A 55,760-nucleotide genomic window follows, 5' to 3' on the forward strand; every position below is an offset into this window, starting at 1 on the left:
GGCGGGCTTTGAAATCGTAATGCACCGGCTGTTGGATGCCGGTGATCGGGCCGCCAAGATAGACCTTGCCTGCGGTGTTGTGCAGGTAGTTTACCGCCGGATGGGCCAGATCATCAGCGCCGAAGACCTTTGCGGCCTCATTGGCTTTGTTCGGCACCCATTTGTCGGTGATCGACAGGATGGCAAGGATGACGCCCTCTTGATCGCGGAGCGCAATGTCTTGGCCCGCTTCGATTTTCTCGGCGAAAGCCTCGTTCACATCCAAGGTGATCGGCATCGGGAAAAGCGCGCCATCGGCCATGCGCATGGTTTCCACGACCGAGTTGTAATCGGCTTCAGACATGAAGCCTTTGAGCGGGTTGAAGCCGCCGTTCATCAAAAGCTCAAGATCGCAAATCTGGCGCGGCGTCAGATCCCAAGACGGCAGAGCGGCGGCATCATGCTTCAGCTTCTGGGCGGAATCGTATGAGACATAAAGCTCGGGGATCGGGGCGAAGTTGTTTTGCATGAGGTCGGTCCTGGGGGTTAGGGGGATCAGGCGCGCATCTTGGCCGGTCAGCTCGGCATGCAGCACATGATATTCGGTCAGTTTGCGGGCGAGGAAGCGGTCCACCAGCTGGGTCTTGCGGGCGGAGCCTTGCGGGGTCAGCGCATAGGAGAAACGCTGGCGGCGGTCGGCGTCTTGCGGGCGGTCCTGCACTTGGATGAGGCCCGCTTCAGTTGCGGCGCGCAGCTGGGCGTTGAGACTGCCGAGCGAGATGCCCAAAGCCTCGGCCGTGCTGCGCTGCGAGGCCTTTGGCGCGCGGTCAAGCTGGCGCAAAAGCCGGAAGAGCTGGTCTTCCTCGGGCAGGGAGGGGCGCGGGGTGGGGGGCATCAGGGCCAGCTGCGATGGGTGTGTTCAATATTGAACATATTGCATGGCGAGAGGCGCGGGGAAAGGCTTAGCTGCGCGGGGCGCGGCAAAAGGAACAGCTTTCCACCCTATCGCGGCTTGGCGGCCACAGTATTCTGGCTGCAAAGACGCAAAAGGGCGGGAATTCCCCGCCCTTTGGTCGTTTCGCTATGGGTTCGGGCGGTCAGTGCCCGGCGAGGAACTTTTCTGCGTCCAAAGCGGCCATGCAGCCCATGCCGGCGCTGGTGATCGCTTGGCGATAGACGTGATCGGTCAGGTCGCCTGCCGCAAAGACGCCGGGGATCGAGGTGCGGGTGGTGCCCGGCTCGACCTTCACATAGCCGCCGTTGTGCAGCTCCAGCTGGTCTTTGACCAGTTCGGACGAAGGCGCATGGCCGATGGCGACGAAGAAGCCCGCACAAGGCACATCGGTCTCGGCGCCGGTTTTGACGTTGCGCACAGTGACGGCGGTGACGCCCAAGGGTGCATCGGTGCCTTTCACCTCGGTCACTTCGCTGTCCCAAATCACCTCGACCTTGGGGTGCTTGAAGAGCCGGTCTTGCAGGATCTTCTCGGCCCGCAAGCTGTCACGGCGGTGCACCAGCGTGACCTTGGAGGCGAAGTTGGTCAGGAACAAAGCCTCTTCCACGGCCGTGTTGCCGCCGCCGATCACCACGATCTCTTTGCCGCGATAGAAGAAGCCGTCGCAGGTGGCGCAGGCCGAGACGCCGAAGCCTTTGAATTTCTCTTCAGACGGCAGGCCGAGCCATTTGGCTTGCGCGCCGGTGGCAAGGATCACGGCGTCGGCCACATAAGTGGTGCCGCTATCGCCTTGCGCTTTGAAGGGGCGCGAGGACAGGTCGAGCGAGGTGATGTAATCGCCGATGATCTCGGCTCCCATCGCGCGGGCGTGCTCTTCCATACGGACCATCAGGTCCGGGCCTTGCACATGGGTGTCGCCGGGCCAGTTTTCCACCTCGGTGGTGATGGTGAGCTGGCCGCCGGGCTGAATGCCCTGCACCAATACCGGCTCTAGCATCGCGCGCGCCGAATAAACGGCTGCGGTGTAACCGGCCGGGCCGGAGCCAATGATCAAAACCCGCGTCGCTTTCTCGGCCATGCTGTTCCTCGTGTTTGAGCCTTACCGATATAGGCAAAGGCTGGGGCGGCTGGAAGCCCGGAAAACTTGCGGAAAAAGCCTTGTGGACGTAACGGCACCCTTGCCGCCAGGGCAGTGCGCGAAAGAATATTGCGCGGGTCGGCGTGAGGCTTTAGAAGGCTCGCAATCAAGGAGAGTTCTATGGCGGGTCATAAGCTGGATCAGATCGATCGGCATATTCTGGCAGAATTGCAGGCCGATGGCCGCATGACCAATGTCGAGCTGGCCAGCCGTGTCGGCATTTCGGCCCCGCCCTGCCTGCGCCGGGTGCGCACGCTGGAAGAGGCGGGCTATATCAACGGCTATCACGCGGAGATTGATGCTCGCGAGCTGGGCTTTGAGGTGGCGGTTTTCGCGATGGTGCGGCTGAACAGCCAAGCCGAGGCGGATCTGGCGGCGTTCGAGGCGCGCTGCAAGGGGTGGCCCTTGGTCCGCGAATGCCACATGCTGAATGGCGAGATCGATTTCATCCTCAAATGCGTCTCGCCGGATCTGTCGACCTTCCAAAGCTTCCTGACGGGTGAGCTTTTGAAGGCGGATAACGTGGCCAATGTGAAGACGAGCCTTGTGATCCGTTGTGCCAAGGATGAGCCGGGCGTGCCTTTTGAGGTGCTGGAAGAGCGGCTGGCCAAGCTGGCCTGATCCGGTCGAGATGCGGGCGGAGGTGACGGGCGCGCTGTGGCGGCGCCCGTTTTTCTTTTGGGGTCGTGTGGCTATCAGCAGAGCATGATGGGTTCGAAGCTGGACCCCCAAAATGGAAAACGGCCCCTTAATGGTGCCAGAGGAGCACCGGGGCCGTCTTACCCATCCTCACTGAGCAGGTGAGATAGGCGATATCCTAGGCGCAGCTGCCATTCAGGTCTTACGCATTGGGCCAGATACTCATCAAAGGTGCAGAGGGACATCTGCTGAGCCGAATTTGGCGCGATTGTGTCCGTATGTCAACCTTTTGACGCGGAGTTCTGGCGTTTTCTTGCGATTATCACGGCTTCGTGGCGGGGATCTGCCATGATTATAGGCATATATGGCAACAATCATGGCAATCTTGGTTAAGCATTCACGCTGAAGCGCTGAAGCCGGTCGCCCAAGGGCGGCGCGGGGCGGCAGCGATTCGCCTTCAGCGTGCGGCGATTGCCGCTTTACGGGGCGACAAGCCGAAAGCTTTGGCCAAAAGCCGCAACGTGCTGGGGCGGGCAGCAGGGCGCAGATCGGCCTTGCGGGCAGGGGCACTGGCGCGTGCGGTGCTCAACGGGGCAAGGCTGGCGCGCGGGCTGGTCAGGCGCTGCTCACGCGCCCAAGGCAGCGCCGGAAGCGGCTCGGTCGAGGCGCCGATCACAGAGCGGAGCCAACGGCGCTGGGTTTGGATCTGAACGGACATCTGCTGCACTCCACTTCGTTTGGCCCCTTTGGCCTTAAAACGGAATATCGCAGGGTATTGCGGCGGCTCTTTGACCCATTGGTGAAGCATTGGGGCCAATTGCGGGCGTGTTGTGGCGTGCAAGGGCGGGCGGCGGGCGCGGGGGATGTCAAGAAATGCTCAGGAAAGCCGGGAGCGAGTGGGCGCAGCCCGGCGCAATTGCGGCAGGTCTTTGTCAGATCAAAGTCGAATGACCGAAATGAGCCGGCCGTAATCAGCCTCAGCGGCATGGGTGGTGCGGCGGTAGGAGAAAAAGCGCTCCGAATCGCGGTAGGTGCAATGGCCGATCCATGAGGCCTCACCGATGCCAGCTTGGCGCAGGCGGTGCAGGCCAAAGCCGGGCAGATCGAAGAGCATCTTCTCGCCACTGCCATTGGCGAAGTAACGCAGGTTCTCCGGATCATCGGCACGGAAGGCGTCGAGGAACTCAGGCCCAACCTCATAGGCGGCTTGGCTGATGCAAGGGCCGATGACAGCGGAGATATTTTTACGGTCTGCGCCAAGCGCTTCCATCGCGTCGATCGTGGCTTCCAGCACGCCTTCTAAAGCGCCGCGCCAACCGGCATGGGCGGCCCCGATCACGCCGGCTTTGGCATCGGCGAAAAGCACGGGCTGGCAATCGGCGGTCAGGATGCCAAGGGCGACACCGGGCGTGGCGCTGACCATCGCATCGGCGCGAGGGATAATATCCAAGGCACCGCTGATGCTGACGACATCGGGCGAATGCACCTGATTGACGGTGACCAGATGCTCTGGCGCCACATCCATCGCGGCGGCGACGCGGGCGCGGTTGATGGCAACGATCTCGGCCTGATCGGAAGAGCCTGCGCCGCAGTTCAGCCCCGCGAAGATCCCCGAGGAAGCTCCGCCCTTGCGGGTGAAGAAGCCGTGGCGCGCGGCCAAGGCGTCCGAGGTCAGGATCTCAAGCGTCGATGGCATCTTCAGGGGCAAATCCGGCTGGGGGCGGGGTATCCGCAGGATAAAGGGCAAGCGCTTTGAACAACTCACCCATTTCCGCAGGATCGGTCAAGCGCCGTGCGGCGGCAAGATGCGCCTCGTGGGTGGCGCCTGTCAGGCTTTGCGCAAGACGCTGCGCCCGTTGGGCAAGACCAAGCCGAAGCAGAAGCGCGCCTTGGGCGGTATAGGCGGTAGCAGCGGGCTGGGCGGCCGTAGCAAGGGCGGCGAAATCGACATGGGCGGTGAGGTCGGCCTTGCCGGGTTCGGCCAGCGGGTCGGCGAAGGCATGTTTGCGCAGGGCTTGGAAAGTGTCGCCCCGGCTGATCCAGCCGCCGTAGTCGACGATCAGAGCAAGGCCTTTGTGGCGCAGGATGCGGGCGGAGATCTCCGCGATGATCGGCGCGGCGCTGGGGCAGATCTCAACGATCTCGCCGTCTTGAGTATCGGCGAGCCGGTGGTCTAGCGCCGGGACGAGCAAAGCGGGGGCGCGGCCGAGGGTGAGCGTATCGCCTTGCAGCCCGACCATGGTCTCGGCCCAAGCCTCGCCCGCGCGGGTGAATTGGCGGATCGGCAATGCGTCGAAGAATTCATTGGCGAGAAGGAAAAGCGGCTGATCGGGCAGCGCGGAGGCATGGTCGAGCCATGTCGCCGGATGGCCGTTGAGGGCTGTTTTCTGCGCAGCACGCAGCGCGGGAGAGGCCTCGACCAAAGTGACCTGAGCGGCGGCATGAAAGCCCGGCACATTGCGGGTGGCGCGCAGCACATCGGCCATCAAAGTGCCGCGACCGGGGCCAAGCTCGGCCAGCGTGAAACGCGAGGGGGCGCCTTGGTCAAGCCAGCTTTGGGCAAGGCACAGGCCCAAAAGCTCACCAAACATCTGGCTGATCTCGGGCGCGGTGGTGAAATCACCCGCCGTGCCGAAGGGCGGGCGGGTGGTGTAATAGCCGTGCTCGGGGTGCAAAAGGCACTCGGCCATATAATCGGCCAGAGTGATCGGCCCGGTCGCCGCGATGCGCCGGGCCAGAAGGGCTGCCAGTTTCGTCATGCCTGCGCGGACAATGGGCGGGCGCGGAGGAGGAACCACAGCCCGACCACCACCATCGGCAGGCTGAGGCATTGGCCTGCGGTCAGACCCCAGCCGCCCGAATGCAGATAAAGCCCCAAGGGATTATCGAAACTTACGAATTGCGGATCGGGCTGGCGGAAGAATTCCACAAAGAAGCGCGCCGCGCCGTAGCCTGCGATGAAAAGCCCCATCAAGCGGCCCGGAACGCGCAGCCAGCCGCGGCGATAGGCCAGATAGACCAGCACCACGCCAAGGATGACACCTTCAAGCAAGGCCTCATAAAGCTGGCTGGGGTGGCGGGCGCAGAGACCGGCGATGCCGGGGCAGGTCTGTGCCGCCTCACCGGGGAAGATGACGCCCCACGGCAGATCGGTCGGGCGGCCCCAAAGCTCGGCATTGATGAAATTGGCGATGCGGCCAAGGAAGAGGCCCATCGGCACCACGATCCCCATCAGATCGCCCAGCCGCAGCATCGGGATGCCATTGACGCGGGCAAAGATCACGCCTGTCGCGACAACGCCAAGGAAGCCGCCGTGGAAGGACATGCCCCCCTCCCAGACCCGGATGATCGAGCTGGGTTCAGCGAGGAATTTCCCGGTCTCATAGAAGATCACATAGCCCATGCGTCCGCCAAAGATCACACCGACGACGATCCAAGACATCAACCGCTCAAGCTGTTCGGTTGTCATCGGGGGCGTGCCGCCCCAAAGCTCGGGTCGGCGCAGGGTGCGGGCGGCGAGCCACCAAGCAAAGACGATGCCGACCAGATAGGCCATGGCATACCAGCGCAAGGCAAAGGTGGTGCCAAAGAGCGGGATCGTGACGATATCAGGCGAGATATTGGGGAAGGGGATCATGCCAAGCTCCGTGGTTCAGAGCTTGATGCGGGTGCAATGATGCGAAGTCAACCAGCTGGCAGGGTTGTGAACAGGCCCGCGCAAGCGCATATAGGGGGGGTATCAGGAGGCCAGCTTATGCAGACCCGCAACAAGTTTTTCGACGACGTCAGCCAGTTGATGACCAATGCTATGGGCGTGGCTCAGGGCGCAAAAACCGAAGCCGAGACCGCTATGAAATCATTGATCGACCGCTGGATGGCGGACCGCGACTTTGTCACCCGTGAAGAGTTTGATGCGGTGCGGGCGATGGCCCAAAAGGCGCGCGAAGAAAATGAGGCGCTGAAAGCGCGGCTGGACGCTTTGGAAGCCAAAAAGGGCTAAGATTTTCGGGCCTTCGCGGTCGAGGGCTGGCGGGGCAAACCCCGCCCTCACGCTCAGCCGATCAGCGCTGCAAGAGCCGGAACCCGGCCGAGGCGGCCCAGCCCGAAACCCCCGCCATCAACAGGCACAAAAGCCCGTAGATCAGCGGCTGTTCTTGCGCCATCGTGAAGATCAGCCGCTCAAGTCCTGCCTTGTGCACGGCGATATGCCGCTCTTGTTGGGCGACGACAGCGCCGCCACGCAGCAGAAAAAGCCGCACCTTATAGATGCCCTCGGTCAGATTCGCTGGCAGCACCACATCGGTACGAAAAAGCGTCTGCTCGGTCAGCTGCACCCGGTTTTCCAAAAGCTGATAGGTGCCCGCTGCGCGGCGGACGCGCAGCATTGCCTCGACGAAATCGCCCGCGCCATCCGCTTCGGCGGTGATGCCGACCGCACGCACCACCCGGTCGATGGTGATGCCTTGGCGCAGATTTTCAGTCTCGGTCAGAATGTCTTTGAGATGCCCAGTGGTGGCAACGGCGTAGAAGGAGGGCGCGCTGTCGACCGAGATCGCGGCGTGGTTGACCCAGATGCCCCAGACGCGGTCTTTGCGCCGCACCAAGAGCGAGGAGGGCGGGCCCTCGACAGTGACGATCACGTCCAAGCGCCCTTCGGGGGGCGGGCTGTCGCGGCGCACCGCACCATAGACCAAGATCTCGGAGCCGTCGAAATCGGCGGTGATGGCGACACGGTTTTGGCTGAGGCCCGCGACGATGGTCTCGGCAGGACGGTCTTGTGCAAGGACGGGCAGCGCCAGCAAGCCCAGGATCAGGCACAGGCGCTGGGCGAGACGCGCCGAGATGCGGCGCGCGCTCATGGCAGCACCCCGGGCATGACGGTGTAGATCTCGGACGGGCGGATCAAAAGATCTGCGGCGATGCGCAAGGCGACGCCCACGACCAAAAGCGACAGCAGGATGCGCAGCTGCTCGGCTTTAAGTTTCAGCCCGACGCGGACGCCGATTTGCGCCCCGACCACGCCGCCGATGATCAAAAGGAAGGCCAGCATCATATCGACGGTCTGGCTGGTCACCGCATGCATGATTGTGGTGAAAGCGGTGACGAAGATGATCTGGAAAAGCGAGGTGCCGATGACGACTTTGGTTGGCATGCCAAGCAGATAGATCATCGCCGGCACCATGATGAAGCCGCCTCCGACCCCCATGATCGCCGCCAGAAAGCCCACGAGCGCGCCCACCAAGATCGGAGGGATCACGCTGATGTAAAGCCCGCTGGCGCGGAACTTCATCTTTAGCGGCAGTCCATGCACCCAGTTATGGACATGGGCGCGGCGCACCGGCGCATTGGGCTTGCGGCTTTTCAAAAGCGAGCGGACGGATTCTTGCAGCATCATCGCGCCGACAAGACCCAGAAAGATCACATAAGAAAGCTGCACGAAGAGATCGACTTGGCCGCGCGCGGTCATCCAAGCAAAGACGGCAATGCCAATGGCCGAGCCGCCCATGCCGCCGACCAAAAGGACGCCGCCCATGCGGAAATCCACCGCCTTGCGCTTCATCTGCGCCAAAACGCCCGAAACCGAAGAGGCCACGACTTGGTTCGCACCGGTTGCCACCGCCACCGCCGGAGGCACGCCAATGAAGAACAAAAGCGGCGTGATCAGAAAGCCGCCACCAACCCCAAACATGCCGGACAGAAAGCCGACAATCCCCCCGATCCCAAGGATCAGGAAGGCATCGACCGAGACCTCGGCAATGGGGAGGTAGATCTGCATGGCATCTGCCGGAATAGGAAAGGCTGATCCGAGGGTTGCGCCGGTTTGGCGGGGAAGTCAAACCCCGTTGGACCTTAGGGCAGGTTGGCCAGGTAACGCCGCAGAATGCGTTCCAGTTTTGCCGCACCCAAGGGCGCCATCGCCTTGGTATGCTCATGGCTGATCTGCTCATCGCTCATCCCTGCGGCCATATTGGTCACGGTGGAGATGGCCGCAACCTCAAGGTCAAGAAAGCGCGCAAGGATCACCTCGGGCACTGTGGACATGCCAACGGCATCGGCGCCAAGTGTTTTCAGCATGCGGATCTCGGCCTTGGTCTCGAAAGAAGGGCCAGAGTACCAAGCATAGACGCCCTCTTGCAGCGCAATGCCTTCGGCCTTTGCAGCGGATTGCAAGGCGGCGCGCAGGGCGGGGGAATGGGCGTCGGTCATCGGCACGAAACGCGCATCGGTCTTCTCGCCGATCAAGGGGTTAAGGCCGTTGTAATTGATGTGATCGCTCAGCAGCATCAGATCGCCAGGCGGGATGTCTTGGCGCAGTGAACCTGCGGCATTGGTAAGGATCAGCCGCTCGGCACCAAGCGCTTTCAGCACCTCGAGCGCGCCGCGCATCGCGGCCGGGTTGCCGTTTTCATAGTAATGCTCGCGCGCACCAAAGACGGCGACGCGCTGGCCCTCCAACTGGCCGATGTGCAGATGCGGGTTGTGGCCCGAGACGCCAGCATGCGGAAAGCCGGGCAAATCGGCATAGGGAATGGCCGGCCCCTCGACCGCATGGGCAAGATGTCCAAGGCCTGAGCCCAAGATCAGACCCAGTTTGACCGGGGCATCGCCAGCCCGCTCATGGATTTTCTTCAGGGCTTCTTGCATGACTAAGCTTTCACATCTGACAGGCGCCGGGGGGATCCTCCCCCCGGACCCCCCTGGAGTATTTTCCTCAAGATGAAAGCCAAGCAATCTGATGCCCATTTCATCTTGATCTAAATACTCTCTGGGGGTCCGGGGGGCGAAGCGCCCCCGGCTTTGGGGTTAAAGCGCTTTAGCGCTCTTTCACATAAGGTTCCCCGCCCGCGCGCGGCGGGATGGCGCGGCCAACGAAGCCCGCGAGCGCCAGCACCGTCAGGATATAGGGCAAGGCGGTGAGGAAAGGCACCGGCACTTTGAACTGCACCACAGCCTCGACCACATCGGGGCGGTTGGCGAGGGCTTGGAAGAAGCCAAAGAGGAGGCAGGTCCACATCGCTGCCACTGGGCGCCATTTGGCGAAGATGAGGGCCGCGAGCGCGATATAGCCGCGGCCTGCGGTCATATCCTTGCCAAAGCCCGCTTGCAAAGCGGTGGCCATATAGGCGCCAGCCAGACCGCAGAGCACGCCGGTGATCAGCACAGCACCGTAGCGCAGGCCTTTCACGGAAATCCCGGCGGTGTCGACGGCGGCGGGGTTTTCGCCCACCGCGCGCAGGCGCAGGCCAAAGCGGGTGCGGTAGAGGACGAACCAAGTGAGGCCCACCACGGCGAAGGCCGCATAGACCAGCACCGAATGGCCCGAGATGACTTCCTCATAAAAGGGGCCGATGACGGGCACGGATTGCAGCGTCTCGGCGAAGGGCAGGGTGATCGGCTGGAACCGCGCCTCGCCGTTCAGGGGCGGGGTGCGGCCGCCTTGGCCAAAGAGGCTTTGCGCCATCAGCACCGTTAGCCCGGCGGCAAGGAAGTTCAGCGCCACGCCCGAGATCAGCTGGTTGCCACGGAAGGTGATCGAGGTCACGCCATGGATCAGCGCAAAGATCAGCGAGCCGCCGACCCCGGCCAAAAGCCCCAGCCAAGCCGAGCCGGTGAGCGCGGCCACCGCACCTGCGCACATCGCGGCCGCCAGCATCTTGCCCTCAAGCCCGATGTCGAAGATCCCCGCACGCTCGGAGTAAAGCCCGGCGATGCAGGCCAGCATCAAGGGGGTGGCCAGCCGCAGCGTCGCGTCCAGCACTTGCAGAAGCGTTGCGTAATCCATCATGCGGCTCCTTCTGCGCGGGCTCGGAAGGCGGCGAAGATCCGGCCGAGCAACATCCGCACCATCACATCCAGCGCGCCGGTGAAGAGGATCACCAGACCTTGCACCACGATGCGCATCTCGATCGGGATCTTGGTCCAAAGCCCAAGCTCGGCCCCGCCTTGGAAGAGGAAGCCAAACAGCAAAGCCGCCAGCACCACGCCCAAGGGATGGTTGCGCCCCATCAGCGCCACCGCGATGCCGATGAAGCCCGCGCCCGAGGCCGAGTTGCCAAGAAGCCGCTCCGCCTCGCCCATCACATTGTTGACGGCCATCATCCCGGCCAAAGCGCCGGAGAGGATCATCACGATCATGATGATGCGGGTGGGGTTGATGCCAGCGTAGCGCGCCGCAGGCTCGGATTTGCCGAAGGCGCGGATCTGATAGCCAAGGCGGGTGTGCCACAAGAGCACCCAGACCGCGACGGCCATGCCAAGCGCGATGAAGAGGGTGATATTGGCGGGCACCGGCTTGGTGAAGAAGAGGTTCACCAAGGGGATGTCATTCAGCGCCGGAAGATGGGTGGCATCGGGGAAATTGGCCGAGGCCGGGTCGGATTGGCCGACCGGCTTGAGCGTATTCACCAGAAGATATTGCAGCAGGCTGGCGGCGATATAGTTGAACATGATCGTGGTGATCACGATATGGCTGCCGCGTTTGGCTTGCAGATAGGCCGGGATCGCGGCCCAGATCGCGCCAAAGGCGGCCGCCGAAAGCGTGGCTGCCAAGAGCGCCAGCGACCAATGCGGCCAAGGGATGAAAAGGCAGACCAAGGCCACGCCAAGGCCGCCCAAAAGCGCCTGCCCCTCGCCGCCGATGTTGAACATGGCGGCATGGAAGGCGACACAGACTGCGAGGCCAGTGAACATGAAGCTGGTGGCGTAATAGAGCGTATAGCCCCAGCCGTAAGCGTCCATCACGGTGCCTTGCACCATGACGGTGATCGCCTCCCACGGGTCTTGGCCGATGGCGAGGATGATCAAAGCGGCGATGGTGAAGGCCAGGGTCAGCGAGACCAGAGGCACAAGGGCGACATCGGCCCAACGCGGCAGGCGTTCCATCAGGCGGCCTCCCCTTTTCCAGTGATCCCGGCCATCATCAGCCCCAGTTCTTTCTCATCAGTGGCGGCGCGCTCACGGGTGCCCATGATCTGGCCGTCAAACATCACCGCGATCCGGTCGGAGAGCGACAGGATCTCATCGAGTTCGACCGAGACAAGGAGCACGGCCTTGCCCGCGTCGCGCAGAGCGATGAGTTGTTTGTGAATGAATTCAATGGCGCCGATGTCGACGCCGCGGGTGGGTTGGCCGACAAGCAGCAGGTCGGGGTCCTGCTCAAACTCGCGGGCGACGACGATCTTTTGCTGGTTGCCGCCGGAGAAGTTCTTTGCCGCCAAACCGGGGATCGGCGGGCGGACGTCGAAGGTCTCCATTTTGCGGGCGGTGTCGGCGCGCAGGGCTGCGTTGTCCATCAAAAGCGCGTTCTTTTGGTATTTCGGGTCGTTGAAATAGCCAAAAGCCACATTCTCCCAAGCGGTGAAATCAAGGATCAGCCCGTGGTGGTGGCGGTCTTCGGGGACATGGGCAACGCCAGCCTCGCGGCGGGATTGTCCATTGCACTCAGGGCCTTGCAGGGGCAGGGGGCTGCCTTTGAGGGTGACATTGCCCGAGGCGCGGATCATGCCGCCAAGTGCTTCCATCAGCTCAGACTGGCCATTGCCAGCGACCCCGGCGATGCCAAGGATCTCCCCCGCCCGGATCTCAAGGCTGACGCCTTTAAGGCGTTCAACTCCGGCTTCGTCGCGCACGCGCAGGTCTTGCACGGAAAGCACCACATCGCCGGGTTGGGCCGGGGCTTTGTCGACGGCCAGAAGCACTTTGCGGCCGACCATCAGCTCGGCCAGCTCTTCGGGGCTCGACTCGGCGGTTTTTACGGTGCCGACCATGGTGCCGCGCCGCATGACCGAGACATTGTCGGTGGTCTCCATGATCTCGCGCAGCTTGTGGGTGATCAGGATGATGGTTTTACCTTGGGCTTTCAGACCCTTAAGGATGCGGAACAGGTGGTCGGCCTCGGCCGGGGTCAGAACGCCGGTTGGCTCATCCAAGATCAGGATATCGGCCTGACGGTAGAGCGCTTTGAGGATCTCGACCCGCTGCTGGTGGCCGACCGAGAGGTCTTCGATCAAGGCGTCGGGGTCCACGTCCAGCTCATATTCGCGGCTGAGATCGGTGAGGGATTTGCGCGCCTTGGCGAGGCTGGTGTTCAGCATCGGGCCGTCTTCGGCACCAAGCACCACATTCTCAAGCACGGTGAAATTCTGCACCAGCTTGAAATGCTGAAACACCATGCCGATGCCAGCGCGGATCGCGCTTTGGCTGTCGGGGATCGCGGTGGGGGTGCCGTTGATCAGGATTTGGCCGGAATCGGCGCGGTAAAAGCCATAAAGGATCGACATCAGCGTCGATTTACCGGCGCCGTTTTCGCCGATGATGCCGTGGATCGTGCCACGCGGCACCGCGATATTGATGTCACGGTTGGCTTGCACAGGGCCAAAGGCTTTTGAGATGCCTTTCAGCTCAATGGCATAGGCGCTGGTTTCCATGATTTCTCTCCTGGAGCTTGCAGCCGCCTTCCCTGACATCAACACGCGGGAAGAAGCAAAATATGCCGCGCCAGTCAGACCGGCGCGGCATCTATCATGTCCCTAAGGGGATCAGAACTGGGCTGCCGGGCAGCTGTCGTCGCTGGTGTAATCGTGGACTTTGATCTCACCCGAGGTGATTTTCGCAGCCGCTGCATCGACGGCGGCTTGCATCTCGGGGGTGACCAGAGCGGCGTTGTGTTCGTCCATCGCATAGCCGACGCCGTCATTGGCGAGACCCATGACATTGATGCCGGGCTTGAGGTTTTCGCCTTCGGAGAAGGCTTCAAACACGGCATTGTCGACCCGCTTCAGCATCGAGGTCAGCACCGAGCCGGGGTGCAGGTGGTTTTGGTTGCTGTCGACGCCGATCGAGAGAATGCCCTCATCCGCGGCGGCTTGCAAAACGCCGATGCCGGTGCCGCCGGCTGCGGCGTAAATCACGTCTGCGCCTTGCGATTTTTGGCTTTTGGTCAGCTCGGCGCCCTTCACTGGGTCGTTCCATGCTGCCGGTGTGTCGCCGGTCCAGTTGATGATCACCGTGGCATCCGCCTTGGTGTCTTTTACGCCTTGCGCATAGCCGCAGCCGAATTTGCGGATCAGCGGGATATCCATGCCGCCGATGAAGCCGACGGTGTTGGTTTTGGAGGCCATCGCCGCCATGACGCCAACGAGATAGGAGCCTTCATGCTCGTTGAAGACCACCGATTTCACGTTGGGCAGATCGACGACCATGTCGATGATGGCGAATTTGGTGTCGGGGAACTCGGGAGCGACTTTCGAGATCACATCGCCAAAAGCAAAGCCGGTCATCACAATCGGGTTTGCGCCGGCACCTGCGAGACGGCGGAGGGCTTGCTCGCGCTGCGCCTCATCTTGCATCTCAAGCTCTTTATAGGTGCCGCCAGTTTCCTTGGCCCAACGCTCAGCGCCACCGAAAGCGGCCTCGTTGAAGCTTTTGTCGAACTTGCCGCCGAGATCGAAGAGTACGGCCGGCTCAGCCGCTGCGGCGCCGGCCATCAAGGCCAGCAAGGCGCTTGCCCCGCAGAGGGATTTCATCAGGGTCATGGTCGCTCTCCCGGTTGATAATGCACAACACCGCGCCAAGCGCCGGATCGCCGGTCGTGGGCGGGGTATAGGATAAGATTAGCCGGAAAGGGCCGCTTGGGGTCAAGACGGATTCGCGCGAAGGGCGGGGGCGTTAGCGGTCACAAGCCCGGATTTCGCCGTGACATTGCGTCAGATCGGCTTAGAGCGCGCGTGCCATCACAAGCGCATCAATGCGGCGGCCTTCGGCGGCGTAATAGCCGCGGCGGCGGCCGGCAGTTTGAAAGCCTTGTGATTCGTAAAGTGCTATGGCGGCAGGGTTTTCTGCGCTGACTTCAAGGAAAGCCTGCTCTGCGCCGCGCGTGCCGGCGGTGGTCAGAAACGCGGCCACCAGCTTGCGGCCAAGACCCAAGCGACGGCTATCCGGGGCGACGGCAAGGGTCAAAAGCTCGGCCTCACCGGCGACGGCGCGACCAAGGAGGAAACCCGCCTCGCCTTCGGTCAGAAGAAAGACCAAAGGATCGGCGGTGAGGCTTGCGAAATCGGCGGCTGACCAAGGGGGCGGGGTCTGAAAGCAGCTTTGGTGCAGCGCGGCCAGCGCCTCGGGCGTCACGGCTGGGGGTCCGAGGGCAGGATCACCGGCGGCGGGTCCGAGGGCGGGGCGGCATCGGCGCCCTTAAGGTAGAAGGGCGCAGGGGCGGCTCCGGGGGCGCGCAGCGCCGCGATCCGGGCGATGGCCTCGGCGATGGGCATGGCGGGGGGCAGCGCCTCATCCCCGGCGGCAGAGCCGGTGGCGGGGCCATCATGCGGTTGCAAAGGCTCAATCCGGGCGGTGCCTGCGGGGAAATCTTGCACATAAGCAAGGCCTTGGCGGGCGTCTTCCGCCACACGTAGCGGCTGCGGCAGGCCGTGAGCCAAAGCTTCAAGCCGGGTGACGCCGATGGCGGGAATGTTCAGTGCCAAGGCAAAGCCGCGCGCGGTGGCAACAGAGATCCGCACGCCGGTGAAGTTGCCCGGACCAATGCCAACGGCAAGGCGCTTGAGATCGGACCATTGCAAGCCGGCCTCGGACATCAACTCATTGAGCAAGGGGACCAAACGCTCGGCTTGGCCCTTTTGCATCGGCTCTTCGCGGCTGATCAGCCGACCATCCGGCAAAAGCAAAGCGGCGGCGCAATGCGCCGCCGATGTGTCGAAGGCCAGAAGCGGAGCTTCGGCGAAGAGATTAGGCTGCGACAGGACGCACCTCGGTCACTTCCGGGATGTAATGGCGCAGAAGGTTCTCGATGCCCATTTTGAGCGTCAGCGTCGAAGAGGGGCAACCGGCGCAAGCGCCCTGCATATGCAGATAGACCACACCACGGTCAAAGCCGTGGAAGGTGATGTCGCCGCCGTCTTGCGCCACAGCGGGACGCACGCGGGTGTCGAGCAACTCTTTGATCTGACGAACAATATCGCCATCTTCGCCGGTATGCGCAGCATGGCCGCCAGCGGGCTTCGCCTCACCATCCATCACCGGAGCGCCGGATTGGTAATGCTCCATGATCGCGCCAAGGATCGCGGGCTTGATGTGCTGCCATTCCACATCATCGGCCTTGGTGACGGTCACGAAATCCGAACCGAAGAAGACGCCGGTGACGCCGCCCGCTGCAAAGATGCGATGCGCCAGCGGCGATTTGGCCGCAGCTTCAGCGTTGGGGAAATCCGCGGTGCCGATTTCCAGCACGCTTTGCCCTGGCAGGAACTTGAGCGTGGCGGGGTTCGGGGTGGATTCGGTCTGGATGAACATGGGTAACCTCCGGCCAATCGCTATGGATATGCGCCCGAGCCTGACCGAAGTCAAGGTAAGCGGGCGCTTGTGGCACGGGTCAAAGCCCGCGCGGGTCAGCCGCGGCGGTTGAAATAGCCGTACATTTGCTCAAGCGCTTGCGCGACGCTGGCACTGGGCTGTTTTTGCGGCTGGGCAGCCTCGGTCGCGGCAGCGGCAGCGGCGGCTTTGGGCAGGTTTTGGTCGTGGGCAGACATCGGGCAGTCCTTTAACAATCACGCTCCCTCGAGGCGGGATGTAAGGAGTTTCTGCGTCGCAGCAAGGGCTTGATGCCGCAGTGCAGCTATGTGCCAGTTGCATAACCTAGGGTCAGGCCCGCGTTTAGGCCCAGCAGAGGGCCAAAACGAAATAGCCGATCGCAACCACCGCGACGCAAGCCACGGCCAAAGAGCCTAAATCTTTGGCATCTTTGGCAAATTGCGACCATTGGGGCGAGAGGTGATCCACCAGCACCTCGAGCGCTGTGTTCAGTGCCTCGGTCGCGATCAGAAGGAGCACCAGCGCCACCATGCCGCAGAGGGCCAAGAGGGGCGCGCCCGAAATGGCCAGCACCAGCACGGCCAGAAGGCCTAAACCCGCCTCTTGCCGAAAGGCACTTTCGCGCGAAAGCCGCTTCAACCCGGCGACGGAATAGCTGGCGGCGGCCAGAAAATGCGCAAATCCGCTTTTGCGCGGTGGGATCTGTTGCGGGGCCATGAAGCAATCCGTTTTGGGCTTAAGCAAGGGCCGAGATCGCCGCTTTTGCCTGTGAAATCTACGGCGGCAAACCGCAGGCCCCGCGCTAAGGGCCTGCGGTCGGGCTTATTCGTAGCAGTGAAGCGGTACGACCGCATTGGCAACGCCTTCTGGCACGCCGCCGGTGACCGCCCCCCCGGTGCCCTCGCCTTGCGGGCGGGTGATGCGGTTTTGCGCAAGGAAGGTCAGCAGCGGCCCCGAGGGCACGGCGAAGTTCATATTCTGCGGCAGGCTGCCCGTCTCTTCGAGGATCGCCATATCATCGACGCGGCTGACCACCACGCCGATCACCGCGCCTTTGGGGTTGAGCAAAGGCCCGCCGGAATTGCCGGGCTGCACGGGGGCGGTGATCATCACCCGATTGGACGAGCCATCAATGCCGCGCAGCGCGCTGACATTGCCTGAGGTGACGGTCAGCCCTTGATCAAGGCTGGTGTAATAGGGGTAGCCAAGCGCGGTGACGCTTTCACCCAGCTTTGGCACCTCAAGCGCCGAGAGCCGCAGCCAAGCGCCGACATCGGTGGCGCCAGAGAGCACTGCCAGATCGGCGGAGCTGTCCTTGGCCACGATCTCCAAAGCGGTGCCGTCGATCATGGCCACCGCACCGCAGCCTTCGACCACATGGGCGGCGGTGACGAGCATGGTGGGGGCAAGATAAAAGCCGGTGCCGGAACCTTTTAGCGTGCCACTCACCTTGGCGCGCGGGGCGGTGGGGGGCGGCTCGGGCGTGGCTGCACCCGGGCTGGCCGCAGGCATGTGCCCTGGCTCGCGCGCCGGGGGCGCGCCCGGGCTGCCGATGCCGATAACCGCAGGCGGACTTGCCGCCGGAGCGGCTGCGCCCTCGGGGCTGCCGGTCGCCGGACCCGGCGTGCCCAAAAGCGGCGGCGCTGAAGCTTCGGGTTTTGTGGCGGCGATCACGGTGCCATCGCCGCTGGCGGGGGGGCTGGCGGGCGGCATCTCAGGCGGCGGGGGAGGGCTTGCTGCCACGCCGGGCGGCAGCGGTCGGCGCACTTGGTCCTTGGGACCGCTCTCGCGCGAGGCCAGCGTGGGTGGGGCGGCATTGGAGCCGCCATTGATCACCTGATCGATCACCCCACCTTTGGTCCAAAGCAGGCTGGCTGGCCCTTGGCCAACCATCATCGACGCCGCCATCAGGTTAAGATGATAGAAGTAATCCTGCGTCACCACGACAGACAGGGTGGACCAAGTGCCGTCGTGAAAATCGGATCTGGCATAGGCCAAAAGGTCGCCTTCGAGCGAAATCATCGTGATCCAAAGCTTGTCGTCGTTATAGCGGTAAGGGTCCGGATTTACAGCATTGTTGTAAAACCAATCATGCACCGATTGCATCTGCCCTTGGTCAGTGAGGCGCACGATCAGCGAGACGCCGCTGTCTGCTGAGGCAAACTCAACCATGTCGGGGTTCTCAACCGTCTCCAACAGCTCAAACGGATGCAGATATGAGGTGTTGGAGATATCGGAGTAAAAGAGCTGCCAGCCGTTCTTCACTCGCTCATCCTCTAAGGCAAGGATCAACCGGCTCAGGTGGCGGTAAAGCGGTTGCTTGGCCTTTTCGACACGCAAGGTCCATGCCTCAAGCGCGGTCTGCGCATCGGCGTTCCAGACACCGTCTGCATAGCCGAAATAATCGCCCGAAAAGGCCAAGGCGGCTTGCAAGGTTGCGGTGTCTTCGCGGCTCATGGTCGAGGCGTCAAAGGGCTGGTCGGGCCAAGCCTGCGCCTGCGCGCGTGGCGCGATGGACAAAAAGCCAATGCAAAGCAGCAAAGCTGTGAACAGCGCGCGCATAAACGATCTCCGACACGGGGTAAGGCCCGGCCATGCTGCATCGCTTCGCGCCGTTTGGAAAGGCATGATTGCCCGACCTAAGCCCGGCAATCACGCAGATTTTGTCGATTTCCCCGCCGCCTTTCGTCAGATCGCGGCGGAGTGCTGGGCCTTATTGGGATCATAGGCGTCAAAGGCGCGCGCGATGATCCGGGTCAAGGGGCGTGCGGGTTCAGGGATCGAGAACACTCCGTCTTGCAGATTGACCATCTCGCCAAAGGGGGCGGCGGCTTCGGCAAAGAGCTCATCAAGCCAAACCGGATCGGCGTCGTGATCACGGGTAAGCTCGGCGCGGTCAACGCGGAAGTCACACATCAGCGCCTCAATGATCCGGCCACGCAGCCGGTCGTCGCCGTCGAAGACATGGCCGCGATGGGTGCTGAAGGCGCCCGACCGGATCGCCTTGGTATGGGCGGCGGTGGCCGAGGCGTTTTGCGCATAGCCTTGCGGGAAACGGCTGATCGAGGAGGCGCCAAGCCCGATCAAGGCCTGCGCTTGATCATCCGTATAGCCTTGGAAATTGCGCCGCAGTTGGCCTGCGCGCAGGGCTTTCGCCATACCATCCGAAGGTTTGGCGAAATGGTCGATGCCAATCTCATCATAGCCGGCTTCGACAAACATCTGCCGCGCAGTCTCGAAAAGCTGCAACCGTTCTTCCGGCGTTGGCATGGCATGCGAGGGGATCATCTGCTGGCGTCGGCTCATCCACGGCACATGGGCATAGCCGTAAAGCGCCACCCGATCAGGCGAGAGGCTGAGAAGCTGGCGCACCGAGGCGCTGATCCGCTCGGGCGTTTGATGCGGCAGGCCGTACAAAATATCGGCGTTCAAGGATTGCACGCCCCGCACGCGGATGGCCTCGGCCACATCGCGGGTCAGGGTGTAATCTTGGATCCGGCCAATGGCCTTTTGGATCAGCGGATCAAAGTCCTGCACCCCAATCGAGGCACGGTTCATCCCTGCCGCAGCCAAAGCATCCAGCCGCGCATCATCAATCTCATTGGGATCGATCTCTACCGAGAACTCACCGCCCGGAGCCATAGGCGCCACGGCAAAGATCGCCTTTGCCAAAGCGCTGATCTCGGCGGGAGGCAGGATGGTGGGCGTGCCGCCGCCCCAATGCAACCGCGAGAGCCGCACCCCAGGTGGCAGATGCCGGGCAAGGAGGGCGATCTCGGTCCGCAGCGTCTGAGCGTAAGCGATGACGGGATCGTCGCTCGAGGTGCCCTGCGTGCGGCAGGCGCAGAACCAGCACAACCTGCGGCAGAAGGGGACATGAACGTATAGGGAGATCTCGGCCCCTTCTGGGATCGCTTCAATCCAATCGGTGAACCTTTGCGGATCGACGCCGCCTGCAAAATGCGGGGCGGTTGGATATGAAGTGTAGCGCGGCACCCGCGCGTCAAAAAGTCCAAGTCGTACGAGTTGCTTGTCGAGTGTCATAAGGCTAGCTTTAGCGGCGTCGGGGGGCTGGATCCTTGATGCAGATCAAGGGGCGTGAGGAAGACATGGCACTGCAGATCGCCACTGGCGCTTTGGTTGAATGCGGCGATTGTCCGATCCGGCATCGTGCGGTCTGTGCCAGATGCGAAACCGACGAGCTCTCGACGCTGGAGCATATGAAATACTACCGCGGCTATGAGGCGGGGCAGACCATTGTCTGGTCTGGCGATCGGATGGATTTCGTGGCCTCGGTGGTCAGCGGCATCGCGACGCTGACCCAGACGATGGAAGACGGGCGGCGGCAGATGGTGGGGCTGTTGCTGCCGTCGGATTTTGTGGGGCGTCCGGGGCGCAACACGGCGGCTTATGATGTGACCGCCACCACCGATGTGGTGATGTGCTGCTTCCGCAAAAAGCCTTTCGAAGACATGATGCGCAAAACCCCGCATATCGCCGAGCGTCTGCTTGAGATGACGCTGGATGAGCTGGATGCGGCACGCGAATGGATGCTGCTTTTGGGCCGCAAGACCGCGCGTGAAAAGATCGCCTCGCTGATCGCCATCATCGCGCGGCGCGACGCCTCGCTGCATCTGCGACCGGTCGGGGGGAACCTTGCAGTGACCCTGCCGCTGACGCGCGAGGAAATGGCCGATTACCTCGGGCTAACGCTTGAGACGGTGAGCCGGCAGATCTCGGCGCTGAAGCGCGATGGGGTGATCAGCCTTGAGGGCAAGCGCCAAGTCACCATCCCCGATTTCGACCGGCTGGTGGAAGAGGCGGGCGATGACAATGACGGCGGGATGCTGGCTTGAGCCACGGCAGGCGGGGCATTTTGCCCGGCGCGGTTTTTCCAACAAGACCTTCCTTCCTGCGGGGACATAAGTTCTGAAAGGGGGGGCTTTCTTTCAGAACTCTAAATATCCCCGCCGGAGGCATCCGCCCGCCGGTTGCGCGGCACGCGCAGAGGCGGGCTTAAAAAGAACGCAGCCGCTTTGCGGCTGCTCTGCTGGATCAATGCGCCATGAAGACCGGCAGCTCGGCCTGTTCGAGCATATTGCGGGTGGCACCGCCCAAGATGGCTTGGCGGAAGCGCGAATGGCCGTAAGCGCCCATCACCAAAAGATCCGCCCCCGCATCGCGGCAAGCGCGGTGCAGCACGTCCGAGATCCGCGGTAGGCTGCGCGCCAGCACCGACACTTCGGCCCGCACGCCGTGGCGCACCAAAAGCTGGCAAAGCTGGCCGCCGGGATCCGAGCGTTCCGCCCCGCGTGGTGAGGGATCAACAACGGTGATCGTCACCTTCTCGGCCTGTTTGAGCAAAGGCAACGCGCGGCGGGTGGCGGTCAAAGCCTCACGGCTTTGGTTCCAAGCCAGCATGATGCGCTTTGGCCGAGCGGCGGGAAGGCCGCTCTCCGGCACCACCAGCACCGGCGCCATACCGTCAAATAGCGCGGCCTCGAGCACGGCCTCGGCCTCGGGCGTTGCCGGACTGCCATAGGGTTTGCCAAGCACCACCAGATCAGCATAGCGGGCATGGGCGGCGACAAGTTCTGTCAGCCCGCCCAAGGGGCAGATCGCGGTTTCAACGCTAGAGCGCAGGCCAAGGGGGTGCGCGGCGAGCGCGGTTTCGGCCAAAGCGCGATGGGCCCGCGCCTCGGCCTCGGCGCGCTCAAGGCCAAGGCGCAACATCGCCACCCCGGCGCCAAGGGCTGCGTAATCCACCTGATTGGGGTCGATCCCCAAGGCCAGCGCCTCAAGATGCGCATCGGCATTTTGGCACAGCTGCGCGGCAGCCGCGAGGGCGGCGGGGCTGCGCTTGGTCTCGGTCACCACGGTGAGAATCGATTTGTAAGCCATGCGAGGCCCTTTCGGCTGCGATGCGTCTGAACCTCATGCTGAACCCGCCAAAAAGCTTGCGCTTTGATCCGCATCAAACGGACCGGCGCATCGTGTTGATGCAGATCAAGGAATGATCCCGCGCGCCTGCGCATAAGCGGGCTGTCGAGCCACCCGCCGGCGCCTCATTTCGCATGCCTTTCGAAGCTTCGGCAGCAGGGGCACCCGAGGGGTGCAGATCCAAGGCGGGTCAAGAAGTCGAAGGGACCGAACATGTGGGATTACCTCAAGCTGATCGTGCTGGGCGCGATTGCGGTGCTGGCCGCAATTGCGGCCAATTACGCGCGCGATCTGGCGTTCATGCTGAATGCGATCGAGGTGATGGTGGTTGCCACCATCGCCTTTCTTTGGGTGCTGCGCGGGGTGGGAGAACCCAAGCGCGTCAATCAAGGAGAATACAATGACGGGCTGATCCGCTGGGGGGTCTTTCTGACCACCTTCTGGGGCATCGTTGGCTTTCTGGTCGGCGTGGTCATCGCCGCGCAGCTGGCTTGGCCTTGGCTCAACTTTGAGGCTTTGCAAGGCGTGGGCAACTTTGGCCGTTTGCGGCCCTTGCACACTTCGGCGGTGATCTTTGCCTTCTGTGGCACCGCGCTCATCACCTCGGCCTTCTATGTCGTGCAGCGCACCTGCGCCGTGCGGCTTTGGGGCGGCTCGGCTTTGCCGAACTTCGTTTTCTGGGGCTGGCAGCTGGTGATCCTTCTGGCCGCGACCTCTTACGTCTTCGGCGGCAGCCAAGGCAAAGAATATGCCGAGCCCGCTTGGCACATCGACATCCTGATCACGGTGGTTTGGGTTGGCTTCCTTGCCATCTTCGCCGGCACGATCATGAAGCGCCGTGAGCCGCATATCTATGTGGCGAACTGGTTCTACCTTGCCTTCATCATCACCATCGCGATGCTGCACCTTGTGAACAACATGGCGGTGCCGGTGTCGTTCTTCGGCTCGGCCTCGGTGCAAGTCACCTCTGGCGTGCAAGACGCCATGATCCAATGGTGGTATGGCCACAACGCCGTGGGCTTCTTCCTGACCGCCGGCTTCCTTGGCATGATGTATTACTTCGTGCCGAAACAGGCCGAGCGTCCGGTCTACAGCTATAAGCTGTCGATCATCCACTTCTGGGCGATCATCTTCCTTTATATCTGGGCCGGTCCGCACCACCTGCATTACACCGCTCTGCCGGAATGGGCTTCGACCCTTGGCATGGTCTTCTCGATCATCCTGTGGATGCCGAGCTGGGGTGGCATGATCAACGGTCTGATGACGCTTTCGGGCGCATGGGACAAGCTGCGCACCGATCCGGTTATTCGGATGATGGTGGCGGCAGTGGCCTTCTATGGCATGGCGACCTTTGAAGGTCCGATGATGTCGATCAAGGCGGTGAACTCGCTGAGCCACTATACCGACTGGACCATCGGCCACGTGCATTCCGGCGCTTTGGGCTGGAACGGGCTGATCACCTTTGGCCTTTTGTACTATCTGACGCCGCGCCTGTGGAACCGCGCCGGGCTTTACAGCCTGCGGTTGGTCAACTGGCACTTCTGGCTCGCGACCATCGGCATCGTGCTCTACGCGGCTTCGATGTGGGTCACGGGGATCATGGAAGGTCTGATGTGGCGTGAAGTTGATGCCAATGGCTTCCTCGTCAATGCCTTCGCCGACACGGTGGCAGCGAAATATCCGATGAACGTGGTGCGGACTTTGGGCGGGCTGATGTTCCTCTCGGGTGCTCTCATCATGGCCTACAACCTCTGGATGACGGTCAAGGCTCAGCCGGCGAAAGCCGCGGTGAATGCCAATGACCTTGTCCCGGCTGCATAAGGAGAGGGGACAGCAATGGCTCTTCTAGACAAACACAAAGCGATTGAGACCCACGCGACGCTGCTGATGGTGCTGGCCTTTTTGACCGTCACCATCGGCGGGCTGGTGCAGATCGTGCCGCTTTTCTATCTGGAAAACACCATCGAAGATGTGGACGGCATGCGGCCCTACACACCTTTGGAACTGGCGGGCAGGCAGATCTACATCCGTGAAGGCTGCGCGGTCTGCCACAGCCAGATGATCCGCCCGATGCGCGATGAGGTGGAGCGTTACGGTCACTACTCGCTGGCGGCGGAGTCGAAATACGACCACCCGTTCCAATGGGGATCGAAGCGCACTGGGCCGGATCTGGCCCGGGTCGGCGGGCGCTATTCGGATGAATGGCACCGTGACCACTTCTTCGATGCCAAATCCGTGGTGCCGGAATCGGTGATGCCGCCCTATGGCTTCCTCTTCAGCGCTAAGCTGGATGGCGAGGATATCGGCGATATGGTGAAGGCCAATGCGATGGTCGGCGTGCCTTATACCGAGGAGATGATCGCCGAGGCCAAGGCCGACTTCAGCGCCCAAGCGGACCCCAATGCTGACAGTGATGGCTTGCAGGCGCGTTACGGCGCGGCGGCTTTCCCCGGCGGGCGCGACGTGAATGTGCGCAACTTCGACGGCCAGCCGGGCATCACCGAGGCCGATGCCTTGATCGCCTATATCCAAGTCTTGGGCACGATGGTCGATTTCTCGACCTTCCTGCCTGATGCCAACCGCTAAGGGGTAAGCCATGGAATTTTATACCTTCCTGCGCCACCTCGCCGACAGTTGGGGGCTTCTGTTCATGACGCTCTTCTTCGTCGGCTCCTGCCTGTGGGTGCTGCGTCCCAGCAGCAAAGCCCTGCATGCCGAGGCTGCCAATTCGATCTTCCGCGACGACAGCGCTCCCGCGGAAGCCAAACCTTCCGCTGGTAAGGAGGCGTAAGATGTGCGCCAAAAAAGTGACGAAGCCGCCGCATGAGGTGCCGACGACGGGGCATGAATGGGACGGCATTCAGGAATACGACAATCCGATGCCGCGCTGGTGGGTGTGGATTTTCTACGCCACCATCATCTGGGGGATTGGCTACACGGTGGCCTATCCGGCTTGGCCTTGGCTGAACGGCGTCACCCAAGGCGTCTTGGGCTATAACGCCCGTGAGGCGGTGGCGGCGGATATCGCGCAGATGGATGCGACCAATGCGGCGGTGAAGACGCAACTGGTCTCGGTCGATCTGAATGCGATTGGCGAGGATGAGGCTTTGGCCAGCTACGCCAGCCGTGCCGGCGCTGCCGTCTTCAAGACGACCTGCGCACAATGCCACGGGGCAGGGGCGGCTGGGGTGCAAAGCCTTGGCTATCCGAACCTTTTGGATGACGACTGGCTTTGGGGCGGCTCGATGGAAGAGATACATCAGACCGTCGCACATGGCATTCGCAGCACCACCGACGCCGAGTCTCGCTATTCTGAGATGCCGAAATTCGGCACCGACGGCTTGCTGGAGAAAGCCCAGATCGCTGAGGTCGTGGAATATGTCCTGCAAATCTCGGGCCAAGAGCATGACGCCGCTTTGGCCAGTGCTGGGGGCACGGTCTATGCCGACAACTGCTCGGCCTGCCATGGTGCCGCCGGTGAGGGCGACCGCAGCCAAGGCGCGCCGAAGCTGACCGATGCGGTTTGGCTTTATGGCAACAGCCGTGAGGCGATCAACGACTCGGTCTCGAAAGCGCGCTTTGGCGTGATGCCGGAATGGGCGGGCCGTCTGACCGAAGACCAAATCCGCGCGGTTTCGTTCTACGTCCACTCATTGGGCGGCGGCGAATAAGCCAAGAAAATCAAACGGCGGCGCGTTAAATCGCCGCCGTTTTTCATTCCACCCATGCCCAGCTTGGCGCTGCGATAAAATCCGCATCGCAGATGAGGAAATTGACCCAAGTCAAGGTTTTGCACCGCCGCTTGGCGCAAAAGAGGGCAACAAAGCCCGCCCGGAGACTGTCTCGTGAGTAGCCCTGATACCCAACCGCCCTCGCTTTACGCTGCGCGCGAACCGATCTTTCCGCGCCGGGTAAAGGGGGCGTTTCGCAATTTGAAGTGGTGGATCATGGCGGTGACGCTGGGGATCTACTACATCACACCGTGGTTGCGTTGGGACCGCGGGCCAAGCCTGCCAGACCAAGCCGTGCTGGTCGATATCGCGCATCGGCGGTTCTTCTTCTTCATGATCGAGATCTGGCCGCAGGAGTTTTACTTCGTCGCCGGCCTTTTGATCATGGCGGGGCTGGGGCTCTTCCTTTTCACCAGCGCCTTGGGCCGGGTTTGGTGCGGCTATGCCTGCCCACAGACCGTCTGGACCGATCTTTTCATCCTTGTCGAGCGCTGGGTCGAGGGTGACCGCAACGCCCGCATTCGGCTGCACCGCAAGGAGTGGGATCTGGAAAAGGCCCGCAAACGTGCAGTGAAATGGACGCTTTGGCTGTTGATCGCTGCCGCGACCGGCGGCGCTTGGATCTTCTATTTCACCGATGCACCGCAGCTTTTGCATGATCTTTTGCATCTGCAAGCGCATCCGGTGGCTTGGATCACCCTGTTTGTGTTGACCGCCACCACCTTCATCTTCGGCGGCTTTGCCCGCGAGCAAATTTGCATCTACGCCTGCCCTTGGCCGCGCATCCAAGCCGCGATGATGGATGAGGATACGCTGACCATCGGCTACCGCGACTGGCGGGGCGAGCCGCGCGGCAAGCAAAAGACCGAAGGCACCGGCGATTGCATCGACTGCATGGCTTGCGTCAACGTCTGCCCAATGGGCATCGACATCCGCGATGGCCAGCAACTGGCCTGCATCACCTGCGGGCTTTGCATCGATGCCTGCAACGACATGATGGACAAGATCGACCGCCCGCGCGGGCTGATCGGCTACCTCGCCCTGACCGATGAGACGGCCGAGCGCGCAGGCAAAAAGCCGATCTCGGTCTGGAAGCATGTGCTGCGTCCGCGCACGCTGCTTTACACCGCGCTTTGGGCGACGGTGGGGGTGGGCCTTGTGGTCGCCTTGTTCCTACGCAGCGAGATTGACTTCAACGTCACCCCGATCCGCAACCCGACCTTTGTGACGCTTTCGGATGGGGCGATCCGCAACAGCTATGACCTGCGGCTGCGCAACAAGCATGGCGAGGCGCATTGGTTTGAAATCTCGGCCAGCTCTGACGCTGGACCGTTCAAAATGGCCTTGGAAGGCGAGCCGGGGCTGCGGCTGAAGGTTCCAGCCAATGAAACCAAAGCGGTGCGGCTTTATATCACCGCCCCCGCTGGCAGCTCGGCCGCCACCACGCCGCGCATTCCTTTGCGGATTTGGGTTGAGGATCTGGGCGACCAGCCGGGATCTGAGGTGACAGCGCCGCAGCCCGCGCGCGAGCGCGTTGCACAAGACACCATCTTTAATGGCAGAGGACACTGACATGGCCGAGATCACAGGACGCAAAGTGGCAGCGGTGATGTGCGGTGCCTTTGCCATCATCATCGGTGTCAATCTGGTGATGGCCTTCCAAGCTGTCAGTACATTCCCCGGGCTTGAGGCCAAAAACACCTATGTGGCGAGCCAAGAGTTCGACCAGCGCCGCGACGCACAAGAGGCTTTGGGTTGGACGGTCACGCCAACCACCGCGCCCGGCCTTGTGACCTTGTCGATCACCGATGCCGCAGGGGCTCCGGTCGAGGTTGGCGCGATGGATGTGCTGATCGGTCGCCCGACCTCGGCCCAAGATGATGTGACACCGGTCTTCACTTACGCAGGCGGCGTTTATGAGGCGCCGGTCAATTTGGGCACGGGGCAATGGATGGTGAAGCTGACCGCCTTTGCCAAAGATGGCACCCGCTTTGAGCAGCGCTTCAACTTCTACGTTAAGGGCTAAGGCCATGTCGCTTGCAGAACCCGATCACGGCAGCTTTGGCGGCGGGCTTTCGGCCTGTCCGGCCTGTGTGGCAGCCCCTTCGGCGGAACGCATTGCCCAGATCAGGGCGCAAAAGCCGGCGCGGATCATGCTGTCTTTGCCGGCAGCCCATTGCGCCGCTTGTATCTCGACCGTTGAGGCGGCGCTGGCGCGGGCGCCCGGCGTCACCTCGGCCCGGCTGAACCTGACACAAAAGCGCGCTTTGGTGGAAGCCGAGCCACAGGTCACGCCCGATGATCTGATCGCGGTGCTGAAATCGGTGGGCTATGAGGCTTATGAGCTGGACGCGGGGGCTCTCTCGGCCACCGAAGCCGACCGCACCGCGCGCGATCTCTTGATGCGGCTGGGCGTGGCGTTCTTCTCGATGATGAACGTCATGCTGCTCTCGGTTGCCGTGTGGTCAGGGGCTGATGCGGCGACGCGCGATATGTTCCACTGGCTTTCCGGTGCGATCGCGCTGCCGACGGTGATCTTCAGCGGACAGCCCTTCTTCCGCTCGGCTTGGGCCTCGCTGCGGGTGGGGCGGGTGGGGATGGATGTGCCGATCTCATTGGCGCTGATCCTTGCCTCGGGGATCTCGCTTTATGAGACGATCCATTCCGGCCATCACGCCTATTTCGATGCCGCCGTGATGCTGTGTTTCTTCCTGCTGATCGGGCGGTACTTGGACTATCGCACGCGCGCCATTGCCCGCTCGGCCGCTGAAGAGCTGGCGGCATTAGAGGTGCCCCGCAGCATCGTTTTGCGCGACGGGGTTGAGGTGATGACCCCCACCGCCGAGGTTAGCCCCGGCGATCTGGTGTTGGTGCGGCCCGGTGCGCGGGTGCCGGTGGATGGGGTGGTCACACAAGGCACGTCAGAGCTGGATCGCAGCTTGTTGACGGGCGAAAGCCTGCCGGTCTTCGCCGAGGAGGGGGCCGAGGTTTCGGCGGGTGAGGTCAATCTGACTGGGCCTTTGGTGCTGCGCGTGACGGCGGCGGGCAAGGATTCAAGCCTGCACCGCATGGCTGATCTGGTCGCTGTGGCCGAGGCCGCCAAGACCCGCTACACCAGCCTCGCCGAGCGCGCCTCGGGCTATTACTCGTCTTTGGTGCATGTGTTGTCCTTCGCCGCCTTGGCCTTTTGGATGTGGCAGACCGACGGCGATGTGCGCTACGCGGTGAATATCTCGGCGGCGGTGCTGATCATCACCTGCCCCTGCGCTTTGGGGCTGGCGGTGCCTGCCGTGGTGACCGCAGCCTCGGGGCGGCTGTTCCGCAAAGGGCTATTGATCAAGCAAGGCACGGCTTTAGAGCGGTTGGCCGAGGTGGACACGGTGGTCTTTGATAAGACCGGCACGCTGACCCTTGGCACGCCCGAGCCGACCAATCTTGAGACGCATTCGCCGCGGGCGCTGTCACTGGCTTTGGCCTTGGCCGAGGCGTCGTCGCACCCCTTGGCACGGTCTCTGACCGATGCTGCCCGCGCGCGTGGCATTGTCCCGGCAGCGGTCGAGGCTCTGCGCGAAGTGCCGGGCTATGGGATTGAGGGGCATTGGCAGGGCCAGACGCTGCGACTTGGCCGTGCGGCTTGGTGCGGCGCCGATCCGGCCTTGGTTGCTGAGACCGCAACATGGCTTTCGCTGGGGGAGGGGGCCGCACCTTTGGCCTTTACCTTCACTGACCGCCCGCGCCCCGGTGCAGATCTGGCCGTCTCGGCGCTGATCAAAGCGGGCAAGCGGGTGATCCTGCTGTCGGGCGATGCCGAGGCGGCAGTGCGCGCCACGGCCGAGCGGTTGGGGATCAGCGAATGGGCCTCGGGGCAGTTGCCGGCCGAGAAGTCGGCGCGGGTCTCTGGGCTGATGGCCGAGGGGCACCGGGTGTTGATGGTGGGTGACGGTCTGAATGACACGGCTGCATTGGCAGCGGCGCATGTCTCGATCTCGCCCGCTTCGGCGCTGGATGCGGCCCGCGTTGCCTCGGACATCGTGCTTTTGGGCCAAGACATGGCCCCGATCGCAGATGCGGTGCGCATTTCTGGCCAAGCCAGCCGCCGAATCGTTGAGAATTTCATGATTTCGGGCGGCTATAACGTGGTCGCAGTGCCGCTTGCATTGGTCGGGATGGCGACACCACTTGCCGCTGCGCTGGCTATGTCTTTGTCCTCGATCACCGTCTCGTTGAACGCATTAAGGCTGAAATAATGGACGTTTTGGGTATCCTTATTCCGGTGTCTTTGTTCCTTGGTTCTCTGGGCTTGATCTTCTTCGTCTGGGCCATGCGCAATCGCCAATATGACGACCCAGAAGGCGATGCCAATCGCATCCTGACGCAGGATTGGGACGATCGCCCGATGCCATAATCCGCTTATGGGGCGGGGCTGGGCCAAGGGGCTTGCGCCAAACGGGCCGCGTTTGGCCAAAGAAAAACCCGAAGCGGGTCAGCCGCTTCGGGTTTTTTCATGCAGGTTTTTGTCGCGAAGGGTCGGGGGTTAGCCGCCAATCGTCTCACAAGGCACGCCGCGCGCCTTCATCCGGCGGCAAGCAAGATTTGCCTGATCCGACGTCAGCCCCATGAAGTTGGCGTGATAGGCATTGCCCGATTGCGAGATCTTGCGCAGACCGTCGTTCAGCGTGGCGCTTTCCACCAAAGCCAGCTTCAAAAGCTCGCGCTCTGCCTGCGGGCGCGAGTTGTATTTGCCGATGTTCACCCCGAAATGCCGCCCGCCCGAGGTCGATTTCGAGATCACCACCAGCTCTTCTTCCGGCACTTCCGCAGCGGCCAAGGCGACCTCTTCGGCGGGAGCGGATTCAAAGATTGGCGCGTTGCGGGTGGGTTTGGCAGCCTCTGCCGCCAGGGCTACCTCAGGGGCCGAGGTGACGGCGGCGACGGTTTGCACCGCTTCAATGCGCGGGGTTTCCATTGCCGGGGCCTCGATCATCGTCTCGATCCTGGGCTCGATTGCAGGGTCTGCAGCGGCCAGTTCAACGGTCTCTGCGACAGGCGGAGCGACGGGTTCAGTGACCAGCTCAAAGGGCAGCTCTTCAGCCAGTTGCGCTTCAGCCAGCTGCACTTCGGCTGCCGGGGGGGCATCGGGGGCAAGGCTCTCGGGCCGCGCTGCGGGGCGCAGACCGGCCAGCGTCGGGTCCGTTGCAAGCTCTGGCGCCGTTTCGCCAGCAGGATCAGCCGCGGCCAGAGCCACAGCCTGCGCGTCAAGTGTGCCTTCGGCGGCGGATTCTCCGATCTGTGGTGCTTCAATCACCGGGGCGAGATTGGCGTCCAAAGCGGCCAGGGCCAAAGCTTGCGCTTCAAGCGAAGCCGGAGGCGGCGGGGGCGCTTCAGAGGCGGCAACAGCGAGAGCGGGCTCTTCCACAGCTGCGGCTTCGGTGGCGCCATTTTCCATCGCAAAGGCCTGCGCATCCAGCGTGCCGGCGGGCGGCGGCTCTGCCATCGCTTCGCCCAAGGCATCCTCGACGCTGGCGGCAATCGCCAAGGCAACGGCGTCGGGCACGATCTCTTCAGGCGCAGCTTCGGCCACCATCACCGGCGCGGCAGCCGCGGGGCGGATCTTCGGACGTGGCGAGCTGAGCACGCCCCCCGAGACGCGGATGGTTTTGCCAGCACCGCCCTCGGCATCGGGCACATCGATCTCGGCCGGCGCTTGCGCGATCAGCGCCTCTTCAGGCACCGGGGCAGCATCGGGCCGCCGCTCGCGGGCATTGTTGGGGGCGGCATCGAAGCCGATATCCATCAGTTCGCGCATCTTGGCATTGCGCTGTGCGGTCGAGGTGCCGCCAAACACGGTTGCAATGATGCGCTTCTTGCCGCGCTGCGCCGAGGCGGTCAGGTTAAAGCCCGCAGCGACCGTATAGCCGGTTTTGATCCCGTCCGCGCCTTCATAGGCATCAAGGAAGCGGGTGTTGGTGTTGTTCACCTTGGCAATGCCCGCATCGGCGCTCCGGCGCGAGAAGATGTTGTAATATTGCGGGAAGTCATAAAAGAGGTGTCGGCCCAGCAGGTTCATATCGCGCGCACTGGACAGATGACCTTCCTGCGTCAGCCCGTGGGCATTCTTGAAGGTCGTGTTCTTCATCCCAATCGCCCGAGCGGTTTTGGTCATCCGCTTGGCAAAGGCTTCGTGGTTGCCGCTGATATGGTCGCCCAAAGCCGCAGCGGCATCATTGGCAGATTTGACCGCAGCGGCCCGGATCAGATAGCGCACGGCGATCTTTTGCCCGGCCTTCAGCCCCAGCCGCGACGGCGGTTGCGAGGCGGCATATTTCGACACGGTGATCCGGTCGTCCAAGCTCAGCCGCCCGGCCTCGATCTCTTGGAAGACGACGTAAAGCGTCATCATCTTGGTGAGAGAGGCGGGGTGCAATCTGGTGTCAGCGTTGCGCTCGTAAAGCACTTTGCCCGAACGGGCGTCCATCACGATCGCCGCATAGGGCGCGGCCTGAGCCGGATGCGACAGGACAAACGCCGACAGTGCGACGACCATTAAAAGATTACGGGTTAACCGTTCGAGAAGCGATGCCACGTCGCCTGTCCCTTATGCCTGTAAGCGGGCCCCATTCGCTGAGACCTCATTTCTGCCAAGCTCACGCTAGCACAGGGTGTGCATTGGGAAAACCAGTAATTTCCAAGGGGTTTTGGGCTTGACTTCATCCAGTGGCCGAACTGCCGCAGGTTCGTTTTGGGCGGGGAAGATGTGGGGGCAGGTCGTCGTTGCCCCGCAAACTATGGGGGAATCACCTAGTGCTGCGCACGAACTCGGGCAGGGTAGAAAGGTCAGCCATGCTGGCATAGCGCGGATGGCCTTGCGGCTCATCGGCGGATTCCAGCGCCCATGTCACCCCATGTGGCACATAGACGCCGAAGCCCCCGGCCTCGATTGCCGGAATCACATCAGATTTTAGCGAATTGCCGACCATCAGCGCCTGCTCGGGGCCGGTTCCATGCCGGGCGAAGACGTTTTGATAGGTTTGGGCCGTCTTATCTGAGACGATTTCCACCGCATGAAAGAGATCCCCCAGACCCGATTGGGCCAGTTTGCGCTCTTGATGCAGCAAGTCACCCTTGGTGATCAGCACGATTCGGTGGCTTTGGGCCAAAGCTTCCACCGCGTCGCGGGCATGGGGCAACAACTCGACCGGATGGTCCAGCATCGCACGACCCGAGCCAAGGATTTCTGAGATCACCGAAGCGGGAACGCGCCCTTCGGTCACCTCGATCGCGGTTTCGATCATCGAAAGGGTGAAGCCTTTGACGCCAAAACCGTAAGCGCCGATGTTGCGCCGCTCTGCCTCAAGCAGCCGCTCGGACAAGTGCTGAGGTTCGGCATGATCGCGCAAGAGATCGGCAAAGCGTTCTTGCGTCAGGCGGAAATAGGCCTCGTTTTGCCAAAGCGTGTCGTCGGCATCAAAGCCGATGGTGGTCAGCATCTGGAGCGCTCCCTTTGGCAACGGCTGCGGCAGCTTTGCTCTTTGCCTTTCGCAAGCGTGCCTTGCAATCCCGCCCCTTTTCGTCGGCCCAAAATGGTCTATATTCTTGCCTGATCTTTCCGACGGTCGGTCCCATCGCGGGCCCGGTCGCGGCGTGCCAATTTCTGCCATGTGCTGCAGCCAAGCCGTGCTGCCCGTGACCGCCGTTACAGCCTTATGGAGCTAGCCTTGACCCTGCGCCCTGTCAGACTGACGAAGACCAGGCTGACCCAAGCCCGCCGCACACTTCCTTGGACGGCTGCGGCTGAAGGCGATGATGCGCCAGGTGCGCCGGGCAATGGGCAAGACACCTCGCTACTGGCCAAGCCCAAGCCGAAGACGCAGCGGCCTCCGATGTATAAGGTCTTGCTTTTGAACGATGATTACACGCCGATGGAATTCGTCGTGCATATCCTTGAGCGGTTCTTCGGCCTGACCCATGCGCAGTCTTTCGACATTATGCTGACGGTGCATAAGAAGGGTCTTGCGGTGGTCGGCGTCTTCAGTTTCGAGGTGGCCGAGACCAAAGTGGCGCAGGTGATGGATTTCGCCCGCCGCCATCAGCACCCGCTGCAATGCACGATGGAAAAGGAATAGGGCCGCGCGGCCCTAGGGTAAAACATGCAATCCGAACGACTTGAACGGGCGCTACAGGATGGTCTGTGGGCGCTGCCCGAGGGCAGAACCGCGGTCTATCGGCCGCGGATCGGGGATGATCTCTCGGCCTTGCCGAAAGAGCGCGTCGTCGTGTTGACCGGCTTCAAGCCCGATCACGACCATTTCGCCGCCCTTGGCTATGCGGTGGAGCCGGCCGCGCCTTACGCGGCGGCGCTGGTCTGTCTGCCACGGGCCCGCGCCCATGCCCGCTCTTTGCTGGCCGAGGCTTCGGCGGCAGTGGTCCCCGGCGGATCAGTGGTGTTTGATGGCCAAAAGACTGATGGGGTTGAGGCGATTATCAAGGAATTGCGTGGGCTTGTGGCTTTGGGTGAGGTTTTGTCCAAAGCCCATGGCAAGCTGGCAAGCTTCCCCGCTGGGCCAGAGCTGGCCCATTGGTCAGGCCAAGAAAGCCAGATCGAAGACGGTTTTGTCACCCTGCCGGGTGTTTTCTCGGCGGATGCGGCAGACCGTGGCTCGATGCTGCTCGCCAGCCTTTTACCCGCCAAGCTGGGTCCAAAGGTGGTCGATTTGGGGGCGGGTTGGGGGTACCTCAGCCGCCAAATCTTGGCGCGGGACGGCGTCAAACGGTTGGATCTGGTTGAGGCGGAGCGCGATGCGCTGGATTGTGCGCGGCGCAATGTCGATGACCCACGGGCGCAATTCCATTGGGCTGATGCGCTGAAATTCCGGCCCGAGTCGCTGGTGGAGACCGTGGTGATGAACCCGCCCTTCCACACCACCCGCACCGCCGAGCCGACGCTGGGGCTGGCCTTCATCGCCGCCGCGCGCAAGATGATGGCGCCCGATGGCGTGCTATATATGGTCGCAAACCGCCATCTGCCCTATGATGATGCGCTTGAGGCCGCCTTCCTGACGGTTGAACAAATCGGTGCGGACAGTGCCTTTCGAGTGATGCGGGCGGCAAAGCCTCGGCGGAAGAGCTGACACAGAAAAGTTAAGGCAGGGTTATCATGTCTCTTTCGGTTTCCGGCAAAACCGCCATCGTTACCGGGGCCGCCAATGGCATTGGCCTGGCCATCGCGCGCCACCTTTTGGACAAAGGTGCGCGGGTGATGTTTGCCGATGTCGATGAGGCTCGGCTGTTGGATGAGGTGGGCGAAGAGGCGCGCGCTGAGGGTGAAGTTCAGCTGTTTGCTGGGGATTTGACACAAAAGCTAACGATTGCGAACCTGCTCTCGGCCACGGTGGATGCCTTTGATCGTGTTGACATTTTGGTCAATGCAAGTCGGCGGTTCTGCACCTCGGACCCGTTGGTCCCCGAGGCGGATGCCGTCGATCTTTTGTTGCAGCAAAATCTGATGACGGCGCTGCGAATGAGCCAGATGACCGCGAGGCGCATGCTGCAGGCGGGCGAGAAGGCCGGGCTTGAGCCGGGCGCGCCGCTGGGATCAATCATTAACCTTTCGGGCATAGCTTCGGGGCGGACGCAGCAGGGGCTGATGGGCTATTCGATCGCTTCGGCAGCGGTGGAGCAAATGACGCGCAGCATGGCGGTCGAACTGGCGCCGAAGGGGATTAGGGTTAACGCGATCTCATTCGCTTCGGTGATGAGCGCAAGTTTGCAGGGGGCGCTGCGGGAGAACCCCGATTGGCGTGAGGCTTTGACGCAAGCAACACCGCTGGGCCGGATTGCGGGCCCGGATGAGTTGGCTGAGACGGTGCAATATCTCGCCTCGGACGCTGCCCGATTTGTCACCGGGCAGGTGCTTTGTGTGGACGGCGGGCGCGGGCTGATCGAGCGGGTCGCTGTCCCAGCCTATTGATTACTCAGGATATTGCGCCTTGCACTGTTGAACAACCTGCTGGGCGCTGCGCTGCAACTCAAGCCGCTTGTCTTGCAGTTGGGCCAGTTTGCGCGACTCAAGTTGAAGATCAATGGTCTTTGGCACCGTATAGGTCCGCTCGCGCACATCGGGGCAGGTCGCGCGGCGCGGGGGCTGCGGGTTGCCATTGGCATCGGGGGGCGAGGGCAGCAGGCAAGGCTCAAAGGCGCGGTATCTTTCCACCCTCTTTTCAAGGGCATAGCCGCGCTGCAGATTGCCTTGCGTCTCGGCGATCAACTGCTCGACCGTGCGCAAGTCGCGGGTGTTCCGCGCGATACACTGCTCTTGCGGCGTGCCGCAGGCAGTCAAAAGCGCAAGGAAGCTGAGGGGCAAGAGGCGTTTCATGGCGGGAACTCGCGACAGATGGGGCCTGAAAGACATTACGTTTCAACAGCCTATCCGGTTCCCGCGCTGATGCCAAACGTCGCGTTGGCTCCCGGCTTCTTGGGGTGATAGGGAAGGGGGAAGATGGCAGCAGGAGGCGGCGATGCAAGCGGATTTTGAGGCGCGGAAAGCGCAAGCGTCGGGGTGGTTTCACCAGTTGCGCGACCAAATTGTTGCAGCTTTTGAAGAGCTTGAGGCAAGGGCCACGCCTGAGGGCGAGACGCCTTGCCGCTTTGAGGTCTCTCCCACCACGCGTAAAGATGGTGGCGGCGGGCTGATGTCGGTGCTGCGCGGCGGTCGAGTCTTTGAAAAAGTGGGCGTGAATTGGTCGGCAGTTCATGGGCAACTTGCTGAAAAGGCTCAGAAAGCTATGGCGGCGCGCGGGGTGCCGGGCATGAGCGCCGATCCGCGCTTTTGGGCCAGTGGGATCTCGCTTGTGGCGCATATGGTTAACCCGCATTCCCCTGCGGTGCATATGAACACGCGGATGTTTTGGACGCCCGGCGCTTGGTGGTTTGGCGGTGGTGCCGACCTTAATCCTTGCATCGAATATGCCGAGGATACCGCGCATTTCCACGCCGAGATGCAGCGCGCTTGCGATGCGCATTCCGCCGATTATTACCCTCGTTTCAAGGCTTGGGCGGATGAATATTTCTTCATCCCGCACCGGGGCCGGGCACGAGGGGTTGGGGGTATCTTCTTTGATGACCACAACACCGGGGATTGGGACCGCGATTTTGCCTTTACCAAAGCGGTGGGTGAGGCTTTCCTTCCGGCCTTCTTGCCCGTCACCGAAAAGCGCCGTGGCACGGCCTGGTCCGAGGCGGATCGCGAGGCGCAGTTGATCCATCGCGGGCTCTATGCCGAGTATAATTTGGTCTATGATCGGGGCACGAAATTCGGCCTTGAGACCGGGCATGATGCCAATGCGGTGCTGATGAGCCTGCCTCCGATCGCGAAATGGTATTAACGCGGCGGGCGCAGCGGTCAGGTTTTGCCGCCGCGGCACCAGCCAAGTCTGGATAAGGTCTGTTTTAGGTATGGCTAAGGTATGGCAAAGGTCATGCCTTGGGTTTTGCGGCGGACGTTAACGAATAGGGCCTGCGGGTCCGGCAAATAGGGGTGCCTCAGATGGCCGATATTGATGTGATTGCGGCCTATGGCTCGGTCGTTGAGGATGATGAAGAGGGTCTGCTCTTCATCGGCTTTGCCGAAGGTGAGGATGAGGACGAGCCCTATGTGCTGTTCCGGCAGGCGCTGAGCGGCGGGCCGATTTGGCTGGAGATCGGCAGCGAGGAATTCGGTGCCGAGGATGCGGTGAGCCGGGTGATTGAGACCGCTTCGGGGATTGAGATCGTTCTGGACCCGGCGCAGGCGGCGAGCTTTGGCTTTGCGACCTCGGTCGGCGTGAAGATCGGGCCGGACTGCGAAGATGGCGCTGAGGCACTGGCGGCTTTGCGGGAGATGTTTGCCTCGGTCTGGCAAAAGGGCTGAAGGGTTAACGCTGCGGCCGGGTTAATAGGCGCGAAAGTGTCCCCGGCCAGCGCCCGAACTATGGGTGGGCGCTAGATTGCTCTGACAGCCAGACCCGGCTTTAGCCAGACCCCGCTTTAGATCGAGACCCGCATCAAAAGCGCCACGCCCAAAAGCAGGATGGCGATGCCGACCAATTGGCGCTGGGTGGTCTTTTGGCCAAAGGCAAAGCGCGAGACGGCGAGGGCGAAGATGACCTCGACCAAGGCCAAGGTGCGCACATTGGCGGCGGAAGTGAGCGAGAAGGCGATGAACCAAAAGGCCGAAGCCAGCGCGCCAAGGAAACCTGCGGCCAGCGAGGGGCCAAGGGCGGTGAAGCTGGCCAAAAGGGCGACGCGGTTGCGCAGCCAAAGATAGCCGCCAAGGATCACGGTTTGCAGCGCGAGCGACAAGGCCAGCGTGGTCAAAGCGCGGATCAGGAAGCTGCCCTCGGGGAGCGAGGTGATGCCGCCTCGGAAGGCGATGGCGGAAAGGCCAAAGGCGAAGCCCGCCGCAAGGCCCATCAGCGCCGGGCCAATCCCGGTCAGCATTTGCCGCCCCAAGCCCGGTTTCAGCGTCAGCACCAAGACGCCCGCGACGGCGACAGCGATCGCGCCCAGCATCGGCCAAGTCAGCGCATCGCCCAAGATCGCGTAACCGGCGATGGCCACGAGCACCGGCTCGACCTTGAGCCAAGCGGTGGTGAGGCCGAAGGATTGCGAGCGCATCACTTGGAGCATCATGGCGGTGCCAGCGATTTGCCCCAATGCTCCGGTCAGGGTCCAGCCGAAGGTCACGGCTGAGATCGACGGTAGGGGTTCAGCGCTGAACCAAAGCGCCAGCGCAAGGAAGAGGCAGGCGAAGGGCAGGCCAAAAAGGAAGCGGGTGTTGGTCGCGCCCAAAGTGCCAAGCTTCTTCGTCAGCCCCGATTGCGTGGCATTGCGTCCGGTCTGCGCGATGGCGCCGCCCAGAGCGATCCAAGTCCAAAGAGGCAGCATCGGTGGTTCCTAATGTGTCGTAAAGCCTGCGGTAGGGCTTAGCCCTGCCGCACGGTGTCGATCATCAATTGCACATTGGCGGGGTCAGCATCGGGGGTGATGCCGTGGCCAAGGTTGAAGATATGCGGGCCTTTGCGGAACGCCTCGACCACGGCGCGGGTCTCGCGAATGAGGTCTTCGCCGCCGGTGACCATGTGATGCGGCGCAAGGTTGCCTTGCACGCAGCCGGTGGTTTGGACATTGGCGGCGGCCCAGTCGGGCGAGACCGAGTTGTCGATGGCGACGCAATCGGCGCCGGTGGCCGCTGCAAAGCCGATGTAGCCGTCACCGGCTTCGCGCGGGAAGGCGATGATCGGCAGGCTCGGGTAGCGCTCTTTCAGCGCGGCGATGATGCGGGCGGTGGGTTTCACTGCGAAATCGGTGAAATCTTGGCCTTTGAGCGAGCCTGCCCAGCTGTCGAAGAGCTTGATAACCTCAGCCCCGGCTTCGACTTGCGCCGAGAGGTAAAGGATCGTGGCCTCGGTGATTTTGTCGATCAGCGTCTCAAAGGTGGCGCGGTCTTCGGTTTTCAGACGGTGTGCGCCGGCCTGTTCCTCTTTGCCGCGACCGGCGATCATATAGGTGGCGACGGTCCAAGGCGCGCCGGCAAAGCCGATGAGGGTGGTCTCGGAGGGAAGCTCACGCTTGAGGATGCGGAGCGTCTCATAGATCGGGTGCAGCGTGTCGTGGATCGCCTCTGCGGGGCGCAGGGCGGCGACTTCGGCGGCGGTGGTGGTGGTTTCCATCCGCGGGCCTTCGCCGGTCTCGAACCAAAGTTTCGGGCCAAGCGCTTGGGGCAGAAGGAGAATGTCGGCAAAGAGGATGGCCGCGTCAAAGCCGAAGCGGCGGATCGGCTGCAAGGTGACCTCGGCCGCGAGTTCCGAATTGTAGCACAAAGACAGGAAGTCTCCGGCCTGCGCCCGGGTGGCGCGGTATTCGGGCAGGTAGCGGCCGGCTTGGCGCATCATCCAGATTGGCGGGGTCGGCAGGGTCTCACCGGCAAGGGCGCGCAGGATGGTTTTCTGGCTCATGGTCGGTCCTTTCGATCTTGCCTTGGGGTGCCGTGAAAGCGGGGCATTTGCAAGGGTGGAAAGGGGGTTGCCGCCGCAGCGTGCCGCTTTGCCGCAAGGGGGAAGGGGCGTGCGATGGTGGTGGATATTGCCCTTTTGGCCCTGCTGCGCTAGGCCAAAGCCATGATCGATATGCCCTCGCCCACCCGCCCGCTGAAGATTGGAACCCGTGGCTCGCCGCTTGCTTTGTGGCAGGCGCATGAGGTGCGGCGCTGCCTGATGGCGGCGCATGATCTGCCCGAGGCGGCCTTTGAGACCGTGGTGATCAAGGTCACCGGCGATATGGTGCAGGACAAGGCTTTGCGCGAGATCGGCGGTAAGGGCTTGTTTACCAAAGAGATTGAAGAGGCGCTCTTGGATGGCGGCATCGATATTGCCGTGCATTCGATGAAGGATATGCCGGTGGAGCAGCCCGTGGGGCTGGTGCTTGACTGCTATCTGGAGCGCGCCGATGTGCGGGATGGCTTTGTCAGCTTGAAATACGCCTCGATTGCGGATTTGCCGGAAGGTGCGGTGGTGGGCTCGTCGTCTTTGCGGCGGCGGGCGCAGTTGGCGTTGCGGCGGCCGGATTTGAAGCTGGTGGAGTTTCGCGGCAATGTGCAGACGCGGATGCGCAAGCTGGAAGAGGGCGTGGCGGATGCCACTTTCCTTGCCATGGCTGGGCTGACGCGGCTGGGGATGCCTGAGGTGGCCCGCTCGGCCATCGCGCCGGAAGAGATGCTGCCGGCTTGCGCGCAAGGCGCGATTGGGGTCGAGCGGCGGATTGGCGATGACCGGGTGGCGGCTTTGCTGGAGCCGATCCATCATGCCGAGACTGGCCAGCGGCTGGCGGCCGAGCGGGCGTTCTTGCGCCGCTTGGACGGCTCTTGCGAGACGCCGATTGCGGGGCTCGCCGAGGTTACGGGCGACCAAATCTGGCTGCGGGGCGAGATTTTGCGGCCCGATGGCACGGCTGTGGTCAGCGGTGAGCGGCGCGGTGCGGTGGCGGAGGCCGAAGCTTTGGGCGTGGCATTGGCCGAGGCCTTGCTGGCCGAAGCAGGGCCGGGGTTCTTCGACTGAGCGGGTGGCCCGCGCTTTGGCGCTTTGCGGCGGTTCACCTTGGTTTGGGTAGGTGCGATTGATGGAACCTCTCGACGGGGCGGGTGACGCCATGCTGAGCCAAGCGGTGCAGGCTGCCTTGCAGGCGGGCCATGCGCGGGTGCGGCTGTTGCAGCTGCCCGATGGGCGGCGGTTTTGGCTGAAAGAGGTTGAGCGGCTTTCCGGCCGGTTGCGGCTGCAAAAGGGTGATCCTTCGGTCAGTTTTACGCGCGAACTTAAGGGTTTGCAGCAGATGCAGGCGATGGATCTGCCGGTGGCGCGGCTGGCGCTGCAGGGGCCAGGCTGGTTTGTCTTGGAAGATGCAGGCCCGGCTTTGGTGGCGCTGATCCAAGCCACCGATGTGTCCTTGGCGGAAAAGCTGGGCGCGATGCGGGCGGCGGGGGCGGCTTTGGCCAAGTTGCATGCGGCGGGGCAGGTGCATGGCCGTCCGGCGGTGCGCGATATGTGCTGGGACGGCGCGCAGCTGCGCTTCATTGATCTTGAGCGCTTCGGGCCGGGCAGGCGTGGCGGTTATCGCCAAGCGATGGATCTGATGATCATGGCGCAAAGCGCCTTTGTGCGCTGGCCCGAGGCGCCGGAGTGGATTGAGGCGGCCTTTGCGGGCTACCGCGCGGCGGGCGGCTCGGTTCAGGTTTTCCAGCGGATGGGGCGGCTTGCTTGGATTTTGTCGCCGCTTGGCGCTTTGGCGCGGGGCCTGCTGCGGCTGCGGCGCACGAGCCGCGAGTTGCGGGCCATTGCGCTGGTGCTGCCTTGGTTGCGTCGTGAAGTGAAACGTTTGGCCTAAGAGGGGCTTACGCGCGCTAGTCTTGCGCGCGCAGCACTTGGGCGGGGCGGACCGAAAGCGGCCTTGCGGCGAAGGCAAGGCCTGCGAGCAGGGTGGCGAGCACACCGCCGGTGACGATGGCAAGGGCCGAGACCGGCTCGAAGATGTAATCGCCCTCCATCACGAAGGTCATCACCGCCCAGCCGGACACTCCGCCAGCGATCACGGCGACCACGCCTGCGGCGGCGCCCAAAAGCCCGGCGCGGAGCGCGAAACTGGCAAGGATTTTGCCACGGGTGGCGCCGAGGGTGCGCAGAATTGCGGCCTCATAAATCCTTGCGCGCTCGCCCGCGGCGGCGGCGCCGATCAGCACGATAAAGCCGGTGATGAGCGTGCCCGCAGCGGCCCAAGCCGTGGCGGTGGCGATGGCGGAAAGCGCCTCGGCCACCCGGTCCACCGCCTCGCGGATGCGGATCGCGGTGATATTGGGCCAAGTGCGGGTCACGTCTTTCAGGATCGCGGCCTCGGCATCAGGCCCGGCATAAACGGTGGCAATATGGGTGTGGGGCGCACCAGCAAGCGCGGCAGGGTTCATCGTCATCACAAAGCCGATCCCGGCATTGGAGAAATCGACCTCGCGGAAGGAAGTGATGGTGGCGATGATGTCGCGGCCAAGGATATTGGTGGTGATCTCATCGCCAAGCTTGAGGCCCATCTCGGCGGCCTCTTCGGCGCCGAAGGAGATTTGCGGCGGGCCGGTGTAATCCTCGGGCCAGAATTCTCCTTGGGTGATCCGGGACTTAGCCCCGTTGTTGGCGGCATAGGTGATGCCGCGATCGCCGCGCACGACCCAATGATCGCCCACCACCTCACGCGCGGGCTTGCCGTTGATGCGGGTGATGACGCCGCGCAGCATCGGGGCGGTTTCGGTCTCGGTCACCTCTGGGTTTGCGGCCATACGGTCAAGGAAGGGGCCGATCTGGTCGGGCTGGATGTCGACGAAGAAGAAGGCGGGGGCGCGGGTCGGCAGGTCGGTGTCGATGGCGCGGCGCAGGTTCCAATCGATCTGGCCAACGGCGGCAAGGACCGAAAGGCCAAGGCCCAGCGAGAGCACAACGGCCATGGTGTCGCCACGCGGCGCGCCGATGGCGGCGATGGCAGCGCGCAGGGCGGGGCGGCCTTGGGTCAGACGGCTGCGGGCGATGCGGCGGGCGGTCCAGCGCAGGCCGAGGGCGGCGAGGGCAAGGGTGGCAAGCGCGGCAAGGATGCCGCCTGCGGTGCCAAGGGCCAGTTTGGCGATGCCCGAGCCGAGCGTGGCGCTGCCGATCATCAGCGCGATGAGGAAAGCAAGGAGTGCGAGCCAGCGTTTGCGCGGCAAGGGCTGGTTGGTGGCGCCACGGTAAAGGGCGGCGGGGCGCAGACGCTCGGTTCTGGCCAGCGGGATCAGGGTGAAAATGAGGGCCGAGAGCGCGCCGTAGAAGGCGGCTTCAAGCAGGGCTTGCGGCGAGAGGCTGATCGCGGCGGGGAAGGGCAGCGAAGCCTCGATCAAGGGGGCGGCGATCAGCGGGATCGCGGCGCCGAGGATCAGGCCAAGGGCGATGCCGAGGGCCGAGAGGAGGGCGGTTTGCAGAAGGTAGCTGGTGAAGATCAGCCCACCAGATGCGCCAAGGGTTTTCAGCGTGGCGATGGTGCCGGTCTTGCCGTCGAGATAGCTGCGGATCGCCGAGGCGATGCCGACGCCGCCCACGGCAAGGCCCGCAAGCCCCACAAGAACAAGGAAACTTCCGATGCGGGTGACAAAGGTCTCAATCCCAGGAGCGGCGTTGCGGCTGTCGGTCCAGCGCATGCCGGTGTCGCGGAATTGCGCCACGGCCTCGGATTGCAGGGCTTCGAGATCGGCGCCCGTAGGGAGAAGCATACGGTAACGCGTCTCGAAAAGCGCGCCGGGGGTGAGGAGGCCCGATTGGGCAAGATCCTCGGTCCGCACCACGATGCGGGGGCCAAGGGTGAAGCCGGCAGAGGCGGAATCGGGCTCTCGGATCAGGGCGGCGGTGAGGCGGAAATCTTGGGTGCCAAGGCGGAAGCTGTCGCCGATGTGCAGGTTCAGCCGCTCGACCAGCACCGGGTCCATGATCGCGCCGGGCAGGCCGTCTTTGGCGGCGAGGGCCTCGGCCACGGGCAAGGCGGGGTCTAAGGTGGCCGTGCCGGTCAGCGGCCAATGGGCATCGACGGCCTTGACTTGGGTGAGGGCCTCATCGCCCTCGACCACGGCCATGGAGCGGAAGTCATAGACCTCGGACTGGGCGGTGGAGATTTGGTCGATGAAGGCAAGCTCGGTCGCATCGGCGGCGCGGTAGGTGAAGCGCATCTCGGCGTCGCCGCCAAGGATCACCGCGCCTTGCTCGGCGAGGCCCGATTGGATGCCGGCGCGCAGGGTGCCGACCCCGGCGATGGCCGCGACACCAAGGGCGAGGCAGGCGATGAAGACGCGGAACCCTTTGATGCCGCCGCGCAATTCACGCGCGGCGATGCGGCTGGCCAGCGAAAGCATGCCGCTCATGCCGGGACCGTGGCGTCGAGACGACCATCGGCGAGCCGGACGATGCGGTCGCAGCGGCTGGCAAGCTCGGGCGCATGGGTGACAAGGATCAAGGTCGCGCCGTGGCGGTCGCGCAAAGCGAAGAGGAGGTCCATAATGGCTTGGCCGGTGCTGCCGTCCAAATTGCCGGTCGGCTCATCGGCCAAGAAAAGCGCCGGACGCGGGGAGGCGGCGCGGGCCAGAGCCACGCGCTGCTGCTCGCCGCCAGAAAGCTGCGAGGGGTAATGGTCCAAGCGGTGGCCAAGGCCAACCTCGACCAATTCGGCCTTGGCGCGGTCAAAGGCGTCCTTATTCCCAGCAAGCTCCAGCGGGATGGCGACATTTTCCAAAGCGGTCATCGTCGGGATCAGGTGGAAAGATTGAAACACCACCCCCATATTCTGCCTGCGGAAGCGGGCAAGGGCGTCTTCATCCATCGCGGTCAGGTCGTGGTCCAAAGCCCGCACCTCACCGCCGGTGGCGCGCTCAAGCCCGCCCATCAGCATCAAAAGCGAGGATTTCCCCGAGCCCGAGGGGCCAATGAGACCCACGGTCTCGCCCCGGTTGACGGTAAGGGATATGCCTTTGAGGATATCGACCGGCCCGGCATTGCCGGCAAGGGTCAAGTGGACGTCGGTGAGCGTCAGGACGGGAGCGGACATGAAGAGCTTTCTGCAAGGCAGTGTTAAACTGGCATATGGCGCAATTTCTGCCGCACGCAATGTCACATCTGCGTTGGTTTTGACGCTGGGTGTTGCCTGTGGCGGGGCGGTGGCGGCCGAGCCGGTGACGGTGGTGGCCTTGGGCGACAGTCTGACGGCGGGCTATGGGCTGGCGCCAGATCAGGGGCTGGTGCCGCGTTTGCAGGCTTGGGCGGCAGAGCAGGGCGTTGAATTGGTGCTGCAAAACGCCGGGGTCTCGGGCGATACCACGGCGGGGGGGCTGTCGCGGGTCGATTGGGCCTTGGGGCCGGATGCGCAGGCGGTGATGGTGACGCTTGGCGGCAATGACATGCTGCGCGGGGTGACGCCGTCGCAGGTGCGGGCCAATCTCGATGGGATTTTAAGCGTGGCGCGGGGCAAAGGCCTGCCAGTGCTTTTGGTGGCGATGCAGGCCCCGCCGAATTTCGGTGCCGCCTATAAGGCCGAGTTCGATGCGATCTACCCTGAGCTTGCGGCAAAGCATGGCGCTTTGCTGGCGCCTGATTTCTTTGCTGGCTTTGTGGCGGCAGGGGCCTCGATGGCAGAGCCGGCGAGCTATGCCAAATGGATGCAAAGCGATGGCATCCACCCCAATGCCGAAGGGGTGGCTTTGGTGGTGCAGGGGCTGGGGCCAAAGCTTTTGGAGCTGGTGGCGGCGGTGCAAGCGGCGCCTTAAGGCGCGGGGCGGGTGCGCAACTCCATTTGCAAGATGATCGGGGCGGGGCCTGCGGCCTCGGCCGTGCTGGCGCCCAAGGCGACGGCACCGCGTGTGGTTTCGCCAAAGCCCGCCTCGGCCAGAAGGGCGCTGAGACCGGGTTCGGCACCTTGTCCGGCGGTGACCTCACGGGTGAGCTCAAGCGCGTCTTGGGCAAGGAAACTGAGGTTTTCCACTGGGCTATGCGCCTGCGCCGGGGTGACGACGACGATCATCCGCTCTTGGCCCAAAGCCTCACCGCCGATGGCGAAAAGCCCACGTTTCAACGTGTCGCCGGGGTGAAGGCGCTCTGCCGCCCAATGGGTGATGGCATAGTCTGCGCCCAGATAAAGCACATTCACATCAACGGGTTGATCCGAGTGGTTCTGCGCCAGCACATGCACTTCGTCATTGGGAAGCAGCACCGGAACCGGGGTGAAGGCGAGGGGCGTCAGGCTGGGATTGGCGGCGCTTTTGGTCAGCATCTCCACTTCGACATTTAGGCTGGAGCCGCTGCCAAGGCTGCCGCCCAGCTTCATCAGATTAAGCGCGCGGGCCATTGCGGTCAGCGTATCGCCCAAGGTCAGCGCCAGATCTTGCGGGGATTTGTCGGAGGATGAAACCGACGGCGTTTGGCTGAGATCCTCGGCCAGACCCGTCGCGGGCAGCACCCAGATCGCATCGGGGCGGGGGCTTTGGGGCAGGACGGCAAGGCGCAAATCGGCCTCGGCGCCGGGGGCGACGAAGATGAGACGCGGGCCGACCAGTTCTTGCAGCGTGGCCAGTTCCGCCAGCAGCGCATCGGCGGGGGACGTGCCCGGCGGGGGCAGCGCCACGGTCAAAGTGAAGTCAACCGCAGCGCCCAATTTGCGCAGCATAACGCCTTTGGGGAGCTCTTCCGGCAGGGTCTTGCCGTCATGCGCCACGGGGGTGGCGGTGGTAGAAAAGGTTTGCACTTCCGTGACTTGCACATAGCCCAAGGCGGCATCTGTCGCATCGGCGGCACTGGCCATGACGGCGAGAAGATCGCCCAAGGCGATGCCATGCAGATCACCGGCGGGGATGGTGAAACTGCCATCCTGAACCTCGGCCTGCCATTGCGTGACGGGGGCCGCCGCGTCGCCCGAGAAGGCCACGGCATCCAGATCGCCCTCGAACAAAGGGGTCGCGCGGGCGAGGTTTTTCACCGCATATTTGCGCAAGATCTCTTGGCCGATTTGGCCATATGTCGCACCGGGATGCTCGGCCAAGGTTTCGAACAAAGTATAGGTGAAGACGCCTTGCGGTTTGCGATCAGGCTTGCCCTTGGGAAGGTTCTTCTCGGGCGTCACCTCATTGGTTTGGGCGGCGTAAAAAGCAATGAAAGCACCGGGTTGGGCGGAGCCGGAGAGGTCCACCGGAGGCTCTTCCGGCGCGCGGGGATCACCGATCGAGCGGCTGGCAATCTCTTCCAAAGCATCGGGATCAAGGCCCAAGGCGGCGGGGTCCAACTGGCGCAAGCGCAGATCATCATCGCCGATATCGGCGGCGCGGGTGGCGGTGCCGGAATGGCAGCTGTCAAAGACCACCCAGACATCTGCGCCTTTGGCACGGAGACCGTCGATCATCGCGCCGATCTCATCATCGACCAGCGCGTTTTCGACCGCACCCACGGTGTCATTCCACGGGCCGATATCGACCGGCAAGAACAGCTCATCTAGCCCATCGAGCTCGGTCGGGTCATGCGTGGCGGGGGCGCGGGTGCCGTGGCCCGAGAAATGCAGATAGATGAAATCGCCGGGCTGGGCCTTGGCGGTCAGCGCCGCGATTTGATCGCGGATCGCCTGCAAGGTGGCGGGCTGTACGCCGGGCGTGCCATCGGTCAAAAGCACAACATTTTGCGGCGCAAAGGGCACCGGGGCGGCTTGCAGGAGGTAATCGCGCACCAGCTCGACATCGTTTTTCGGGCCGTTGAGCCAGTATTTCTGATCGAGATTGGGGTAGTCATTGGCACCAATCAGCAAAGCGTAATTTTCCCGCGCGGCGGCGGGCAGGGCGCAAAGTGCGAGTGTCAAGGACAGAGCCAGCTTGCGAAACATCTGAAAACTCTCCGGGATTCAGTTTGTCATCAAGGCGTAATCGGCAGGGACGGCGCCTGCATTTTCAATCAGAAGCGTGAAATTTCCGTCATTGGCCGGGGTCCAGCCGCAATAGGCGATGTGGCTGTCTTCGCGGTCGGCGCAGACCACATGGCCCGCGTCATCCAACACGGTAAGGTCAAGATCGGCGCCGGGGGCGGCCTCGACATAGACCTCGGCATAGGTGCCGCCGCGAAAGGGCATCGGCGGGCGGCTGTCGATCTCGCCAACGGCCAGGGCGGCGAGTTGGTAGATCGGGCCTGAGGCGACGCCCTTGGAGGTCTCGGCCTGCAAATCATCGATCAGGGCCAAGAGCTTAGGGTCGTCTTCGGCCAAAGTGGCGGCTTCGGCATAAATGGCTTCGGGCGTCAGAGGGACGGCGGGGAGATTGGCATTGCGGCGCATAGTGGCAGCGGCCAGCAGCACAATAGGGTCGCCCGCAGAATGGCCAGCCGCATAGACCCGCGCCGAAAGCTCGGCCAAGCGCAGCGGGGTGCCCTCGGCCAGCAGAGGAGTTGGCGCCAGTGTGGCAACCAGCAGAAGAGACGGCAAAAACCGTAAGGCCGACCGGGGCGATTGGGGCATTGCGGCCTTCCTTTTGCAGCGGGTTCTGCGCCGAACATGAGGCCGCGGGGCGGTCCTGTAAACGCGGTTTTGCAGCGTGACGGCCTTTGTCATGTGACCTTGCCAGAGCGCCCGCCTAGCTTGGAGGTCAATGAGACGCCGGGCCGGGCTAGCGGCTGGGCGGTGCCGCAGTTAGGAAAGTGACCCCCCGTGACCTGCATAAATATCCTTCGTCTTTCGGTTTTGCGCCAAATCCTTTGCACCTTCTTTTGCGGCCTGCTGGCCCTTATTCCCCTTCAATCCGCGCAGGCGGTGGAGCGCGATAGTCCCCTTGAAGGGGCGATGCAGGCGGTGCTGACCCTGCGCAGCGCCGATGCTGACAATCGCTTCCTCGGCTCGGCCTTTCTGTGGGGGGTAAGCGGCGCGGTTGCGGTCACCAATGCCCATGTGGTGGGCGCGGCCGAGGAGGTTCGGCTGGTGGATCGCGACGGCCAAGAGCAGATCGGCCGGGTGATCGCGCGGGATGCTTTGCGCGATGTGGCGGTGATCTCTGTCGCGTCAAAGGGGCAGCGAGGCTTGGTGCCTGCACCGGGCCCGGCGGCTTTGGCGCAAGAGGTTTACGCCTTGGGCGCACCTTTGGGGGTGGAGTTCACCTTGACCGAGGGCCTGATCTCGGCCGCAGCGCGGCAGGTGGATATCGCGGTGCCGATCCACATGTTGCAGCATGATGCGGCGGTCAATCCGGGCTCGTCTGGCGGGCCTTTGGTTGATGCCGAAGGGCGGCTGATTGGCATGAACAGCCAGATTGCCGACGGCAGCCGGGTCTTTGTGGGCATCGCCTATGCGATCCCGGCGGCGGATCTGGCGCGGATCGTGCAAGGTCTGATCGAGGAGACTTTGCGGCCCTATCCGGCGCTGGGCCTGCGGGCGCGGGCGCTGGACCGCAGCCTTGCGGCGATGCTGGATGTGCCGGCGCAGGGGCTTTTGGTTGAAGGCAGCGTTAAGGGCGGTCTGGCCGAGGTGGCGGGGCTGCAGGCCGGCGATATCCTTTTGGAAGTGGACGGAAACCCGATCTCTGCACCCGGAGACTTCGCGTTTTTGATCGAGGCTGCATTGCCCGAGGAAACCGCGCTTTTAACCGTTCTGCGGCAAGGTGAGCGGCTGCAAGTGCAGCTGGACTTTGTGTCTGAGACTGAGGCCTCGGGCCTGAGCCTGCGCGGGATTGGCCCCACCGCGCCAGAGCGGGTGCGAAGCTACACCTTTGGCGCTTTGGGGCTGGTTTTGGGCGCGGAAGGTGAGGTGATTGAAGCGGCCCCCAATGGTTTGGTTGGCGGTGCGGGGCTAAGCCCCGGCGAGCGGATCTTGGCGGTGAATGGTGCCGCGATGGAAGGTGCGGCACTCAAGGCGCTAGAGATCAGCGCGCCTGTGCTTGTGCGCGTGCGCGGGGTGGATGGTCAGACCCGACATGTCGTCATGGACCCTTGGGGCGATGAAAGTGGGTTGCGCCCGGTGGGCGGTGCGAATGTGCTTGACCCCAGCGTCATCGTGTTCTGATCCTAGCGCCATGCATGACACAGCCCCCCATGACCGCATTTTGATCATCGAAGATGATGCCGAAACCGCCGCCGCCGTGGCCTCGGTCGTCCGAAGCTTGGACTGCACCGCCGTGCACCGCGACAGTTTGGCCGACGGTTTGGCCGAGGCTGCGGCAGGCGATTACCGGGTGATCGTGCTGGACCGGATGCTGCCCGGCGGCGACGGGGTTGAGGCGATGGCGCGGATCAAGGCCTCGGGCAGTCGGGCGCTGATCTTGGTGCTTTCGGCGCTGGGCCGCGCGGCACAAAGGGTTGAGGGGTTGGAGAAGGGCGCGGATGATTACCTGCCGAAACCCTTTGAGCCGGAAGAGCTGCGCGCCCGGCTGCGGGCCTTGCTGCGGCGCGGCACGATGCAGGTTTTGGACAATGATCTTCTGGCCTTTGGCGATCTTGAGATCCGGATGAAGGCGCGCACCGTGCATGTGCGGCTCACGCATGTGCCGGTCAGCCCCAAGGAGTTTGAGCTGATCCGCTATTTTGCGCAGAACGCAGGCCAGTTGGTAACGCGGGCGCAACTTCTTGAGAACGTTTGGAATTTGCACTTCGACCCCGGCACTAATGTGGTCGATGTCCATGTTGGCCGGCTGCGGCGCAAGCTGGAGGAGGCGGGGAGCAACGCCATCCAGACCGCGCGGGGCGAGGGTTACGTCTTCGCGCCGCTGCCCGGATCTGGGGCGTAAATGGGGGTGCAGCGCCCTTGGCAGGCCCGCGCGACCTGGCGGCTGGCGGCGGTGATGGCGCTTGCTGTGGCGGCCTTGTCGCTGGGGGCAATGGCGCTGCAATATCGGCTGGTCGAGGCGCGTCTGATGGCCGCGCAGCGCAGCCTTCTGGCCGCCGATCTTGACGGGTTTGCAGCACTTTATGCGCAACGCCGGATCATTGCCCTGCGCGAGGCGATTGCCTTGCGGGCCGATCTTGGCGGCGGCGAGATGACACTGCTTTTGGACCGGCAGGGGCAGGTTTTGGCAGGCACTCTGCCCGGCTGGCCCGAGGGGCTCGCGCGGCAGGGTGAAGGCTTTACCATTGATCCCGCTCAAGAAATTGAGATGCAAGGTCAGCGCTGGCTGGTCGTGGCCCGCGCTTTGCCGGGGGATTTCCCACTTCTTCTGGGGCGCTCTTTGCAACCCGTCGATGCGACCTTGGCGGCGCTGCGGCAGGGGATGCTGGCGCTTTTGGTCGGGGTCTTGATCGTGGCGGGCGCGACCGGCTGGCTTGCCGCCGCATGGGTGATGCGCCGGATCGGGCGGCTGAATGATCTGGCCGATCAGGTGGCGGCGGGCGCACTGTCGGCACGGCTGCCGGGGCCGCGCGCGATGGATGAATTTGGGCTTTTGGAGACCCATGTCCATGCCATGCTCGACCGGATCGAAAGCCTCAACCGCGCCACCCACCAGCTTTCCGACAGCATCGCGCATGAGCTGCGCACGCCGCTTAACCGCATGCTGCAAAGGCTTTCCAGCTTGCAAGGGCAAGAGGCTGAAGTGGCGGCGCTGAAGGGCGAGATGCGCCAGACCATCCGCATGTTTGACGCGCTTTTGGACATCAGCAGGGCCGAAGCGGATGAGGGCGGCGGCGGGCTTTTGCCGGTGAATCTGTCGCAAACGGCGGTGGATGTCTGGGATCTTTACGAGGCTTTGGCCGAGGATAAGGGGCTGATCCCGCGGGCGAATATTTCTCAGGGGCTGATGGTTTTGGGGGATCGGACCTTGCTGGCGCAGCTCCTCGCGAACCTCTTGGACAATGCGATCAAATATTGCGCGCCGGGGGATCAACTGGCGCTGACTGTGGCGGAAGAAGCGGGGCAAGTGATCTTGCGGCTTGCCGACACCGGCCCCGGCATGCCGCAATCTTTGCGCGATGAGGCGTTTGACCGCTTCACCCGGGCCGAGCGGGACCGCGCGCGGGGCATCAAGGGGCATGGCTTGGGTCTTGCTTTGGTGCGCGCCATCGCCACCCGTCACGGCGCGCGGCTGACCCTGCCCGAGACGGCGCGCGGCTTGGTGGTGGAGCTGGCCTTCCCCACGCTAAAAGGCTGAGCGGGGGGCGTTTTCGGTGACAAATGCTGACAGGAAAGCCGCAGCCCGCATCGCAGGCTTGCCTGACCACCGCGCTTGGCTATCGTGATGCGATGACAGGCAATTTTACAAATGCACTTCTCTTAGGCTGCACGGCGCTTTGGGCCGCTCCGGTTGCGGCGGAGACGCGGGCGATTGTCATTGGCGTGTCGGACTATCTTGTGCTGGATGCCGATCTTAAAGGCCCCTCGCATGACGCACAGCTGATGGCCGAGACGCTGCTCGGGCGTGGCGTGGCGGCTGGGGCGATCCGGGTTTTGGCCTCGGACCCGCCGGACTTGCCCGAGGGGGTGACGAATACCGTGCCCACTAAGGCGGCGATCACGGCGGCGATGGTGGCGGTGGCCGCGGAGTCAGAGCCGGGCGATACGGTGGTGTTCTACTTCTCGGGCCATGGGTCGCAGGCGCCGGATGCCTCGGGTGATGAGGGCGGCGGCTATGATGAGATCTTGCTGCCCGCCGATGCTGCGGGCTGGAAGGGGGCCATTGGCGCGGTTGAAAACGCGCTGTTGGACGATGAGCTTTACGCTTGGGCGCAAGAGCTGACGGGCCGGGGCGTGCAGCTTGTGGGCCTGATTGACGCCTGCCATTCCGCGACCGGGTTTCGCGCCTTGGGCGGCGAGGGCCAGGCCAAAACGCTGGAACCTGAGGTTTTGGGCATCCCCGAGGCCTCGGGCGGCCCTTCTGAGGTGGTGCCAGTGGCGCCGTTGCAGGGTGATTATGTGTTTCTTTACTCCTCGCAATCCGATGAACGCTCGTTCGAATATCCTTTGGGCGAGACCGGGATTTGGCATGGCGAGTTTACCTTGCGATTGGCCGATGTGTTGAGCACGGCGCCCGAGGCGAGTTGGGCGCAGGTCTTGGCGGCAACGACGGAGGCGATGGCGCAAGGCCCGGCGCGGCAGATGCCCGAGGGCGAGGGGCCTTTGCTGGAGGCGCAAGTCTTCGGCGCGGGCGCTGCGGCGGGGCGCTATCGGCTGCAAGAGGGCAGAGTGGCGGCGGGGCTGTTGCAGGGGTTGGAGCCCGGCGCGGAGCTGACGCTTTACGCCGAGGGGGCCGGGGGCGAGGCTTTGGGGACCGTCACCGTGGCTGAAGCCGAGGCGCGGGTTTCGCGGCTGGAAGGCGATCTGCCTGCGGGTGCGGCTTGGGCCGAGCGCACGGCGGCGGCCCCGGTGCAGCCCTTAGCATTGGCGGCACCTGTCTTTGCCAACCCTTTGGACGGGTTTGATTATACGCCTTGGATTGACGCTTTGCCCGGCCCCGGTGCCAAGCCCGATCTGGTGCCGATCCTAACCGAAGGCACGGTGGCTTTGGCCGATGCGAGCGGCGTCTTGGACCCCGAGGGACCCGGCTCCTCGCCGCGCATCCAACCGGAGCCGGGGGAGAGCCCGGCCGAGGCGGTGACGCGAGTTCTGGAGGCTGCGGCACATGGTTTGCGCTTGCGCCAGACGCTCTCGGGCGCGGCTGCGGGGCGGGCGCTGACCGGGGGGGCCGTGGTGGAGATGGCGGTAGAGCGGCGCGCGGGGGCACCGGCAGAGGGTGGCGCATGCGGCACGGCTGCGCCGGGGGCTGCGGCCGATCCGGCCAAGGGGGTTGGCGCTTGTGACGAGCTGTGGCTGACGCTGACCAACCGGTCTGGCAAGGCGCAAGATGTCTCGGTCCTCTACTTTGCCAGCGACTTCACCGTGGCGCCGATTTGGCCGGTGCAGAATATGATCAATCGCCTTGCACCCGGCGAAAGCGTGACGGTGGGGCTGCAAATCGCCGCCTCAGCCTCGGCGGGGCTTGAGGAGATTTGGGTGCTGGCGGTGCCGGAAAGTGACCAAGGCGGGCGGGTGGATTTGACCCGCCTTGCCAGCCCCGAGCTGACGCGGGCCTTTGCCAGCGCCTCGGACCCGATGAGCCTTTGGCTCGAGGGGCGGATGCTGCCGCCTGACGAGACCAAAACCCGTGGATTTTCACGAAAGCCTGCGCCGCTGACGATGATCCGTCAGCTGGTGCGGGTGACGCCTATCACCGAGTAGACTTCGGGGCGTTTGGACCCGATCCGTATGGGAGTCTGATGATGAAGCCTTTCTATAATCTGACTTTTTCGACGCTGCTGGCCCTTGGTGGGCTTACCGCAAGCATGGGTTTGGCCGAGACCTCTGCTGACGCTTTCAGCGACCCAATGGCCAAGCCGCACCCCTCATCGCCCTATGAATTTGCTGCCTCAGGCGCGAAGGCGGCCCGCGAAGCGGCGCCCGAAGCGGCCGGGGTCAAGGTGATTGGCGGGGAGATCGCGCCAGAGGGGGCATGGCCTTGGCAGGTTGCCATGCTGGTGGCCGGTCAACCGATATCAACCGCTGCGCATTTCTGCGGCGGTTCTTTGGTGTTGGATCAATGGGTGCTAACGGCGGCGCATTGCGTGCACCTGCCCGATGGCGAGGGCAACTGGTTCGACCTTGAGCCGCAAGAGATATCCATTGTCGTGGGCACGAATGTGCTGGATGGCTCGGGCGAGGTGGTGCCGATCGAGCGGATCATCCGCCACCCGTCCTATGTAGGCAGCGATTTCGATTATGACATTGCGCTGATCAAACTGGCCCGCGCGCCGACGGTGCCGTTCAAGACCATTGACGTGCCAGATGCCAATTTTGGCGCAGTGCTGAACGCGCCGGGGGTGACGACGGTGGTCACTGGATGGGGGCTTCAAAATGGCGGTCGGCCCTCGGCCGAGCTGCGACAGGTGCAGATCCAGATGCTGGACCGCGAGCTTTGCAACGTCACCATGATGGAAGAGCGGGCGGATGAGGCCGTTAAGGGCTTCGCCTATGCCGCCGAAGTTTTCGGGCTGCGCGATGAAGATGCCTATGCGGTTTGGGATAGTTTGGTGGCCAAAGCGCCCATGCCGCTCAGCGAAAATATGATCTGTTCGGGTACGTTCGAGGGCGGCAAGGTCTCGTGCAGTGGCGACAGTGGCGGGCCTTTGGTGGTGCCGCTGGAGGATGGCAGCTATGTGCAGGCGGGCATCGTCAGCTGGGGGATGTCGGGCGCGTCGGGGCGGGGCTGTGACGAAACGGCGGAATTCTCGGCTTATGTGAACATCGCCAATTTCGTGCCTTGGCTGAATGAGGTGATTCAGTCCAATCCCTAATCCCAGCTGTGCCTAAAGTGAGCGCCCTGCTGCAAGCTGGGGCGTTTTACTTTCGGGGCATCGCTTGGGGGTAAGGAAGCGGGCCTGCGCTAGATCAGGCGCCGCTTGAGGCCCCGTTTCGGAATTTCCGTCGCAGGCGGATGGGGCAAGCACCAAAGCACGGCCTAAAGCTCAAAGCTAAAGCCGAATATAAAAAGGCCCGGAGGATTTCCGGGCCTTTGCGTCAGATGTGTGGGGAATTAATTGGTCATCAAATAATAGGAGTTGCGTTTGCGACCTGCGTTTTCCACCGCAACGTAAAAATACCCGTCCCAAGCTGGGACGAAGTCGCAATAAACCTGATCCGAGGGCGAGGTGTCATAGCAGATCACATTGCCATTGGCATCGGTGATGATGACATCGAGATTGGCGTCACCATCGCCGACCACCGCGACCTCGGCATAGGAATTGCCGTAGAAGGGCACTTCCCAAATGTCGATCTTGCCCGAATTCAGTTTCGAGAGCCAGCTGACGCCGCCGCCGATCCGACCGCGCGAGGTTTCGGCTTGGGCATCTTCGATGATCTCTTGCAAGGCGGCGTCATCGCCCGCCAATTCGGCCGCTTTGGCGAACATTTGCGCGGCTGTGGCGGGGGCTTCGGCATCGCCCTCCTCCTCATTGAGGCCAGTCTTGAAGCTGGCAACCGCGGCGGGACGCTCCGCGTCACT

The 55,760-nt window shown here is 63.1% G+C and carries 55 protein-coding genes (1 of these 55 running past the window's edge); 24 read left to right on the forward strand and 31 right to left on the reverse strand.

The annotated features are described in order from the left end of the window. Positions 1 to 874: winged helix-turn-helix transcriptional regulator (locus Q9295_RS05995; RefSeq protein ID WP_306679612.1), on the reverse strand; the 874-nt coding region annotated here is incomplete at its 3' end. 202 nt (positions 875 to 1,076) lie between these two features. After that, positions 1,077 to 2,012, reverse strand: a complete 936-nt coding sequence (gene trxB / locus Q9295_RS06000; protein ID WP_306679613.1) for a thioredoxin-disulfide reductase — start codon at positions 2,010 to 2,012, stop codon at positions 1,077 to 1,079. A 180-nt stretch (positions 2,013 to 2,192) separates the two neighbouring features. Between trxB and Q9295_RS06005 the strand changes: the two genes are divergently transcribed. Then, entirely contained in the window at positions 2,193 to 2,693 is a 501-nt protein-coding gene (locus Q9295_RS06005) for an Lrp/AsnC family transcriptional regulator (RefSeq protein ID WP_306679614.1), read from the forward strand. Between the two features lie 475 nt (positions 2,694 to 3,168). Here the strand turns inward: Q9295_RS06005 and Q9295_RS06010 are convergent, their stop codons facing one another. The 4 genes from Q9295_RS06010 to lgt form a co-directional block, all read right to left on the reverse strand. Further along, positions 3,169 to 3,429 carry a hypothetical protein gene (locus Q9295_RS06010; RefSeq protein ID WP_306679615.1) on the reverse strand — a complete coding sequence of 87 codons (261 nt, stop codon included), beginning with the start codon at positions 3,427 to 3,429 and terminating at the stop codon, positions 3,169 to 3,171. Between the two features lie 219 nt (positions 3,430 to 3,648). Further along, complete coding sequence (gene pgeF / locus Q9295_RS06015) at positions 3,649 to 4,407, reverse strand: peptidoglycan editing factor PgeF (protein ID WP_306679616.1); 759 nt, start codon at positions 4,405 to 4,407, stop codon at positions 3,649 to 3,651. Next, positions 4,391 to 5,470 carry a class I SAM-dependent methyltransferase gene (locus Q9295_RS06020; protein ID WP_306679617.1) on the reverse strand — a complete coding sequence of 360 codons (1,080 nt, stop codon included), beginning with the start codon at positions 5,468 to 5,470 and terminating at the stop codon, positions 4,391 to 4,393. The genes pgeF and Q9295_RS06020 overlap by 17 nt, the downstream gene beginning before the upstream one ends. Beyond that, positions 5,467 to 6,348, reverse strand: coding sequence for a prolipoprotein diacylglyceryl transferase (lgt, locus tag Q9295_RS06025; RefSeq protein WP_306679618.1), 882 nt, complete (start codon positions 6,346 to 6,348; stop codon positions 5,467 to 5,469). Before lgt ends, Q9295_RS06020 begins: the two co-directional genes overlap by 4 nt. Before the next feature lie 117 nt (positions 6,349 to 6,465). On the opposite strand from lgt, the gene Q9295_RS06030 reads away from it, so the two are divergent. Continuing rightward, a complete protein-coding gene (locus tag Q9295_RS06030; RefSeq protein WP_306679619.1) occupies positions 6,466 to 6,711 on the forward strand; it encodes an accessory factor UbiK family protein in 246 nt (81 codons plus the stop codon). Between the two features lie 61 nt (positions 6,712 to 6,772). On the opposite strand, the gene Q9295_RS06035 is transcribed toward Q9295_RS06030, so the two are convergent. From Q9295_RS06035 to hemN, 14 genes are all read right to left on the reverse strand, one after another. Then, positions 6,773 to 7,570 carry a TIGR02186 family protein gene (locus Q9295_RS06035; RefSeq protein ID WP_306679620.1) on the reverse strand — a complete coding sequence of 266 codons (798 nt, stop codon included), beginning with the start codon at positions 7,568 to 7,570 and terminating at the stop codon, positions 6,773 to 6,775. Further along, positions 7,567 to 8,487 (reverse strand): sulfite exporter TauE/SafE family protein, encoded by a 921-nt coding sequence (locus tag Q9295_RS06040; RefSeq protein ID WP_306679621.1) that lies wholly within the window; start codon positions 8,485 to 8,487, stop codon positions 7,567 to 7,569. The genes Q9295_RS06035 and Q9295_RS06040 overlap by 4 nt, the downstream gene beginning before the upstream one ends. A 74-nt stretch (positions 8,488 to 8,561) precedes the next feature. After that, a complete protein-coding gene (locus Q9295_RS06045; RefSeq protein ID WP_306679622.1) occupies positions 8,562 to 9,356 on the reverse strand; it encodes a purine-nucleoside phosphorylase in 795 nt (264 codons plus the stop codon). 169 nt (positions 9,357 to 9,525) lie between these two features. Then, a complete protein-coding gene (locus tag Q9295_RS06050; RefSeq protein WP_306679623.1) occupies positions 9,526 to 10,494 on the reverse strand; it encodes an ABC transporter permease in 969 nt (322 codons plus the stop codon). Further along, entirely contained in the window at positions 10,494 to 11,594 is a 1,101-nt protein-coding gene (locus tag Q9295_RS06055) for an ABC transporter permease (RefSeq protein ID WP_306679624.1), read from the reverse strand. The genes Q9295_RS06050 and Q9295_RS06055 overlap by 1 nt, the downstream gene beginning before the upstream one ends. Continuing rightward, on the reverse strand, positions 11,594 to 13,138 hold the full coding sequence (locus tag Q9295_RS06060) for an ABC transporter ATP-binding protein (protein ID WP_306679625.1): 1,545 nt from the start codon (positions 13,136 to 13,138) through the stop codon (positions 11,594 to 11,596). Before Q9295_RS06060 ends, Q9295_RS06055 begins: the two co-directional genes overlap by 1 nt. A 111-nt stretch (positions 13,139 to 13,249) precedes the next feature. Then, the gene (locus Q9295_RS06065) at positions 13,250 to 14,245 is read right to left on the reverse strand and encodes a BMP family lipoprotein (protein ID WP_306679626.1); all 996 of its coding nucleotides are present in this window, start codon (positions 14,243 to 14,245) and stop codon (positions 13,250 to 13,252) included. Between the two features lie 181 nt (positions 14,246 to 14,426). After that, a complete protein-coding gene (rimI, locus tag Q9295_RS06070; RefSeq protein WP_306679627.1) occupies positions 14,427 to 14,837 on the reverse strand; it encodes a ribosomal protein S18-alanine N-acetyltransferase in 411 nt (136 codons plus the stop codon). Continuing rightward, a complete protein-coding gene (gene tsaB, locus Q9295_RS06075; protein WP_306679876.1) occupies positions 14,834 to 15,463 on the reverse strand; it encodes a tRNA (adenosine(37)-N6)-threonylcarbamoyltransferase complex dimerization subunit type 1 TsaB in 630 nt (209 codons plus the stop codon). Before tsaB ends, rimI begins: the two co-directional genes overlap by 4 nt. Then, the gene (locus Q9295_RS06080) at positions 15,450 to 16,013 is read right to left on the reverse strand and encodes a NifU family protein (protein ID WP_306679628.1); all 564 of its coding nucleotides are present in this window, start codon (positions 16,011 to 16,013) and stop codon (positions 15,450 to 15,452) included. The genes tsaB and Q9295_RS06080 overlap by 14 nt, the downstream gene beginning before the upstream one ends. 95 nt (positions 16,014 to 16,108) lie before the next feature. Then, positions 16,109 to 16,249, reverse strand: a complete 141-nt coding sequence (locus Q9295_RS06085) for a hypothetical protein (protein WP_306679629.1) — start codon at positions 16,247 to 16,249, stop codon at positions 16,109 to 16,111. A gap of 124 nt (positions 16,250 to 16,373) precedes the next feature. Further along, positions 16,374 to 16,748: a diacylglycerol kinase gene (locus Q9295_RS06090; protein ID WP_306679630.1), complete on the reverse strand. Its 375-nt coding sequence runs from the start codon at positions 16,746 to 16,748 to the stop codon at positions 16,374 to 16,376. Positions 16,749 to 16,853: 105 nt separating this feature from the next. After that, positions 16,854 to 18,593, reverse strand: a complete 1,740-nt coding sequence (locus Q9295_RS06095) for a S1C family serine protease (protein ID WP_306679631.1) — start codon at positions 18,591 to 18,593, stop codon at positions 16,854 to 16,856. A 126-nt stretch (positions 18,594 to 18,719) separates the two neighbouring features. Next, positions 18,720 to 20,075, reverse strand: coding sequence for an oxygen-independent coproporphyrinogen III oxidase (gene hemN, locus Q9295_RS06100; protein ID WP_306679632.1), 1,356 nt, complete (start codon positions 20,073 to 20,075; stop codon positions 18,720 to 18,722). Between the two features lie 65 nt (positions 20,076 to 20,140). Here hemN and fnrL point away from each other — a divergent pair, with 65 nt between their 5' ends. Beyond that, entirely contained in the window at positions 20,141 to 20,887 is a 747-nt protein-coding gene (gene fnrL, locus Q9295_RS06105; protein ID WP_306679633.1) for a transcriptional regulator FnrL, read from the forward strand. 199 nt (positions 20,888 to 21,086) lie between these two features. On the opposite strand, the gene Q9295_RS06110 is transcribed toward fnrL, so the two are convergent. Beyond that, positions 21,087 to 21,932 carry a universal stress protein gene (locus tag Q9295_RS06110; RefSeq protein ID WP_306679634.1) on the reverse strand — a complete coding sequence of 282 codons (846 nt, stop codon included), beginning with the start codon at positions 21,930 to 21,932 and terminating at the stop codon, positions 21,087 to 21,089. Between the two features lie 252 nt (positions 21,933 to 22,184). Between Q9295_RS06110 and ccoN the strand changes: the two genes are divergently transcribed. From ccoN to ccoS, 8 genes are all read left to right on the forward strand, one after another. Further along, a complete protein-coding gene (gene ccoN / locus Q9295_RS06115) occupies positions 22,185 to 23,792 on the forward strand; it encodes a cytochrome-c oxidase, cbb3-type subunit I (RefSeq protein WP_306679635.1) in 1,608 nt (535 codons plus the stop codon). Positions 23,793 to 23,807: 15 nt separating this feature from the next. Beyond that, complete coding sequence (gene ccoO / locus Q9295_RS06120) at positions 23,808 to 24,557, forward strand: cytochrome-c oxidase, cbb3-type subunit II (RefSeq protein WP_306679636.1); 750 nt, start codon at positions 23,808 to 23,810, stop codon at positions 24,555 to 24,557. A 10-nt stretch (positions 24,558 to 24,567) separates the two neighbouring features. Then, positions 24,568 to 24,762, forward strand: coding sequence for a cbb3-type cytochrome c oxidase subunit 3 (locus Q9295_RS06125; protein ID WP_306679637.1), 195 nt, complete (start codon positions 24,568 to 24,570; stop codon positions 24,760 to 24,762). 1 nt (position 24,763) lies between these two features. Then, on the forward strand, positions 24,764 to 25,642 hold the full coding sequence (ccoP, locus tag Q9295_RS06130; RefSeq protein ID WP_306679638.1) for a cytochrome-c oxidase, cbb3-type subunit III: 879 nt from the start codon (positions 24,764 to 24,766) through the stop codon (positions 25,640 to 25,642). Between the two features lie 174 nt (positions 25,643 to 25,816). Beyond that, a complete protein-coding gene (ccoG, locus tag Q9295_RS06135) occupies positions 25,817 to 27,274 on the forward strand; it encodes a cytochrome c oxidase accessory protein CcoG (protein WP_306679639.1) in 1,458 nt (485 codons plus the stop codon). Between the two features lies 1 nt (position 27,275). Further along, a complete protein-coding gene (locus Q9295_RS06140; protein WP_306679640.1) occupies positions 27,276 to 27,728 on the forward strand; it encodes a FixH family protein in 453 nt (150 codons plus the stop codon). A 4-nt stretch (positions 27,729 to 27,732) separates the two neighbouring features. Further along, positions 27,733 to 29,949, forward strand: a complete 2,217-nt coding sequence (locus tag Q9295_RS06145; protein ID WP_306679641.1) for a heavy metal translocating P-type ATPase — start codon at positions 27,733 to 27,735, stop codon at positions 29,947 to 29,949. Next, entirely contained in the window at positions 29,949 to 30,107 is a 159-nt protein-coding gene (ccoS, locus tag Q9295_RS06150) for a cbb3-type cytochrome oxidase assembly protein CcoS (RefSeq protein ID WP_306679642.1), read from the forward strand. Before Q9295_RS06145 ends, ccoS begins: the two co-directional genes overlap by 1 nt. 129 nt (positions 30,108 to 30,236) lie before the next feature. Here the strand turns inward: ccoS and Q9295_RS06155 are convergent, their stop codons facing one another. Further along, a complete protein-coding gene (locus Q9295_RS06155) occupies positions 30,237 to 32,285 on the reverse strand; it encodes a serine hydrolase (protein ID WP_373457431.1) in 2,049 nt (682 codons plus the stop codon). 211 nt (positions 32,286 to 32,496) lie between these two features. Continuing rightward, on the reverse strand, positions 32,497 to 33,189 hold the full coding sequence (locus tag Q9295_RS06160) for an HAD family hydrolase (RefSeq protein ID WP_306679643.1): 693 nt from the start codon (positions 33,187 to 33,189) through the stop codon (positions 32,497 to 32,499). A gap of 264 nt (positions 33,190 to 33,453) precedes the next feature. On the opposite strand from Q9295_RS06160, the gene clpS reads away from it, so the two are divergent. The 3 genes from clpS to Q9295_RS06175 are packed head-to-tail and all read left to right on the forward strand — an operon-like array spanning position 33,454 to position 35,669. Next, on the forward strand, positions 33,454 to 33,825 hold the full coding sequence (gene clpS, locus Q9295_RS06165) for an ATP-dependent Clp protease adapter ClpS (protein WP_373457436.1): 372 nt from the start codon (positions 33,454 to 33,456) through the stop codon (positions 33,823 to 33,825). Positions 33,826 to 33,849: 24 nt separating this feature from the next. Beyond that, positions 33,850 to 34,830, forward strand: coding sequence for a class I SAM-dependent methyltransferase (locus Q9295_RS06170; protein ID WP_306679645.1), 981 nt, complete (start codon positions 33,850 to 33,852; stop codon positions 34,828 to 34,830). A gap of 26 nt (positions 34,831 to 34,856) precedes the next feature. After that, positions 34,857 to 35,669, forward strand: coding sequence for an SDR family NAD(P)-dependent oxidoreductase (locus Q9295_RS06175; protein WP_306679646.1), 813 nt, complete (start codon positions 34,857 to 34,859; stop codon positions 35,667 to 35,669). Here Q9295_RS06175 and Q9295_RS06180 read toward each other — a convergent pair whose 3' ends face one another. Then, positions 35,670 to 36,074: a hypothetical protein gene (locus Q9295_RS06180; RefSeq protein WP_306679647.1), complete on the reverse strand. Its 405-nt coding sequence runs from the start codon at positions 36,072 to 36,074 to the stop codon at positions 35,670 to 35,672. A gap of 142 nt (positions 36,075 to 36,216) precedes the next feature. On the opposite strand from Q9295_RS06180, the gene hemF reads away from it, so the two are divergent. Both hemF and Q9295_RS06190 read left to right on the forward strand, forming a co-directional pair. Next, complete coding sequence (hemF, locus tag Q9295_RS06185; RefSeq protein WP_306679648.1) at positions 36,217 to 37,083, forward strand: oxygen-dependent coproporphyrinogen oxidase; 867 nt, start codon at positions 36,217 to 36,219, stop codon at positions 37,081 to 37,083. Positions 37,084 to 37,244: 161 nt separating this feature from the next. Beyond that, entirely contained in the window at positions 37,245 to 37,607 is a 363-nt protein-coding gene (locus Q9295_RS06190; protein ID WP_306679649.1) for a hypothetical protein, read from the forward strand. Positions 37,608 to 37,723: 116 nt separating this feature from the next. Here Q9295_RS06190 and Q9295_RS06195 read toward each other — a convergent pair whose 3' ends face one another. Together Q9295_RS06195 and hemE are read right to left on the reverse strand one after the other, a co-directional pair. Then, a complete protein-coding gene (locus Q9295_RS06195; RefSeq protein WP_306679650.1) occupies positions 37,724 to 38,623 on the reverse strand; it encodes an EamA family transporter in 900 nt (299 codons plus the stop codon). Between the two features lie 38 nt (positions 38,624 to 38,661). Then, positions 38,662 to 39,693 (reverse strand): uroporphyrinogen decarboxylase, encoded by a 1,032-nt coding sequence (hemE, locus tag Q9295_RS06200; RefSeq protein ID WP_306679651.1) that lies wholly within the window; start codon positions 39,691 to 39,693, stop codon positions 38,662 to 38,664. Positions 39,694 to 39,855: 162 nt separating this feature from the next. Here hemE and hemC point away from each other — a divergent pair, with 162 nt between their 5' ends. Both hemC and Q9295_RS06210 read left to right on the forward strand, forming a co-directional pair. Then, positions 39,856 to 40,791 (forward strand): hydroxymethylbilane synthase, encoded by a 936-nt coding sequence (gene hemC / locus Q9295_RS06205; RefSeq protein WP_306679652.1) that lies wholly within the window; start codon positions 39,856 to 39,858, stop codon positions 40,789 to 40,791. 61 nt (positions 40,792 to 40,852) lie between these two features. Beyond that, on the forward strand, positions 40,853 to 41,614 hold the full coding sequence (locus Q9295_RS06210) for a BUD32 family EKC/KEOPS complex subunit (protein WP_306679653.1): 762 nt from the start codon (positions 40,853 to 40,855) through the stop codon (positions 41,612 to 41,614). Between the two features lie 16 nt (positions 41,615 to 41,630). Here the strand turns inward: Q9295_RS06210 and Q9295_RS06215 are convergent, their stop codons facing one another. Further along, the gene (locus tag Q9295_RS06215; RefSeq protein ID WP_306679654.1) at positions 41,631 to 44,153 is read right to left on the reverse strand and encodes an ABC transporter permease; all 2,523 of its coding nucleotides are present in this window, start codon (positions 44,151 to 44,153) and stop codon (positions 41,631 to 41,633) included. Continuing rightward, on the reverse strand, positions 44,150 to 44,833 hold the full coding sequence (locus tag Q9295_RS06220) for an ABC transporter ATP-binding protein (RefSeq protein ID WP_306679655.1): 684 nt from the start codon (positions 44,831 to 44,833) through the stop codon (positions 44,150 to 44,152). The genes Q9295_RS06215 and Q9295_RS06220 overlap by 4 nt, the downstream gene beginning before the upstream one ends. Here Q9295_RS06220 and Q9295_RS06225 point away from each other — a divergent pair. After that, entirely contained in the window at positions 44,832 to 45,548 is a 717-nt protein-coding gene (locus tag Q9295_RS06225) for an arylesterase (protein ID WP_306679656.1), read from the forward strand. The genes Q9295_RS06220 and Q9295_RS06225 overlap by 2 nt on opposite strands. On the opposite strand, the gene Q9295_RS06230 is transcribed toward Q9295_RS06225, so the two are convergent. Beyond that, positions 45,545 to 47,644, reverse strand: a complete 2,100-nt coding sequence (locus tag Q9295_RS06230; RefSeq protein WP_306679657.1) for a caspase family protein — start codon at positions 47,642 to 47,644, stop codon at positions 45,545 to 45,547. The two genes, Q9295_RS06225 and Q9295_RS06230, sit on opposite strands and share 4 nt — an antisense overlap. An 18-nt stretch (positions 47,645 to 47,662) precedes the next feature. Continuing rightward, positions 47,663 to 48,268: a hypothetical protein gene (locus tag Q9295_RS06235; protein ID WP_306679658.1), complete on the reverse strand. Its 606-nt coding sequence runs from the start codon at positions 48,266 to 48,268 to the stop codon at positions 47,663 to 47,665. A gap of 189 nt (positions 48,269 to 48,457) precedes the next feature. On the opposite strand from Q9295_RS06235, the gene Q9295_RS06240 reads away from it, so the two are divergent. From Q9295_RS06240 to Q9295_RS06260, 5 genes are read left to right on the forward strand one after another with little or no spacing between them, the layout of a single operon-like run. After that, the gene (locus Q9295_RS06240; protein ID WP_306679659.1) at positions 48,458 to 49,801 is read left to right on the forward strand and encodes a S1C family serine protease; all 1,344 of its coding nucleotides are present in this window, start codon (positions 48,458 to 48,460) and stop codon (positions 49,799 to 49,801) included. Positions 49,802 to 49,811: 10 nt separating this feature from the next. Continuing rightward, positions 49,812 to 50,522, forward strand: coding sequence for a response regulator transcription factor (locus Q9295_RS06245; RefSeq protein ID WP_306679660.1), 711 nt, complete (start codon positions 49,812 to 49,814; stop codon positions 50,520 to 50,522). Then, positions 50,523 to 51,878: a sensor histidine kinase gene (locus Q9295_RS06250; protein WP_306679661.1), complete on the forward strand. Its 1,356-nt coding sequence runs from the start codon at positions 50,523 to 50,525 to the stop codon at positions 51,876 to 51,878. Positions 51,879 to 51,901: 23 nt separating this feature from the next. Continuing rightward, entirely contained in the window at positions 51,902 to 53,941 is a 2,040-nt protein-coding gene (locus Q9295_RS06255) for a caspase family protein (protein WP_306679662.1), read from the forward strand. Between the two features lie 38 nt (positions 53,942 to 53,979). Next, positions 53,980 to 55,053 carry a serine protease gene (locus tag Q9295_RS06260; RefSeq protein WP_306679663.1) on the forward strand — a complete coding sequence of 358 codons (1,074 nt, stop codon included), beginning with the start codon at positions 53,980 to 53,982 and terminating at the stop codon, positions 55,051 to 55,053. Positions 55,054 to 55,292: 239 nt separating this feature from the next. Here the strand turns inward: Q9295_RS06260 and Q9295_RS06265 are convergent, their stop codons facing one another. Further along, positions 55,293 to 55,760, reverse strand: partial view of a hypothetical protein gene (locus Q9295_RS06265; protein WP_306679664.1) — the 3' portion only. Its footprint extends 366 nt past the window's final position; the window shows 468 of its 834 coding nt (coding positions 367–834); the start codon falls outside the window, past its right edge; it ends in the stop codon at positions 55,293 to 55,295.

This window comes from Pseudogemmobacter lacusdianii (assembly GCF_030848395.1).
GTDB lineage: Bacteria > Pseudomonadota > Alphaproteobacteria > Rhodobacterales > Rhodobacteraceae > Pseudogemmobacter > Pseudogemmobacter lacusdianii.

Bases quoted from the DNA above. Each gene is read 5' to 3' on its own strand.
- trxB (WP_306679613.1), bottom strand. From the start codon at position 2,012: ATGGCCGAGAAAGCGACGCGGGTTTTGATCATTGGCTCCGGCCCGGCC.
- Q9295_RS06005 (WP_306679614.1), top strand. From the start codon at position 2,193: ATGGCGGGTCATAAGCTGGATCAGATCGATCGGCATATTCTGGCAGAA.
- Q9295_RS06010 (WP_306679615.1), bottom strand. From the start codon at position 3,429: ATGTCCGTTCAGATCCAAACCCAGCGCCGTTGGCTCCGCTCTGTGATC.
- pgeF (WP_306679616.1), bottom strand. From the start codon at position 4,407: ATGCCATCGACGCTTGAGATCCTGACCTCGGACGCCTTGGCCGCGCGC.
- Q9295_RS06020 (WP_306679617.1), bottom strand. From the start codon at position 5,470: ATGACGAAACTGGCAGCCCTTCTGGCCCGGCGCATCGCGGCGACCGGG.
- lgt (WP_306679618.1), bottom strand. From the start codon at position 6,348: ATGATCCCCTTCCCCAATATCTCGCCTGATATCGTCACGATCCCGCTC.
- Q9295_RS06030 (WP_306679619.1), top strand. From the start codon at position 6,466: ATGCAGACCCGCAACAAGTTTTTCGACGACGTCAGCCAGTTGATGACC.
- Q9295_RS06035 (WP_306679620.1), bottom strand. From the start codon at position 7,570: ATGAGCGCGCGCCGCATCTCGGCGCGTCTCGCCCAGCGCCTGTGCCTG.
- Q9295_RS06040 (WP_306679621.1), bottom strand. From the start codon at position 8,487: ATGCAGATCTACCTCCCCATTGCCGAGGTCTCGGTCGATGCCTTCCTG.
- Q9295_RS06045 (WP_306679622.1), bottom strand. From the start codon at position 9,356: ATGCAAGAAGCCCTGAAGAAAATCCATGAGCGGGCTGGCGATGCCCCG.
- Q9295_RS06050 (WP_306679623.1), bottom strand. From the start codon at position 10,494: ATGGATTACGCAACGCTTCTGCAAGTGCTGGACGCGACGCTGCGGCTG.
- Q9295_RS06055 (WP_306679624.1), bottom strand. From the start codon at position 11,594: ATGGAACGCCTGCCGCGTTGGGCCGATGTCGCCCTTGTGCCTCTGGTC.
- Q9295_RS06060 (WP_306679625.1), bottom strand. From the start codon at position 13,138: ATGGAAACCAGCGCCTATGCCATTGAGCTGAAAGGCATCTCAAAAGCC.
- Q9295_RS06065 (WP_306679626.1), bottom strand. From the start codon at position 14,245: ATGACCCTGATGAAATCCCTCTGCGGGGCAAGCGCCTTGCTGGCCTTG.
- Q9295_RS06080 (WP_306679628.1), bottom strand. From the start codon at position 16,013: ATGTTCATCCAGACCGAATCCACCCCGAACCCCGCCACGCTCAAGTTC.
- Q9295_RS06085 (WP_306679629.1), bottom strand. From the start codon at position 16,249: ATGTCTGCCCACGACCAAAACCTGCCCAAAGCCGCCGCTGCCGCTGCC.
- Q9295_RS06090 (WP_306679630.1), bottom strand. From the start codon at position 16,748: ATGGCCCCGCAACAGATCCCACCGCGCAAAAGCGGATTTGCGCATTTT.
- Q9295_RS06095 (WP_306679631.1), bottom strand. From the start codon at position 18,593: ATGCGCGCGCTGTTCACAGCTTTGCTGCTTTGCATTGGCTTTTTGTCC.
- hemN (WP_306679632.1), bottom strand. From the start codon at position 20,075: ATGACACTCGACAAGCAACTCGTACGACTTGGACTTTTTGACGCGCGG.
- fnrL (WP_306679633.1), top strand. From the start codon at position 20,141: ATGGCACTGCAGATCGCCACTGGCGCTTTGGTTGAATGCGGCGATTGT.
- Q9295_RS06110 (WP_306679634.1), bottom strand. From the start codon at position 21,932: ATGGCTTACAAATCGATTCTCACCGTGGTGACCGAGACCAAGCGCAGC.
- ccoN (WP_306679635.1), top strand. From the start codon at position 22,185: ATGTGGGATTACCTCAAGCTGATCGTGCTGGGCGCGATTGCGGTGCTG.
- ccoO (WP_306679636.1), top strand. From the start codon at position 23,808: ATGGCTCTTCTAGACAAACACAAAGCGATTGAGACCCACGCGACGCTG.
- Q9295_RS06125 (WP_306679637.1), top strand. From the start codon at position 24,568: ATGGAATTTTATACCTTCCTGCGCCACCTCGCCGACAGTTGGGGGCTT.
- ccoP (WP_306679638.1), top strand. From the start codon at position 24,764: ATGTGCGCCAAAAAAGTGACGAAGCCGCCGCATGAGGTGCCGACGACG.
- Q9295_RS06140 (WP_306679640.1), top strand. From the start codon at position 27,276: ATGGCCGAGATCACAGGACGCAAAGTGGCAGCGGTGATGTGCGGTGCC.
- Q9295_RS06145 (WP_306679641.1), top strand. From the start codon at position 27,733: ATGTCGCTTGCAGAACCCGATCACGGCAGCTTTGGCGGCGGGCTTTCG.
- ccoS (WP_306679642.1), top strand. From the start codon at position 29,949: ATGGACGTTTTGGGTATCCTTATTCCGGTGTCTTTGTTCCTTGGTTCT.
- Q9295_RS06160 (WP_306679643.1), bottom strand. From the start codon at position 33,189: ATGCTGACCACCATCGGCTTTGATGCCGACGACACGCTTTGGCAAAAC.
- Q9295_RS06170 (WP_306679645.1), top strand. From the start codon at position 33,850: ATGCAATCCGAACGACTTGAACGGGCGCTACAGGATGGTCTGTGGGCG.
- Q9295_RS06175 (WP_306679646.1), top strand. From the start codon at position 34,857: ATGTCTCTTTCGGTTTCCGGCAAAACCGCCATCGTTACCGGGGCCGCC.
- Q9295_RS06180 (WP_306679647.1), bottom strand. From the start codon at position 36,074: ATGAAACGCCTCTTGCCCCTCAGCTTCCTTGCGCTTTTGACTGCCTGC.
- hemF (WP_306679648.1), top strand. From the start codon at position 36,217: ATGCAAGCGGATTTTGAGGCGCGGAAAGCGCAAGCGTCGGGGTGGTTT.
- Q9295_RS06190 (WP_306679649.1), top strand. From the start codon at position 37,245: ATGGCCGATATTGATGTGATTGCGGCCTATGGCTCGGTCGTTGAGGAT.
- Q9295_RS06195 (WP_306679650.1), bottom strand. From the start codon at position 38,623: ATGCTGCCTCTTTGGACTTGGATCGCTCTGGGCGGCGCCATCGCGCAG.
- hemE (WP_306679651.1), bottom strand. From the start codon at position 39,693: ATGAGCCAGAAAACCATCCTGCGCGCCCTTGCCGGTGAGACCCTGCCG.
- hemC (WP_306679652.1), top strand. From the start codon at position 39,856: ATGATCGATATGCCCTCGCCCACCCGCCCGCTGAAGATTGGAACCCGT.
- Q9295_RS06210 (WP_306679653.1), top strand. From the start codon at position 40,853: ATGGAACCTCTCGACGGGGCGGGTGACGCCATGCTGAGCCAAGCGGTG.
- Q9295_RS06215 (WP_306679654.1), bottom strand. From the start codon at position 44,153: ATGAGCGGCATGCTTTCGCTGGCCAGCCGCATCGCCGCGCGTGAATTG.
- Q9295_RS06225 (WP_306679656.1), top strand. From the start codon at position 44,832: ATGAAGAGCTTTCTGCAAGGCAGTGTTAAACTGGCATATGGCGCAATT.
- Q9295_RS06220 (WP_306679655.1), bottom strand. From the start codon at position 44,833: ATGTCCGCTCCCGTCCTGACGCTCACCGACGTCCACTTGACCCTTGCC.
- Q9295_RS06230 (WP_306679657.1), bottom strand. From the start codon at position 47,644: ATGTTTCGCAAGCTGGCTCTGTCCTTGACACTCGCACTTTGCGCCCTG.
- Q9295_RS06235 (WP_306679658.1), bottom strand. From the start codon at position 48,268: ATGCCCCAATCGCCCCGGTCGGCCTTACGGTTTTTGCCGTCTCTTCTG.
- Q9295_RS06245 (WP_306679660.1), top strand. From the start codon at position 49,812: ATGCATGACACAGCCCCCCATGACCGCATTTTGATCATCGAAGATGAT.
- Q9295_RS06250 (WP_306679661.1), top strand. From the start codon at position 50,523: ATGGGGGTGCAGCGCCCTTGGCAGGCCCGCGCGACCTGGCGGCTGGCG.
- Q9295_RS06255 (WP_306679662.1), top strand. From the start codon at position 51,902: ATGCTGACAGGAAAGCCGCAGCCCGCATCGCAGGCTTGCCTGACCACC.
- Q9295_RS06260 (WP_306679663.1), top strand. From the start codon at position 53,980: ATGATGAAGCCTTTCTATAATCTGACTTTTTCGACGCTGCTGGCCCTT.